Annotated in this window: 52 protein-coding genes, 1 pseudogene and 1 riboswitch; of the genes and pseudogenes, 34 read left to right on the top strand and 19 right to left on the bottom strand. The window is 73.8% G+C overall.

Annotation, left to right across the window (positions count from 1 at the left end):
• Window positions 1-274 (top strand): annotated as a pseudogene (locus ACWD6N_RS27230) (hypothetical protein); the annotation flags it as partial.
• 213 nt (window positions 275-487) lie between these two features.
• On the opposite strand, the gene ACWD6N_RS27225 reads toward ACWD6N_RS27230, so the two are convergent.
• The 5 genes from ACWD6N_RS27225 to ACWD6N_RS27205 all read right to left on the bottom strand — a co-directional run bounded on the left by ACWD6N_RS27225 (window position 488) and on the right by ACWD6N_RS27205 (window position 4,488).
• Window positions 488-1,054 carry a dienelactone hydrolase family protein gene (locus tag ACWD6N_RS27225; RefSeq protein ID WP_354962260.1) on the bottom strand — a complete coding sequence of 189 codons (567 nt, stop codon included), beginning with the start codon at window positions 1,052-1,054 and terminating at the stop codon, window positions 488-490.
• A 55-nt stretch (window positions 1,055-1,109) separates the two neighbouring features.
• Window positions 1,110-2,216 carry a nucleotide disphospho-sugar-binding domain-containing protein gene (locus ACWD6N_RS27220; RefSeq protein ID WP_354962261.1) on the bottom strand — a complete coding sequence of 369 codons (1,107 nt, stop codon included), beginning with the start codon at window positions 2,214-2,216 and terminating at the stop codon, window positions 1,110-1,112.
• A gap of 9 nt (window positions 2,217-2,225) precedes the next feature.
• Window positions 2,226-2,609 carry a hydroxyphenylacetyl-CoA thioesterase PaaI gene (gene paaI, locus ACWD6N_RS27215; RefSeq protein ID WP_354962581.1) on the bottom strand — a complete coding sequence of 128 codons (384 nt, stop codon included), beginning with the start codon at window positions 2,607-2,609 and terminating at the stop codon, window positions 2,226-2,228.
• A gap of 31 nt (window positions 2,610-2,640) precedes the next feature.
• On the bottom strand, window positions 2,641-3,948 hold the full coding sequence (gene paaK / locus ACWD6N_RS27210) for a phenylacetate--CoA ligase PaaK (protein ID WP_354962263.1): 1,308 nt from the start codon (window positions 3,946-3,948) through the stop codon (window positions 2,641-2,643).
• A gap of 90 nt (window positions 3,949-4,038) precedes the next feature.
• Entirely contained in the window at window positions 4,039-4,488 is a 450-nt protein-coding gene (locus ACWD6N_RS27205; RefSeq protein ID WP_354962265.1) for a MarR family winged helix-turn-helix transcriptional regulator, read from the bottom strand.
• A gap of 136 nt (window positions 4,489-4,624) precedes the next feature.
• Here ACWD6N_RS27205 and ACWD6N_RS27200 point away from each other — a divergent pair, with 136 nt between their 5' ends.
• The 4 genes from ACWD6N_RS27200 (at window position 4,625) to crcB (ending at window position 7,794) form a co-directional block, all read left to right on the top strand.
• On the top strand, window positions 4,625-5,845 hold the full coding sequence (locus ACWD6N_RS27200) for an MFS transporter (protein WP_354962266.1): 1,221 nt from the start codon (window positions 4,625-4,627) through the stop codon (window positions 5,843-5,845).
• A 152-nt stretch (window positions 5,846-5,997) separates the two neighbouring features.
• Window positions 5,998-6,756 (top strand): class I SAM-dependent methyltransferase, encoded by a 759-nt coding sequence (locus tag ACWD6N_RS27195; protein WP_354962267.1) that lies wholly within the window; start codon window positions 5,998-6,000, stop codon window positions 6,754-6,756.
• A 187-nt stretch (window positions 6,757-6,943) separates the two neighbouring features.
• On the top strand, window positions 6,944-7,435 hold the full coding sequence (locus ACWD6N_RS27190; RefSeq protein ID WP_450005252.1) for a fluoride efflux transporter FluC: 492 nt from the start codon (window positions 6,944-6,946) through the stop codon (window positions 7,433-7,435).
• Window positions 7,432-7,794 (top strand): fluoride efflux transporter CrcB, encoded by a 363-nt coding sequence (gene crcB / locus ACWD6N_RS27185; RefSeq protein WP_354962270.1) that lies wholly within the window; start codon window positions 7,432-7,434, stop codon window positions 7,792-7,794. Before ACWD6N_RS27190 ends, crcB begins: the two co-directional genes overlap by 4 nt.
• A 94-nt stretch (window positions 7,795-7,888) precedes the next feature.
• Here the strand turns inward: crcB and cobO are convergent, their stop codons facing one another.
• Window positions 7,889-8,500, bottom strand: coding sequence for a cob(I)yrinic acid a,c-diamide adenosyltransferase (cobO, locus tag ACWD6N_RS27180; RefSeq protein WP_354962271.1), 612 nt, complete (start codon window positions 8,498-8,500; stop codon window positions 7,889-7,891).
• A 126-nt stretch (window positions 8,501-8,626) separates the two neighbouring features.
• Window positions 8,627-8,803, bottom strand: a riboswitch (cobalamin riboswitch).
• A gap of 275 nt (window positions 8,804-9,078) precedes the next feature.
• Entirely contained in the window at window positions 9,079-9,414 is a 336-nt protein-coding gene (locus tag ACWD6N_RS27175) for a hypothetical protein (protein WP_074310459.1), read from the bottom strand.
• A 126-nt stretch (window positions 9,415-9,540) separates the two neighbouring features.
• Here ACWD6N_RS27175 and ACWD6N_RS27170 point away from each other — a divergent pair, with 126 nt between their 5' ends.
• From ACWD6N_RS27170 to ACWD6N_RS27155, 4 genes are all read left to right on the top strand, one after another.
• On the top strand, window positions 9,541-10,116 hold the full coding sequence (locus ACWD6N_RS27170) for an RNA polymerase sigma factor (protein WP_354962272.1): 576 nt from the start codon (window positions 9,541-9,543) through the stop codon (window positions 10,114-10,116).
• The gene (locus ACWD6N_RS27165) at window positions 10,109-10,828 is read left to right on the top strand and encodes a hypothetical protein (RefSeq protein ID WP_354962273.1); all 720 of its coding nucleotides are present in this window, start codon (window positions 10,109-10,111) and stop codon (window positions 10,826-10,828) included. Before ACWD6N_RS27170 ends, ACWD6N_RS27165 begins: the two co-directional genes overlap by 8 nt.
• Before the next feature lie 128 nt (window positions 10,829-10,956).
• The gene (locus tag ACWD6N_RS27160) at window positions 10,957-11,451 is read left to right on the top strand and encodes a hypothetical protein (protein WP_354962274.1); all 495 of its coding nucleotides are present in this window, start codon (window positions 10,957-10,959) and stop codon (window positions 11,449-11,451) included.
• A gap of 26 nt (window positions 11,452-11,477) precedes the next feature.
• A complete protein-coding gene (locus ACWD6N_RS27155; protein WP_450005251.1) occupies window positions 11,478-12,143 on the top strand; it encodes a hypothetical protein in 666 nt (221 codons plus the stop codon).
• A 44-nt stretch (window positions 12,144-12,187) separates the two neighbouring features.
• Here ACWD6N_RS27155 and ACWD6N_RS27150 read toward each other — a convergent pair whose 3' ends face one another.
• Window positions 12,188-13,084 (bottom strand): aldo/keto reductase, encoded by an 897-nt coding sequence (locus tag ACWD6N_RS27150; RefSeq protein ID WP_354962276.1) that lies wholly within the window; start codon window positions 13,082-13,084, stop codon window positions 12,188-12,190.
• Between the two features lie 73 nt (window positions 13,085-13,157).
• Window positions 13,158-14,423, bottom strand: a complete 1,266-nt coding sequence (locus ACWD6N_RS27145) for an MFS transporter (RefSeq protein ID WP_354962277.1) — start codon at window positions 14,421-14,423, stop codon at window positions 13,158-13,160.
• Window positions 14,424-14,584: 161 nt separating this feature from the next.
• On the opposite strand from ACWD6N_RS27145, the gene ACWD6N_RS27140 reads away from it, so the two are divergent.
• Together ACWD6N_RS27140 and ACWD6N_RS27135 are read left to right on the top strand one after the other, a co-directional pair.
• Window positions 14,585-15,574 (top strand): LacI family DNA-binding transcriptional regulator, encoded by a 990-nt coding sequence (locus ACWD6N_RS27140; protein ID WP_450005250.1) that lies wholly within the window; start codon window positions 14,585-14,587, stop codon window positions 15,572-15,574.
• Window positions 15,575-15,685: 111 nt separating this feature from the next.
• The gene (locus tag ACWD6N_RS27135) at window positions 15,686-16,387 is read left to right on the top strand and encodes an alpha/beta hydrolase (protein WP_354962279.1); all 702 of its coding nucleotides are present in this window, start codon (window positions 15,686-15,688) and stop codon (window positions 16,385-16,387) included.
• 21 nt (window positions 16,388-16,408) lie between these two features.
• On the opposite strand, the gene ACWD6N_RS27130 is transcribed toward ACWD6N_RS27135, so the two are convergent.
• Entirely contained in the window at window positions 16,409-17,530 is a 1,122-nt protein-coding gene (locus ACWD6N_RS27130; RefSeq protein WP_354962280.1) for an FUSC family protein, read from the bottom strand.
• Window positions 17,531-17,619: 89 nt separating this feature from the next.
• Between ACWD6N_RS27130 and ACWD6N_RS27125 the strand changes: the two genes are divergently transcribed.
• Window positions 17,620-18,558, top strand: a complete 939-nt coding sequence (locus tag ACWD6N_RS27125) for an AraC family transcriptional regulator (RefSeq protein WP_354962281.1) — start codon at window positions 17,620-17,622, stop codon at window positions 18,556-18,558.
• 14 nt (window positions 18,559-18,572) lie between these two features.
• Here the strand turns inward: ACWD6N_RS27125 and ACWD6N_RS27120 are convergent, their stop codons facing one another.
• Window positions 18,573-19,202, bottom strand: a complete 630-nt coding sequence (locus ACWD6N_RS27120; RefSeq protein WP_354962282.1) for a TetR/AcrR family transcriptional regulator — start codon at window positions 19,200-19,202, stop codon at window positions 18,573-18,575.
• Between the two features lie 66 nt (window positions 19,203-19,268).
• Between ACWD6N_RS27120 and ACWD6N_RS27115 the strand changes: the two genes are divergently transcribed.
• Window positions 19,269-20,432 (top strand): FAD-dependent monooxygenase, encoded by a 1,164-nt coding sequence (locus tag ACWD6N_RS27115; protein ID WP_387322324.1) that lies wholly within the window; start codon window positions 19,269-19,271, stop codon window positions 20,430-20,432.
• A gap of 19 nt (window positions 20,433-20,451) precedes the next feature.
• On the opposite strand, the gene ACWD6N_RS27110 is transcribed toward ACWD6N_RS27115, so the two are convergent.
• Entirely contained in the window at window positions 20,452-20,874 is a 423-nt protein-coding gene (locus ACWD6N_RS27110; RefSeq protein WP_354962284.1) for an NUDIX hydrolase, read from the bottom strand.
• 66 nt (window positions 20,875-20,940) lie between these two features.
• A complete protein-coding gene (locus ACWD6N_RS27105) occupies window positions 20,941-21,216 on the bottom strand; it encodes a hypothetical protein (protein ID WP_450005249.1) in 276 nt (91 codons plus the stop codon).
• A gap of 448 nt (window positions 21,217-21,664) precedes the next feature.
• On the opposite strand from ACWD6N_RS27105, the gene ACWD6N_RS27100 reads away from it, so the two are divergent.
• The 17 genes from ACWD6N_RS27100 (at window position 21,665) to ACWD6N_RS27020 (ending at window position 38,595) form a co-directional block, all read left to right on the top strand.
• Entirely contained in the window at window positions 21,665-22,381 is a 717-nt protein-coding gene (locus ACWD6N_RS27100; protein ID WP_387322321.1) for an LppM family (lipo)protein, read from the top strand.
• Window positions 22,382-22,527: 146 nt separating this feature from the next.
• Window positions 22,528-22,872, top strand: a complete 345-nt coding sequence (locus tag ACWD6N_RS27095; protein WP_354962286.1) for a hypothetical protein — start codon at window positions 22,528-22,530, stop codon at window positions 22,870-22,872.
• 11 nt (window positions 22,873-22,883) lie between these two features.
• A complete protein-coding gene (locus tag ACWD6N_RS27090; RefSeq protein ID WP_354962287.1) occupies window positions 22,884-23,492 on the top strand; it encodes a glycine zipper family protein in 609 nt (202 codons plus the stop codon).
• Window positions 23,489-24,187: a carboxypeptidase-like regulatory domain-containing protein gene (locus ACWD6N_RS27085; RefSeq protein WP_354962288.1), complete on the top strand. Its 699-nt coding sequence runs from the start codon at window positions 23,489-23,491 to the stop codon at window positions 24,185-24,187. The genes ACWD6N_RS27090 and ACWD6N_RS27085 overlap by 4 nt, the downstream gene beginning before the upstream one ends.
• A 23-nt stretch (window positions 24,188-24,210) precedes the next feature.
• Window positions 24,211-25,449: a phage tail sheath family protein gene (locus tag ACWD6N_RS27080; RefSeq protein WP_450005248.1), complete on the top strand. Its 1,239-nt coding sequence runs from the start codon at window positions 24,211-24,213 to the stop codon at window positions 25,447-25,449.
• Window positions 25,450-25,453: 4 nt separating this feature from the next.
• A complete protein-coding gene (locus ACWD6N_RS27075) occupies window positions 25,454-25,936 on the top strand; it encodes a phage tail protein (RefSeq protein ID WP_089020755.1) in 483 nt (160 codons plus the stop codon).
• A 1,315-nt stretch (window positions 25,937-27,251) separates the two neighbouring features.
• Window positions 27,252-27,614 (top strand): hypothetical protein, encoded by a 363-nt coding sequence (locus ACWD6N_RS27070; RefSeq protein WP_354962290.1) that lies wholly within the window; start codon window positions 27,252-27,254, stop codon window positions 27,612-27,614.
• Entirely contained in the window at window positions 27,614-28,579 is a 966-nt protein-coding gene (locus tag ACWD6N_RS27065; protein WP_354962291.1) for a CIS tube protein, read from the top strand. Before ACWD6N_RS27070 ends, ACWD6N_RS27065 begins: the two co-directional genes overlap by 1 nt.
• Window positions 28,576-30,171 (top strand): contractile injection system protein, VgrG/Pvc8 family, encoded by a 1,596-nt coding sequence (locus tag ACWD6N_RS27060; protein ID WP_354962292.1) that lies wholly within the window; start codon window positions 28,576-28,578, stop codon window positions 30,169-30,171. The genes ACWD6N_RS27065 and ACWD6N_RS27060 overlap by 4 nt, the downstream gene beginning before the upstream one ends.
• Window positions 30,171-30,509, top strand: coding sequence for a hypothetical protein (locus tag ACWD6N_RS27055; protein ID WP_354962293.1), 339 nt, complete (start codon window positions 30,171-30,173; stop codon window positions 30,507-30,509). Before ACWD6N_RS27060 ends, ACWD6N_RS27055 begins: the two co-directional genes overlap by 1 nt.
• A complete protein-coding gene (locus ACWD6N_RS27050) occupies window positions 30,506-30,940 on the top strand; it encodes a GPW/gp25 family protein (RefSeq protein WP_354962294.1) in 435 nt (144 codons plus the stop codon). Before ACWD6N_RS27055 ends, ACWD6N_RS27050 begins: the two co-directional genes overlap by 4 nt.
• Window positions 30,937-33,648 carry a putative baseplate assembly protein gene (locus ACWD6N_RS27045; protein WP_354962295.1) on the top strand — a complete coding sequence of 904 codons (2,712 nt, stop codon included), beginning with the start codon at window positions 30,937-30,939 and terminating at the stop codon, window positions 33,646-33,648. Before ACWD6N_RS27050 ends, ACWD6N_RS27045 begins: the two co-directional genes overlap by 4 nt.
• On the top strand, window positions 33,629-34,156 hold the full coding sequence (locus tag ACWD6N_RS27040; RefSeq protein WP_354962296.1) for a phage tail protein: 528 nt from the start codon (window positions 33,629-33,631) through the stop codon (window positions 34,154-34,156). Before ACWD6N_RS27045 ends, ACWD6N_RS27040 begins: the two co-directional genes overlap by 20 nt.
• Window positions 34,153-35,082 carry a carbohydrate-binding protein gene (locus ACWD6N_RS27035; RefSeq protein ID WP_354962297.1) on the top strand — a complete coding sequence of 310 codons (930 nt, stop codon included), beginning with the start codon at window positions 34,153-34,155 and terminating at the stop codon, window positions 35,080-35,082. The genes ACWD6N_RS27040 and ACWD6N_RS27035 overlap by 4 nt, the downstream gene beginning before the upstream one ends.
• Window positions 35,079-35,540: a hypothetical protein gene (locus ACWD6N_RS27030; protein WP_354962298.1), complete on the top strand. Its 462-nt coding sequence runs from the start codon at window positions 35,079-35,081 to the stop codon at window positions 35,538-35,540. Before ACWD6N_RS27035 ends, ACWD6N_RS27030 begins: the two co-directional genes overlap by 4 nt.
• A gap of 20 nt (window positions 35,541-35,560) precedes the next feature.
• Entirely contained in the window at window positions 35,561-36,316 is a 756-nt protein-coding gene (locus tag ACWD6N_RS27025) for a hypothetical protein (RefSeq protein ID WP_450005247.1), read from the top strand.
• A gap of 50 nt (window positions 36,317-36,366) precedes the next feature.
• Complete coding sequence (locus ACWD6N_RS27020) at window positions 36,367-38,595, top strand: hypothetical protein (RefSeq protein WP_450005246.1); 2,229 nt, start codon at window positions 36,367-36,369, stop codon at window positions 38,593-38,595.
• Between the two features lie 12 nt (window positions 38,596-38,607).
• On the opposite strand, the gene ACWD6N_RS27015 is transcribed toward ACWD6N_RS27020, so the two are convergent.
• From ACWD6N_RS27015 to ACWD6N_RS26990, 6 genes are read right to left on the bottom strand one after another with little or no spacing between them, the layout of a single operon-like run.
• Window positions 38,608-39,459: a DUF6807 domain-containing protein gene (locus ACWD6N_RS27015; RefSeq protein WP_450005245.1), complete on the bottom strand. Its 852-nt coding sequence runs from the start codon at window positions 39,457-39,459 to the stop codon at window positions 38,608-38,610.
• Window positions 39,456-40,085: a hypothetical protein gene (locus tag ACWD6N_RS27010; RefSeq protein ID WP_354962302.1), complete on the bottom strand. Its 630-nt coding sequence runs from the start codon at window positions 40,083-40,085 to the stop codon at window positions 39,456-39,458. Before ACWD6N_RS27010 ends, ACWD6N_RS27015 begins: the two co-directional genes overlap by 4 nt.
• Window positions 40,069-40,968, bottom strand: coding sequence for a carbohydrate ABC transporter permease (locus ACWD6N_RS27005; RefSeq protein WP_354962303.1), 900 nt, complete (start codon window positions 40,966-40,968; stop codon window positions 40,069-40,071). Before ACWD6N_RS27005 ends, ACWD6N_RS27010 begins: the two co-directional genes overlap by 17 nt.
• Complete coding sequence (locus ACWD6N_RS27000) at window positions 40,968-41,951, bottom strand: carbohydrate ABC transporter permease (protein ID WP_354962304.1); 984 nt, start codon at window positions 41,949-41,951, stop codon at window positions 40,968-40,970. Before ACWD6N_RS27000 ends, ACWD6N_RS27005 begins: the two co-directional genes overlap by 1 nt.
• Window positions 41,952-41,982: 31 nt before the next feature.
• Window positions 41,983-43,332 (bottom strand): ABC transporter substrate-binding protein, encoded by a 1,350-nt coding sequence (locus ACWD6N_RS26995; RefSeq protein WP_354962305.1) that lies wholly within the window; start codon window positions 43,330-43,332, stop codon window positions 41,983-41,985.
• Window positions 43,333-43,351: 19 nt separating this feature from the next.
• Window positions 43,352-44,482 carry a LacI family DNA-binding transcriptional regulator gene (locus ACWD6N_RS26990; RefSeq protein ID WP_354962306.1) on the bottom strand — a complete coding sequence of 377 codons (1,131 nt, stop codon included), beginning with the start codon at window positions 44,480-44,482 and terminating at the stop codon, window positions 43,352-43,354.
• 238 nt (window positions 44,483-44,720) lie between these two features.
• On the opposite strand from ACWD6N_RS26990, the gene ACWD6N_RS26985 reads away from it, so the two are divergent.
• From ACWD6N_RS26985 to ACWD6N_RS26970, 4 genes are all read left to right on the top strand, one after another.
• Window positions 44,721-46,049, top strand: coding sequence for a Gfo/Idh/MocA family protein (locus ACWD6N_RS26985; RefSeq protein ID WP_450005244.1), 1,329 nt, complete (start codon window positions 44,721-44,723; stop codon window positions 46,047-46,049).
• A gap of 24 nt (window positions 46,050-46,073) precedes the next feature.
• Entirely contained in the window at window positions 46,074-47,507 is a 1,434-nt protein-coding gene (gene uxaC, locus ACWD6N_RS26980; RefSeq protein WP_354962308.1) for a glucuronate isomerase, read from the top strand.
• A complete protein-coding gene (locus ACWD6N_RS26975; RefSeq protein WP_354962309.1) occupies window positions 47,504-48,808 on the top strand; it encodes an enolase C-terminal domain-like protein in 1,305 nt (434 codons plus the stop codon). Before uxaC ends, ACWD6N_RS26975 begins: the two co-directional genes overlap by 4 nt.
• Window positions 48,799-49,351, top strand: a 553-nt coding sequence (locus ACWD6N_RS26970) for a mannitol dehydrogenase family protein (protein WP_450005243.1), incomplete at its 3' end; no start/stop codon positions are given. The genes ACWD6N_RS26975 and ACWD6N_RS26970, both read left to right, overlap by 10 nt.

Here is a 49,351-nt window from a genome sequence, read left to right as displayed (position 1 = left end):
GCCGGTCCGATCCGCCGCCGCCCTCGCCCCGGCCCGCGCGGGGCGGGCGAACGCGCCGACGCCGCGCTCCATCGCGCGTGGTGACCGGAGCCCGGAGGTGGGCCGGACGCTGGCACCGGTCCGCGCGGCACCCGCCGCACCCGAGTCGTCCGGGCTGCGGCCCACGCGCCGGCGCGGCGCGCTGACCGTCGTCCGTGCTGCGCCCGGCGTGGCGCGCGCCGTACCCCGCCCGCCGTTGATCCATCCGCTGGGCGGCCTTGCCGCGTCCGCGTGACCGTTCTGGCGACGATTGCGCAAGGGCCCTCGCCAGGCCTCGCGATCCAGCCGACGACCACCGTCGTGCCGCCCGCCCACTGGCCGCCACACCGCCTGCCCGGCGGCGCCGGCAGCCGTCGACGTCTGGGGTGACCTGGGCAACGGTGCCTCAGCGGGAGTGCCCTGGCCACGAAGGTGCGCAGCTGGGTCGCCGCGCCGACGGGTCCGACGCTCAGGCCGTGGCGAGGAAGGCCAGCACCCGCGGCCAGGTCGCCGCGGCGGCGTCCGGGGCGTACTCGGCGAGGTCCGGGTCGGTGAACAGGTGCCCCGCGCCCGGGTAGCGGAACACCGTCAGGTCGGCGCCGACGTCGGTCATCTCCCGTTGCCACTCGTCGACCTCGTCCGGCGCGTCGTACGGGTCGGGGTCGGCGAGGTGCAGCTGTACCGGCAGCCCGGCGCGGGCGGCTTCCGGCGCGCCACCGGTGCCGTGCAGCAGGAGCAGACCGGCGGTGTCGGGGCGCTCGGCCAGCAGCGCCCCGGCCACGCCGGCGCCCATCGAGAAGCCGGCGAGCACGGTCTCCGCCGGCAGCTCCCGCAGCGCCGCGCGGGCCCGGTCGAGCACCACCTCCTGGCCGATCTTGTCGAGCAGCGCGAAGCCCTCCTCGACGGTGTCGGTGGCCTGGACGCCGTAGAGGTCGGGCGTGACGACCCGGTGCCCGGCGGCACGCAGCCGGTCCGCGGCGGCGCGCACGGCGGGCCGCAGCCCGTACACGGAGTGGAACAGCACGACGTGTCGCATCCGGTCATCCTGCCCCAGCTGGGCGGCCGTACGAGGTGGGCACGCGGGGCGGCCGTCAGACCAGCGCGGCCAGCCGGGCCACCAGTTCGGACGGCGGCGGCATCGCGGCGATCTCCCGGCCGACCTGCCCGGCCGCGGCCCGCAGGCCGTCGTCGGTGAGCAGCCGGGTCAGCGTCCGCGGGGTGATGTCGCGGGGGCGTAGTGCCAGGCCGGCGCCTCGACGGGCCACCAGCTCGGCATTGTGCCGCCGGTCCCCCGGACCGACGGTGGCCAGCTGCGGCAGGCCGGCGGCGAGAGCGCCGAACGCGCTGCCCGCCCCGCCGTGGTGGACCAGCGCCGCGCTCGCCGGCAGCGCCTCGTCGAGCGGGATCCAGTCGACCACCCGGACGTTGCCGGGCAGCGCACGGGTCGAGCGCGGGTCCGGCCGGACCAGCACGATTTCGGCGTCCACCCGGGCGGCGGCCGCGACCACGGCAGGCATCGGCCCCCGGTCGCCGGGGCCGGTGAGGGTGCTGCGGGTGACCAGGATCCGGGGCCGCTCACCCGGCTCCCGCAGCCAGGCCGGGAGCTCGCCGCCGCCGACGTAGGACGTGTACCGCATCGGCCAGCCGTCCTGCCTGGTCACGCTGGGCGGGGCGACGGCGAGGGCCGCGGCGGGCGGCGGCAGCTCGGTCAGGTCGTGCCGGCGCAGCGCGGCGCCGAGTCGGGCGGTGGTGGCGCGGACCAGGTCCCGTCCGTCGAAGAGGGCGTTCTCCTGCCGGACCGCCGGCACGCCCAGCCGGGCGGCGGCCACCGCGCCGGCCACCGCGAACGGCTCGTGCAGCACCAGATCCGGACGCCACCGGGTGGCCAGCGCGACGATCGGGTCGGTGAGCTGGTCGTTGAGCGCCCCGAAGAGCAGGCCGGCGCCCCGGGTGCCGGCCGTGCCGGCCAGCTCGGCGCGGGCGACGAGCGGGTGGCGCGGCAGCACGCGCAGCGCGATCCGGCCGAAGTCGAAGCCCGGCGCGATGTCGTGTACCGGCAGGCCGGCGTCGGCGGCGGCCAGGCCGCCGCCACCGGTCGCCAGCAGCACGTCGTGGCCGGCGTCGCGCAGCGCGACGGCGAGCGGCACCAGCGGGAAGACGTGGCCGACGAGCGGCGCGGAGACCACCAGGACACGCATGGGCGGATCCTATGTCGACGGTGGCGACGCCGGTGTCCGGCTGCGGCCCCGGAACTCGGCGACCACCTCGCCGTCGTCCCGGGTGACGGTGACGTCGTAGATGCCGCTGCGGCCGTAGCGGGTGCGCTCGGTGGCGCGGGCGGTGAGCAGATCACCGGCGCCCGCCGGCCGGACGAAGGTGATCTCACCGCCAGCCGCGACGGTCACCGGGCCCCGGCTGTTGCAGGCCAGCGCGAACGCGGTGTCGGCGAACAGGAAGACGAAGCCGCCGTGGGCGATCGCATGACCGTTGAGCATCCCCTCGGTCACCCGCATCCGGGCCACCGCCGCGCCGTCGCCGGCCTCGACCAGCTCGATGCCGAGACCGCGCGAGGCCACGTCGGCGGCGAACATGTCGTACGCCGGGTTGCGCTGTTCCGCCACGTCAGCCGGCCCGCCGCTGGTCGACGATTCGCCGCATCTTGCCCACCGAACGCTCCACCGCGTCCGGGGCGAGCACCTCGACCGCCACGCTCACCCCGATGGTGTTCTTCACCAGCTCCACCAGGGTCGCGCCGGCGCGCTCGGCGGCGTCCACGGCGACCTCGGCCCGCCGCTCCACCCGCACCGTCAGGGTGTCCAGCCGGCCCTGCCGGTCGAGTACGCACTGGAAGTGCGGCGACAGCTGCGGGGTCCGCAGGATCAGCTCCTCGATCTGGGTCGGGAAGAGGTTCACCCCGCGCACGATCATCATGTCGTCCGTCCGGCCGGTGATCTTCTCGATCCGGCGCATCGGGCGGGCGGTGCCGGGCAGCAGCCGGGTCAGGTCCCGGGTCCGGTAGCGGACGACCGGCATCGCCTCCTTGGTCAGCGAGGTGAGCACCAACTCGCCCTGCTCGCCGTCGGGCAGCACCGCGCCGGTGAGCGGGTCGATGATCTCCGGATAGAAGTGGTCCTCCCAGAGGTGCAGCCCGTCCTTGGTCTCGACGCACTCGGTGGCCACACCCGGGCCCATCACCTCGGAGAGCCCGTAGATGTCGACCGCGTGGATGTCCAGCCGGTGCTCCATCTCCCGGCGCATGTCCTCGGTCCACGGTTCCGCGCCGAAGATGCCCACCCGCAGCGAGGTCGCCCGGGGGTCGAGGCCCTGGCGCTGCATCTCGTCCACGATGGCCAGCATGTAGCTGGGCGTGACCATGATGACCTCGGGTTCGAAGTCGCGGATCAGCATGACCTGGCGTTCGGTCATGCCGCCGGAGACCGGGATGACGGTGCAGCCCAGCTCCTCGGCCCCGTAGTGCGCGCCGAGCCCGCCGGTGAACAGCCCGTAGCCGTACGCAACGTGCACGCGGTCGCCCGGACGGCCGCCGGACGCGCGGATCGACCGGGCCATCAGCCGGGCCCAGGTCCGCAGGTCGTCGCGGGTGTAGCCGACCACAGTCGGCCGGCCGGTGGTGCCGGAGGAGGCGTGCAGCCGGGCGACCCGCTCGCGGGGCACGGCGAACATGCCGAACGGGTAGTTGTCCCGCAGCTCCGCCTTGCCCGTGAACGGGAAACGGGCCAGGTCGTCGAGGTCGCGGCAGTCGTCGGGATGCACCCCGGCCGCGTCGAACGCCCGACGGTAGTGCGGCACGTTGTCGTACGCGTGCCGCAACGACCAGCGCAGCCGCTCGCGTTGCAGGGCGCGCAGCTCGTCGATGCCGGCGCGCTCGATCGGCTCCAGCTCCTCGGGACGAGGGGTGCGATCCTGCATCGCCTGCCTCCTTCGTGCGACGGGCCCGGCCGGGCTCCGGGTACCGTACGCCCGGCCTGGTGGGCCGACCATCGCCGCCCCGGAGTGGAGTCAGCGGGCGGTGGGCAAGCGGTGCAGCGCGGCCACCAGCGGGGCCAGCTCCGGGGTGGCCTCCCCTTCGGCCAGTGCGGACGTCAGCACCTCGTCGTGGGTGGGTCTGGCGTGGGCGAGCAGCTCGGAGCCGGCCGGGGTCAGCTCGGTGTAGATGCCGCGCCGGTCGTCGGCGCAGAGGATCCGGGTGAGCAGGCCGCGCTGTTCCAGACGGGTGACCAGGCGGGTGGTCGCGCTGCTGGAGAGCGCGGCGGCGCGGGCGAGTTGGCTCATCCGCATGTGCCAGCCGTCCTGTCGGGAGAGCGCGTCGAGCACCGTGTACTCGACGACGGACAGGTCATGGGTGGCCTGCAACGCCCGCTCCAGGGACGTCTCGATCAGCCCGTGCAGGGCGGCGAGGGTGCGCCAGCCCTGCGCGCGGATCTCGACCGCGTCGTCGGCGATGCCCATGACGGCCTCCTGGGATGTGATCTGACCGGCCCCAGGCTACCACGCTTGCGCCTATATGAAGCGCGTGCAACTATCTCGTTGTTGGCGCGGGTAGTTGCACGCGCCGAATATCTGACCCCTCCCCGATGGGAAGACCATGCCCGTACGCCCCACGTCCATGCCGCCCGGCCTGATCGCGCTGGCCCTCGGCGCCTTCGGCATCGGGCTCACCGAATTCGTCATCATGGGTCTGCTGCCCGAGGTGGCCGCCGACTTCGCGGTCACCGAGCCGGTGGCCGGCTGGCTGATCTCCGGCTACGCCCTCAGCGTGGCCGTCGGCGGGGTGGCCCTCACCGCCGCGGTCACCCGACTGCCCCGCAAACCGGTCCTGCTCGGGCTGATGGTGCTCTTCATCATCGGCAACCTGCTCTCCGCGGTCGCCGGCGACTACGGCGTGATGATGGCCGGCCGGATCGTCGCCGCGCTCTGCCACGGCGCGTTCTTCGGCATCGGCGCCGTGGTGGCCGCCGGACTGGTCGCGCCGGCCCGCCGGGCCGGCGCCATCGCGCTGATGTTCGCCGGGCTGACCATCGCGAACGTGCTCGGCGTCCCCTTCGGCACCCTCCTCGGCCAGCACGTCGGCTGGCGTTCGACGTTCTGGGCGATCACCGGCATCGGGGTGGTCGCGCTGATCGGGCTGGCCCTGCTCATCCCCGGCCGCGGCACCGTCGACGCCCAACGCCCGGCCGGTGGGCTGCGCGGCGAACTGCGGGCCTTCACCCACCCGCAGGTCTGGCTCTCCCTGGTGATCACCGTGCTGGGCTTCGGCGGCATGTTCGGCGCGTTCACCTACATCGCCTACACGCTCACCGAGGTCAGCGGCTTCGCCACCAGCGCGGTGCCATGGCTGCTGGTCCTCTTCGGCGTAGGGCTCTTCGTCGGAAACCTCCTCGGCGGCCGGGCGGCGGACGTGTCGCTGTCGCGCACCCTGATCACCGTCCTGGCCGTACTCACCGTGGTGCTCGTCGGGTTCGCCCTGACCGCGTCGAGCCCGGTGCTGACCGTCGCCTCGCTGGTGCTGATGGGCGCGTTCGGCTTCGCGACCGTCCCGCCGCTGCAGATGCGGATCATGCGGTACGCGCACCAGGCGCCCACCCTCGCGTCGGGCGCGAACATCGCGGCGTTCAACCTCGGCAACGCGCTGGGCGCCTGGGTCGGCGGGGTGACCATCGCCGCCGGGCTCGGCTACACCGCACCGATCTGGGCCGGCGCCGCGCTCACCCTGGCCGGCCTCGGTGTCCTACTCGGGGCGCTCCGGCTGGCCCGCCGCAGCGGGGCGCCGACGGCCGACGCGGACCTGGCACCGACCGCGGCCTGACCCGCGGCGGCAGTCGCGCGAGAGGAGAGCCGGGCCGGGCGGATGACCGACCCGGCTCCCCTGTGATCATCGCTCTGCCATGTTCTCGCAATTGCAAGTTATGTGCAACAAGGTCTGGACAAGTGTCTCGTTCGGTAACTAGCCTGATCCATATGACTCCTTACATCACGGATCCGTCGGCGTGGCAGGAGAGCTGGGACCGCCAGCAGGAGGCGTACCTACCGGACCGGGAGCACCGGTTCGCCGCCATGCTCGACGCCGTCGACGCGGTCCGCGACGGCCGGCCGCCGCGCGTGCTCGACCTGGCCGGCGGCACCGGCACCATCTCGCTGCGGGCGTTGACGCGTTTCCCCACCGCCGAGGTGACCCTGCTGGACCTCGACCCGGCGCTGCTGGCCATCGCCCGCGCCTCGCTGAACGACCGGGCCACCGTCGTCACCGCCGACCTCGGCGCCCCCGAATGGCGATCCGCCCTGCCTCACGACGAGTACGACGCCGTGCTCACCGCCACCGCGTTGCACTGGCTGCCGGCCGAGCGGCTCGGCCGGCTCTACGGCGAGGTCCGCGATCTGCTGCGGCCGGGCGGGATCTTCGTCAACGCCGACCACATGCCCGACGACACCCTGCCGGAGCTGACCAAGCGGCTGCTCGACCGGGCGCGGGACCGGCGGGCCGCCCGGTACGCCGCCGGGTCCGTGCTGTCGTGGTCGGACTGGTGGGACCGGGCCGGCGCCGATCCGGTGCTCGCCCCGCTGGTCGCCGAGCGGCACGCCATCTACCCGACCGGGCACAGCCCCGAGTGGAACCCCCCGGCCTCCTGGCACCTGGCCGCGCTGACCGCGGCCGGCTTCAGCGAGGTCGGCACGGTGTGGCGCGGCGGCACGGACGCCGCGGTCGCCGGGGTGCGCTGACCCACCAGCCCCGCCGGCCGGCGTCTGCCGCGCCGGTCGGCCCGGCGCTCGGTGGGTGGACGATATGCTGACGCCGGAGCAGGAGCGCTCCCGGCGGTGGGGCCCGCCGTCCCGGGGACACCGGGAGAACCGCGACGCCGCTCGCCAACGGTCCCTGCCAGTGACACCGTGCTGGTGGGGAGGCATCATGTCCGGACCGCTCGACCCGCGTACCGACCCCGACGTCGACCTGCGCGTCCCCGTCGACCGTGGCGAGCTGAAGGCTCATCCCGCGGCGGTGCTCGCGGCGATCGCGGCGGGCGGGGTGCTCGGCGCGCTGGCCCGGGCCGGCCTGCAACACGCCCTCCCCCACGCGCGGACCGGTTTCCCGTGGGCGACCTTCGGCATCAACCTGACCGGCTGCCTGCTGATCGGCGTCCTGATGGCGGTGCTCGGGCACGTCGGCGGCGGTCGACCGCTGGTCCGCCCGTTCCTCGGGGTCGGGGTGCTCGGCGGGTTCACCACCTTCTCCACCTACGCCGTGGACGTGCAGCAGGCGGTGGTCGCGGGCGCCCCGGTCACCGCGCTGGCGTACCTGGCCGCGACGGTGCTCGGCGCCCTGGTCGCGGTGTGGCTGGGTGACGCCGCCGCCGCTCGACTGCTCGACCGGGACCGCGACGACGGGCGGGCCGTCCGGTGACCGTGCTGCTCATCGTGCTCGGGGCGGCCGTCGGCGCGCCGCTGCGCTACCTCACCGACCGGGCCGTGCAGGCCCGGCACCACTCGGCGTTCCCGTGGGGGACGTTGACCGTCAACGTGTTCGGATCGCTGCTGCTCGGCGTACTCGTCGGGCTGCCGGCCGGCCCGGCGGTCAGCGCGCTGCTCGGCACCGGCTTCTGCGGCGCGCTGACCACCTACTCCACCTTCAGCTACGAGACGCTGCGGCTGACAAGGACCGGCAACCGGCTCCTCGCGCTGGCCAACGTGCTGGGCAGTGTGACCGCCGGGCTCGCCGCCGCGACCGTCGGCTACGTCCTCGCCCGGGCCCTGACCGGCTGACCCGTTCCCGGCCAGCGGAGACCGCTGCGGCCGTCCGGGCCGGCGCGGTCGTCGCCCATCGGGCGGGGCAGCGGCCACGACTCGGCGGCGGCGCTCACCACTCGATGCCCTTCTGGCCCTTCTGGCCGGCGTCCATCGGGTGCTTGACCTTGGTCAGCTCGGCCACCAGGTCGGCGGCGGCCACCAGGCGCGGGTCGGCGTCCCGGCCGGTGATGACCACGTGTTGGAAGCCGGGACGGTCGGCCAGGGTGGCCACCACCTCGTCGACGTCCACCCAGCCCCACGTCATCGGGTAGGTGAACTCGTCCAGCACATACAGCCCGTAGCGCTCGGCGGCCAGGTCGCGTTGGATCTGCCGCCAACCCTCCAGGGCGTCCGCGGCGTGATCGGCGTCGCCGCCACGCTGGATCCAGGACCAGCCCTCGCCCATCTTGTGCCACGCCACCGGCGCGCCGTGACCGGTGCGCTCGTGCACCTCGCCGAGGGCCCGGAAGGCGTTCTCCTCCCCCACCCGCCACTTGGCGCTCTTGACGAACTGGAACACCCCGACCGGCAGGCCGGCTGCCCACGCCCGCAGCGCCAGCCCGAAGGCGGCGGTGGACTTTCCCTTCATCTGTCCGGTGTGGACCATCAGCAGCGGCCGGTGACGTCGCTGCCGGGTGGTCAAACCGTCGGCGGGCACCGTGCTCGGCTTTCCCTGCGGCATCAGGCGGTACGACCGGGGCCGGGTGCGGCGGTGGGTGCGGCGGAGCGCCCGCCGAGCGGATCATGACGGTGTCCGTCAATGAAAGAGACGCCGTGCGTCATCGGGTCCTCCTCGGGTGTCCACGCCCTGGGGTACATCCCGACGGCCGAAGTATCCTGGCTTCCGAATCGACGCTCTCCCCCGGCCTTCCAACCGCAGACACGCGGCCGTGACTCACGAGGGGGGATCGCTCCCCGGTGACAGTGGCGGGACCGCGTCGGAATCACACCGACTTCCTTCACTGCCGTCAGGCCGCGAATGCTGCCACACCCGTCCGTCGCCGGTCAACGCCGACCCCGGCCTGGCCAGGCGAATGACTCTCATCGATATCTGGCGGTTGAGGCGTGCTCGGACGCCGCATCGGAACGCCCCGGGTCAATGCGACGCGTCCTTTGCTCTGCTTCAGCCAGCGCAACAGTGACGACGCCTTTTCGTTGCGCCCGGGTAAGCAGAGCAAAGGGTGCGCACACGTCCTCTGGCCTGCCCCGATCGCCCGGTGGGACGGCGGCTCACGGCCACCTCGACGGACGCGGCCACGCTCACCGGGCGTGGCGTTCCGGGTGGGCACGGCTCCAGGTGCGCATCCGTTCCGGGTAGCCGGTGCGGGCCGCCTCGTACAGCGGCACCGCGTGCTTGCGGGCGATGGCGCCCGCCGCACGCGGGGTGCCAGTACGGCGACGGATCCACTCGCCGTCGTGTGCGATCGCCACCACCGTGGTGTCGGTGGCGGTGGTCTCCGGCTCCAGGTAGAACTCCACCCCCCGCCGGCTGGCGATGAACGCCTCGAGCGCGGCGAGGTCGTCCCGGGTCGCCTCCCGGTCCAGCTTCGTGGGGGTCGCCTCGGCGCCCCGGGCCCGCCGACTGAACCAGCCCATGACCGACCCCTCTCCTCGACGCCCATCCAGTGCACCACCGTTTCCTGGCAATACGCTGCACGCCGGGTGAGAGTGGGCTGACCGAGCCGCGGCTGGAACCCGCAGCGCGTGAGCGGTGTCATGAAGGTGACCCAACCGGAGGTACCCCTGGACGACGACGTGCTCGTCACCCGCGCTCGGGCAGGTGACCTGGAGGCGTACGACCTCCTGGTCGCCCGGCACACCGCGTCCGCGTACCGGACGGCGGTGCTACTCGGCGCGGGCTCGGACTCCGAGGACGTCATCCAGGAGGCCTTCGTGAAGGGGTACCGAAAGCTCTCCCGCTACCGGGCGGAGTCGTCGTTCCGCTCGTGGCTGCTGGCGATCGTCGCCAACGAGACCCGCAACCTGCACCGGTCACGCACCCGCCGCGACGGCCTCGTCCTGCGGGCCGCGGCGGCGAACCCGGCTTCGGAGATCGCCGAGGACGACGCGGTCGGCGCGGTCCTCGCCGGGGAGCGCCGCGCCGTGCTGGTGGACGCTCTGCGCCAACTGCCGGTACGCGACCGTGAGGTGATCGTCTGCCGGTTCTTCCTCGATCTCAGCGAGGAGGAGACGGTGGCGACGTTGGGCTGGCCGCGGGGCACGGTGAAGTCGCGGACGTCCCGGGCATTGGCGAAGCTCCGCGGCTTGCTCGACCGCGAGGAGGTCCGGAGTGGATGACCTCGAGAGGGAGCTGCGTGGCCTCTCCACCTGGCTGGAGACACCCGACGCGCCCGACGTGACCACGCGCGTACGCGCTCGGCTCACCGAGCCCCCGTCCCGGCGGCGTCGGTGGCGCGCCTACGCGGCGGCGGCGCTCGTCGCCCTGCTCGTGGCGGTGCTGCCACCGGGACGGGCGGCCCTCGCCGACGCCGTCGCGGGGCTGCTGCGCTTCGCCGGAGTCACCGTTGTCACGTCGCCCGACCCGGTGCTGCCCACCGGCACCCCGTCGCCGTTGCCCGCGCAGCGAACCGCGGCCCTGGATGAGGCGCAACGGGCGGTGCGCTTCCCGATCCGCCTACCGGCGAAGCTCGGTCCGCCCGAGCGGGTGCTGGTCGCCGATCCCGACGACACGGGCGCCTACCGGGTGGCCACGCTGCTCTACCACGGGGGCGCGCTGCGCATCGACGCCTTCGATGGTCGGCTCGACCTGGCGTTCCACAAGCAGACCAGCCGGCCGGGAGCGGAGTGGGTCCAGGTCGACGGCGACTTCGCCGTCTGGGTCGGCGGCCCGCACGTCCTGGCCTACGTGGATCGCACCGGACAGGTCCGGATGGAGACCGCCCGGCTCGCCGCCTCGACCCTGATCTGGCAGGGGGCCGACGCGAGCTACCGGCTGGAGGGCGACCTCACGAGGGCCGAGGCGATCGAGATCGCCGAATCGCTGGACTAGGCGTACTCCCAGGAAAGCTCGGACGGGGAACTTGGCGGGCGCGTCCGGTGTCTTGATGGTGCGAGGACGTTCTGACTCATCGACAGGTATTCGGAAGGGGCGAGATGGGTGCATGGGGCAGGTTGCTGATGGGGTCGGTGCTCCTGCTGACGGCGTGCACGACGGCCGGCCGGTCGGCCACGCCGGTCGACGCGCCGACCAGCACGACCTCCGCGACCGCAGCGACGGGTTGCGGCCCGCGGATCGAGACGGGGTCCCTGCCCGACTGGGCGGACGCCGGGTTCAGCGGGGACGCCCGGGTCCCGCACGTCTTCGGCGCGAAGGGCGACATCGTGGCGGTGCTGTTCGCTCACCCGCTCGCTCAGGTCAGACAGGACGGGTCGAACAACAAGATCCTCTGGGTCTCCCGCCCTGCCTCGACATCGTCCGAGACGACGTCGCCGAAGGCCCTGGCGATCACCGCGACGCTGTACGGCACCGACACCAGGGTGACCCGCGAGGTCGCCGGCGGTCCGGGTCCGTCGATCATCGACATGCCGCACGCGGGTTGCTGGAAACTCGAACTCCGCTGGTCCGGGCACACCGACACGATGGATCTGGTCTACACCGACCGGCTGCCCTAGACACGTCGCCCCCTAGGCTGCGGGACGTGCCCAAGGACGTGCGGGAGGCGGCGGCCCGTAACAACGCCGAATGGTGCGACGTGGTCTGCGGCAGCCACGGGCTGGCCGGCCGGACCGACGCGGACGCCTGGTCGGTCCGCCGCCGCTCCCCAACCTGGTACCCGGACGCGGTCACGCTGCGCCCCGGCGTCGACGTCGATGCCCTGCTGGCCCGGATCGACGCCAGGCCCGGCGCCTCGGTGAAGGACAGCTTCGCCGACCTCGATCTGTCCCGGTACGGCTTCCGGGTGCTCTTCGACGCACAGTGGATCCACCGACCACCGCTGGATCCGCCCACCGGCGCTCCGCTGACCCCGGTCACCACGCCGACGGAACTCGCCGTCTGGGCGGCGGCGCACGGCGGCGGGTCGCTGTTCCGGCCGGCACTGCTGGCCGACCCCGGGGTACGGATACTGGCCCGGTACGACGACCGGGGCACGGTTCTGGGCGGCGCGGTGGTCAGCGGCGACAGCGCGTACGGGGTCTCCAACCTGTTCTCCCACACGGTGGACCCCCGCGAGATCTGGCACGGCGTCCTCGCCACCGTGCCCCGGGTACCACTGGTCGGCTACGAATCCGGCCCTGACCTGACCCCCGCCCTGACAGCGGGCTTCACCCAACAGGGCCCCCTCCGAGTCTGGCTCCGCGACTGACCCACCCCTCCCCCACCCCCCGGTGATCATGGAAGACGGCGGGGTCAGCCGAGCAGGGTCAGGTCTTCGGGGGTCAGGTGGAGGGCGGCGGCCGCCACGTTCGCCGTGAGGTGCGCCGGGTCGCCGGTGCCGGGAATGGCCAGCACGTGCGGCCCCTGGTGCAGGGTCCAGGCCAGGCGTACCTGGTGCGGGGTGACGCCGTGGGCCCGGGCGACGGCGTGCACGGCCTCGCCCTGCTCGGCGCTCGCGCCCGCCTCCCGGCCGGTGCCGGCCAACGCGAAGAACGGCACGTAGGCGATCCCCCGCTCGCCGCAGGACCTGACGAACTCGTCCTGTTCCCGGTAGGCGTCCACCCCGTAGTTGTTCTGCACGCAGACCACCGGCGCGATGTCCGCCACCTCCTCCAACTGCCCGGGCCGGACGTTGGAGAGCCCGAGGTGCCGGATCAGCCCGGCGGCGCGCAGCTCGGCCAGGGCGCCGAAACGCTCGGCCAGCGGCACCGGGCCCGGTCCCCGGCCGAGCCGCAGGTTCACCACGTCCAGGCGGTCGAGGCCGAGCCGGCGCAGGTTCTCCTCCACCTGGGCCCGCAACCGCGCCGGGGTGACCGCCTCGGTGAAGCCGCCCACCGGGTCGTACCCGAAGCCGACCTTGGTGGTGATCACCAGATCCTCGGGGTACGGGGCGAGCGCCGCCCGGATCAGCTCGGTCGCGTAGCGCGCCGGGCCGGTGCCAACCCCCAGGGTCCCGCCGGGCGAGACATAGAAGGCGGCGGTGTCGATGTGGTTGACGCCCAGCTCCACGGCGCGGCGCAGCAGCGCGATCGCTCGGCCGCGGTTCGGGTTCGCGGTGATCCGCATGGAGCCGAAGCCCATCCGGTGCACGGCGCGGTCGCCCAGGGTCCAGCTGCCCGCCGCGGCGGCGGTGATCAAGTCGGTTGGCATCGGGCGACCGTAGCCAGCCGGGGCGCGCGGCGCAGTCGGCCATGCGCCCGATACCGCTCGGCGGCGTTCCGGGTTAGATTTTCTGTGCTGGCGAGGTCGGTCCGGCGGCGCCCGGCGGGCGCAGCACCGGCACCAGCGCCAGGGTCGGCAGCAGCAGCAACGGCACCACCAGCAGCGCCTGCAGGATGCCGACCCGGTCGCCGAGCAGCCCCAGCAGCGGTGGCCCACCCAGGAACGCGGTGTAGCCGATCACCGCGACCACGCTCACCCGGACGGGCGCGTGCGCCTCCTCGTCGGCCGCCGCGCTCATCCCGACCGGGAAGCCCAGCGACGCGCCGAGTCCCCAGAGCGCGACGCCGACGATGGCGACCGGCCCCGAGCCGGCCAGCACGGCCAGGCCCGCGCCAAACGCGGCGAGCAGGACGGTGCTGGTGAGCACCGGCACGCGACCCCACCGGTCCAGCGCGACCGTGCCGGCGGTGCGACCGAGGGTCATGCCGACGACGAAGACGCCGAAGACCACCGCGCCGGCCGCCTCGCTCAGGTCCCGGCCGTCGACGAAGGCCACTGCCAGCCAGTCGTTGGCGCTGCCCTCGGTGAACGCCGCCACCAGCACGAAGAGCCCGATCAGCAGGGTGCGCGGCTCCCGCCAGGCGGCGAGCTGGGCGCGGCGGCGAGCGCGCGGGCTGGCGTCCGCCGTACCCTGCGCCTCGTCGACGACCGGCTGGGGCAGGAACGACCGGGCGCCGAGCACGGTGCCGGCCAGCACCACCACCGCCACACCGGCGAGATGCGCGCCGACGGGCAGGTCGAACCGGGCCGCCCCGGCCCCGAGTGCCGCGCCCGCCACCGATCCGAGGCTCCACGCCGCGTGGAAGCGGGGCATGACGGTACGCCCCAGGCGCCGCTCCACCGCCGCACCCTCGACGTTCATCGCCACGTCGCAGGCGCCGGAGCCGTAGCCGAACGCGGCCAGGCCCACCGCGACGACGACGACCGAACCGGCCACCGTGGCACCCAGCCCGGCGACGGTCAGGCCGACCGCGACCAGCACGGTGGCCAGCGTCACGGTGCGGGCCGCGCCGAGGCGCTGGGCGAGCAGGCCGGAGGTGGGCATGGCGAGCAGCGCGCCGATGCTCATCGCGAGCAGCAGCAGGCCGAGCCGGCCGGCGGAGAGGTCCAGCGCCTCGCGGACCGCCGGCACCCGGGAGAACCAGCTGCCGACCGCCAGCCCGTTGAGGGTGAAGACGACGGCCACGCCGTTGCGGGCGGTCCGCACGGCCCGGGAGGGCGCCGGGGCGGTGGCCGGGGGGACGGGCGGACTGGTGGCGGCGCTCACGGGGACGGTTCCTCTTTCTCGGGGTGATCTCCTGGCACGATCGCACACCTGAGAGCGCTTCCACCACAACCGGGGTGACCGCCCTTACCGCCGGTGGCCCAGCCGGGGCATGATGCCGGGCAGGCGTCCGTCCGCCGGACGGCTGGTCGGGGGAGGAAACCATGACGGCAGCCGCGCACCGGCCGGGCACGCTGGAGGACGTCGCGCGGGCCGCCGGGGTGTCCCGGTCCACGGCGTCGCGGGTGATCGCCGGGACCGGGTTCGCCTCGCCGTCCGCCCGGGAGCGGGTCGCCGCGGCCGCCGACCAGCTCGGCTACGTGCCCAACCCGGCCGCCCGGGCACTGGTCCGCGGCGGGGGCGTACGGCTGGTGGTGGCGGTCGCCGGGCCCAGCGCGGCGGTGCTGGACGACCCGTACGTGCACCGGGTGGTCGGCTCGGCGGCCCGGGTCTGCGCGCCGGCCGCCATCGGGGTGGCGCTGCACTGGCTGCCGCTGGGCGAGCCGAACAGCCTGGACCAGCTCGCCGGCGACGGCAGCGTGTGCGGGGTGGTGCTGGTGAACACCACCGAGGATCTGCTGGACGCCGTGCCCCGGTCGCTGCGCGGCCGGGTGGCCTCGATCGGCATCGGCTCGGCCACCGTCCCGTCGTTCGACGTCGACAACGCCGCCGGCGCCGAGGAGGTGCTGCGCCACCTGTACGCCGGCGGTCGCCGCCGGATCGCCATGGTGGCCGGCCCCCGGTGGCTGCCGTGCTCGCAGCGGCCGGTGCAGGCGTACCGCCGGCTGATGCGCCAGGCGGGGCTGCCGGAGCGGGTGCTGCCCGGTGACTTCACCGCGGCGCGCGGCCGGGCGGCGGCCGACGAGGCGTTGCGGCGCTGGCCGGACCTCGACGCCGTGTACGCGATCAGCGACGAGACCGCGTTCGGGGTGATCGCGGCGCTGCGCGAGGGTGGGGTGCGGGTGCCGGGCGACGTCGCGGTGGCCGGCTTCGACGACATCCCACTGGCCGGGATGACCGCCCCCGCGCTGACGACCGCGAGCCACCCGGTGGGCCGGATCGCCACCGCCGCGGCCACGGCCGTGCTGGACCGTCGTCCGACCGCGCCGGTGACCCTCTTCCCGTCCGCCCTGGTGGCCCGCGACAGCGCCTGACCCGATCCAGGCCCTTCGCGCCGGCGGCACCTGACCCACTGCGGGCGGTTAACCGGTGGCGGGCCGGGTAACCGCGGCGCACACCCCGCCGACAGCGAGGAACGGTGACCCGTGTCCGAACTCAGGCCGCCGCGGCAGGAGCCGGCGGGCGTTTCCCGCCCCGGCCGGTTGACCGCCCGCGCCCACCCGCCGGTGGCGCCGGCGCCCGCCGGGCTGGTGCCGCTGAGCGCCCCCGGCGGTGGGCTGTTGGCGATGGTGTACGCCCCGGAGCCCGCCGCCGACGACGCCGCGTACCGGCTGGTGGTGCTGCTGCACGGGGCGGGCGGCTCCGCGCGGCAGGGGCTGGACCTGCTGCTGCCGGTCGCGGACGCGCACCACCTGCTGCTGGTCGCCCCGCAGGCGGCCGCCAGCAGCTGGGACCTGATAGCCGGGGGCTTCGGGGTGGACGTGCGGCGCATCGACGAGCTGCTGGCCAGCGTCTTCGACGGCTACCCGGTGCGCGACGTGACGTTCGGCGGGTTCTCCGACGGCGCCTCGTACGCGCTCTCGCTGGGCCTGACCAACGGCGACCTGGTCGACGCGGTGCTGGCCTTCTCCCCCGGTTTCGCCGCGCCGCCGGCCACGCACGGCCGGCCGCGGATCTTCGTCGCGCACGGGGTGGACGACCGCGTCCTGCCGATCGACATGTGCAGCCGCCGGCTCGTCCCGCACCTGCACGACCTGGGCTACGAGGTCACCTACGAGGAGTTCCCCGGCGGCCACGAACTGCCCACGTCGATCCGGCGGTCCGCCACCACCTGGCTGACCACCTGACCCCGACCGCTCGGGTGCGGGTCAGACCGGGGGAAGACCGAGGGCGTCGTCCACCCGGGTGAGGACGGCGACGTCGTCGTCGGGGTTGACGCCGCGCAACAGGTCGATGGCCGTGGCCCGGACCTGGCCGATGATCATGGCGAGTGGGAGGGTCTGGGTCGGACCGAAGAGCTGTCCGACGGTGCGCACCGCGGCCAGCGCCGACTCGTCCGCCCGGCTGGCGTGCCGGTCGGCTGCCTCGTCCCGCCCGTCCAGGTCGGCGGCGAGGGCCGCTCCGGCCTCCCGGACCGCCTCGGCCAGCGCACGTAGCGCCACGCCCAGCTCGGGCGGCGCCGGGGACTGCAGCCGGCTGAGCGTCACCCCGGCGCGGGCCAGCACGCGGACGTTGCGTACCGCGTAGTCAATCTGCCGGATCGACTCGTCCACCGACCGCAGCCGGCCGATGTGCCGGCGCCGGCGCACGTTGAGCCGCAGCGCCTCGCCGGCCGCGAGCACCCCGTCGCGCAACCCGTCGACCCGGGCGTCCATGCCCCGCGCCCGGACCAGCGCGGCGACCGCGCCGGGCTCGTCGCGACGATCCAGCGCGTCGGCGATCCCGTCCAGCAGCCCGGCCAGTTCGTCGAAGGTCCGCCGCACCTCGGCGACCAGCGGGGCCAGCGGGTGCCGGGCGTCGACCAGCAGGCTGACGGCGAGCGCGACCGCGCCGCCGATCAGCGCGTCGACGAAGCGGAACGGCACCAGCGACCCGTCCGGCGGTGCGACCACCACCAGGTAGAGCGCCGAGACCGCGGCCTGCACCAACGTCACACCGGTGGCGCCGAGGGCCGCCGAGAGCAGGATGGTGAGCAGGATGACGGTGAACACCGTCCAGGTGGTGCCCGGGCCCAGCGCCTGCACCACCAGATCCGCGACCAGCACCCCGGCGGCGACACCGAGGACGACCTCGACGGCCCGCCGGATCCGTTGTCCCCGGGCCTGGCCGAGGACGATGAGCGCCGCCGCCGGAGCGAAGAATGGCTGCGGGTGCCCGACCAGCCGGGTGGCGAGCAGCCAGGCCACGGTCGCCGCGACGGTCGTCTCCAGCACCGGCCGCCAGTCCCGCCGCAGCCGGTCCCCGGCGACCCGCAGCCCCCCGAACCGCACCTTCGCCCACCTCCCGCACCCGGTCACCGGCACCGCGCCGGCGTCTGGCGGCCGCCGGAGCGCCCCTCGCGATCGTCTACCATCGCGCCATGGACCCCCTCACCGGGCTGCTCGACGGTCCCCGGGCCCGGGGCGCCTTCCTACTCCGCTCGGTGCTCGACCCGCCGTACGCGCTACGGATCGAGGACCGGGCGCCGCTCACCGTCGTGGCGCTGGTCAGCGGCACCGCCTGGCTCGTACCCGACGACGCCGCCGCGGCGGCGCTGCGCCCCGGCGACGTGGCGGTGCTGCGCGGGCCGGACGGTTACCTCGTCGCCGACGACCCGGCCACCCCACCGCAGGTGGTGATCCACCCCGGTCAGCGCTGCACCACCCTGCGCGGCGAGCCGCTGACCGAGTCGATGGCGCTGGGCGTACGCACCTGGGGCACCGGCCCACGCGGATCGACGGTGCTGCTGACCGGCACGTACCAGTTGCCCGGCGAGGTGAGCCGACGGCTGCTCAGCGCGCTGCCACCGCTGCTGGTGGTCCCCGCCGACGAGTGGCGCAGTCCGCTGGTCCCGCTGCTGGCGCAGGAGGTGACCCGGGACGCCCCCGGCCAGGCGGCGGTGCTGGACCGGCTGCTGGACCTGCTGCTGATCGGCGCGTTGCGTACCTGGTTCGGCCGCGGCGACGCGGCGCCCGGCTGGTACCGGGCGGCCGGCGACCCGGTGGTCGGCCCGGCCATGCGGCTGCTGGAGAACGACGCCGCCCGAGGGTGGACGGTCGCCGCGCTCGCCGCCGAGGTGGGCGTCTCCCGGGCGGTGCTGGCCCGCCGGTTCACCGAGCTGGTCGGTGAGCCGCCGATGGCGTACCTGACCGGGTGGCGGCTGACGCTCGCCGCGGATCTGCTGCGCGAGCCCGACGCCACGCTGGGCGCGGTGGCCCGGCGGGTCGGCTACGCCACCCCGTACGCCCTGAGCACCGCGTTTCGTCGGGTCCGCGGGATCAGCCCGAGCCAGCACCGGATCGGCGCCACCGCCGGCTGATCGCGCCAGCGGGGTCAGCTGCCGGTCAGGGCGTGCAGCAGGGTGCGAACGGCGGCGGTCAGGTCGGCCCGGCTGGCCGGGCTGCCGGGCGCCGGGGCGGTGAGCGCGCCGGCGCCGACCAGCCGGTCGAAGAGCAGCCCGTCCACGAACGCGACGAACTGGTCGCCCTGCCGCTGGGGGTCGGGGGCGCCGGCCCGGGTCAGCAGGTCGCGGGCCTGGACCCGCAGGCCGGTGCCGTGGTGCAGGATGCCGCGCAGCTCGGGGCGGTGCACCGCCTCCAGCAGGCAGGCGTAGCGGGCCAGGGTCCGGCTGCGTCCGGTGCTCAGCCAGCGGTCGAGCACCTCGGCGACGCCGGCGGCGAGCCGGTCGAGGTCGTCACCGTCGAGCCGGGGGCCCGGCGTCGGGGGTGGCGGGCCGGTCGGCAGGTCGTACACCTCCAGGTCGGCCCGGTCCCGTTCGGCGAGCCGTCCCACCACCGCCTCGATCAGCGCCTGCCGGGTCCGCAGGTACGCGGACGTGGTGCCGGGCGGCATGTCGGCGCGACCGTCCACCGCCCGGTGCGTCAGCGCTCGCATGCCGCCGTCGGCGATCAGCTCGATGGCCGCGTCGGCCAGCAGCGCGATCCGGTTCGTCCGGGCCGTCACGCACCTCCCCCTTCCGGTGGTCCGCAGGTAGTATCACTCTTCTACAACTGTAGAAAGGTGGTCGACATGGACGACCCGCACGCGGTGGTGGTCGGCGCCGGGATCGGCGGGCTCAGCGCGGCGCTCGCCCTGCACCGGCACGGATGGCGGGTCACCGTCCTCGAGCGCGCCGCCGAGCTGCGCGAGGTCGGCGCCGGGCTGACCCTGATGGCGAACGCGCTGCGCGCGCTGGACGCACTCGGCCTCGGCCCGGCCCTGCGCCGTGGCGAGCACGCCGAGGCGCCCGGCGGCATCCGCGACCGGCACGGCCGGTGGCTGTCCCGGGTGGACGCGGCGGAGATGACCCGCCAGCTGGGCACCACGGCGCTCGGCGTACACCGGGCCACCCTGCACCGCATCCTGCGCGAGGCGCTGCCGGCCTCGTCGCTGTTGACCCGGGCGGAGGTGGAGCACGTCGAGCCCGGCCCGGACCGCGCCGAGGTGCGCTACCAAGGGCCCGCCGGCCTGCAGACGCTCGCCGCCGACCTGGTGGTCGGCGCCGACGGCCTGCGCAGCCGGCTGCGCGCTCAGCTCTGGCCGCAACACCCCGCCCCGGTGTACGCGGGCTCGACGGCCTGGCGGGCCGCCATCGCGTTCCCCGACCCCGTCCCGGCGGCGATCAGTTGGGGCCCGGCGGCCGAGTTCGGGATGGTGCCGCTCGGCGCCGGCCAGGTCTACTGGTACGCCGCGCTCACCGCCCCGCCCGGCGGCCACGCCCCGGACGAGTTGGCGGTCGTCCGGGAACGCTTCGGCGACTGGCACGCGCCCATCCCAGCGCTGCTGGCGGCCACCCCACCCGGGGTCGTGCTGCGCAACGACATCCACCACCTGGCCACACCGCTGCCCTCGTACGTGCGGGGGCGGGTGGCGCTGCTCGGCGACGCCGCCCACCCGATGACGCCCAACCTCGGGCAGGGCGCCGGCCAGGCGATCGAGGACGCGGTCGTGCTCGGTGCGGTCTGCGCCGGCGGCGCCGAGGGGCTGCCGGCCGCCCTGGCGGCGTACGACCGGCAGCGTCGTCCCCGTAGCCAGGCCATCGCCCGGGCCGCCTTCCGCGCCGGCCGGTACGGCCAGCAGCTCCGCAACCCCCTCGCCGTGGCGGTGCGGGACGCCGCGTTGCGGCTCACCCCGGCCCGGGCGGCACTTCGGGGCATGGCCCGGTACGCCGACTGGCGGCCTCCAGGGGGCTGAACCGGTCCCGGCGGTCGTTTCAGCCGGCGGTGGCCGCGCCCGCGTACTTGGGTGAGGCGAGGAACCGGGTCAGCACCTCGACGGTGCCCGGTGTGTAGGGACGGCCGTCGAGCACCTCGTCGCGGGGCACGAAGACCATCGCTGCCCCCTCGCCGAGCACCACGTCCTCCTGCCGGGCCCGGGTGCCGCCGATGAAGTAGTGCTTGACCCGCTCCAGCTCCGGCAGCGGCTGCACCGCGAACGGGCGCAGCGGCCCGTCTGCGCGCAGGCCGGTCTCCTCCCACAGCTCCCGCTCGGCGGTCTGCTCCGGCGTCTCCCCCGCCTCGCCATGCCCGCCGGGCAACCCCCACACGTTGGGGTGGTAGCGGGCGTTGCCGTCGCGCAGTTGCAGCAACAGTTGCCCGTCGGGATCCACCAGCAGCACGCACGCGACCACCGTCATCCAGTCAGCGTAGACCCGGGCCGGTGGCCCTGTCGGGTAGGCGCTCGCGCGGTGGAAGGTGTCCGATCATCGACGGCCTTCGCGACCGGTTGTAGCGCCGGGACGAGTCCCGTAGGCCCGCTCCCCCACCGCCACCAGCCGCGCGGGTGGCGGCATCGCCGAGCATTCCGCGCAGGCCGAGGCGTACGCGGTCGCGGCGTCCACGCCGAGCCGCCCGGCGAAGGCGTACTCGTCGGCCAGGATGATGTCGAAGATGGCCGGGTCGTCGGTGGGCGAGCACGTCCGCCCAGCCGGCCAGCCCGAGCCGCTCCTCGGCGTCCACGATGGGCTCCAGGTGGACATGCAGCTCGATCTTCGGGGTGTGGCGCTGGGCTGGCGTCATCGTGGTGCTCCCGGGTCCGGTCGACGGGGCACCCAGCCTGTCGCACCCCGGCCCCGGCCGGCCTCCCCCACAGAGGGATCTCCGGCGTGAAAACCGCGATGGGCCCAAAACTCCAGGGTAATCATTTCTGCCGCCGCCGGCCTCGGCCGAACATGACAGCACGCCGGTAATATCGGCGACTGCGTTGTGACTGATCGCTGACTGCTCATGGTGAACGCGATCACACACACTGAGCGCATGAACAGGAGAGTCAACCGCGGTAAGGCACTCCGCGTCGCGGTGTGTCTCCTCCTTCTCGCCGTTCTGAGCGGCTGCATTCAGGACGGTCGAGGGCGCAGTGACCTCGTCCGGCACGCACCGCCAACGCCCGATATCGTTCTACCAGTATTTCCGGGACTAGAACGACCCGTGTTCACCCGATTCTGGGCCGCTCAACTCAACATGGGGCTCACCGTCAACACCGACGACACAGTCGACGGGCAGCTGCTGCTGACTGCTCACAGGTCCCGGCTGGTCGCCTGGAACAAGACCATGCCGGCGGCCATCGCCGAGTTGCGCCAGAACATCCCCGCGCTGCCGCCCGGCGAGGAGTCCGGCTACGAGGACAGCAATCTCTTCGGCACCCAGATCAGTTACCGCAAGGCGCCGCTGGCGACCTTCGACAGCGAGAGCGTCAAACTGGTCCGGGACGGCGATTTCTACCGATTCACGTTGCCGCTCGACCCGAAGAAGTACGGCGGAAAAATGGCCGAGCAGAATCCGCAACAGCAACAGGCTTTCCTCAAGTTGATGTCGTTCGAGATCTCGGTGACATTTCCCGGCCGGGTGATCGATTCCAATGGCACCGTCAACGGCCGGTCGGTCAGCTGGAAGGTGGACTCCAACCAGGACAAGCCGACCGAGCTGCGGGCCGTCGCCGAGGCGCCGCCCCGACCGTCGGCCTCGCCGGTCGCCGCCGCCGACGGAGGCGGGTTCCCCTGGCTGCTGATCGTCGGCGGGTTGCTCCTCCTGCTGCTGCTCGCCGCGGTGGGCGTGTTCCTGCTGCGTCGCCGCCGCCCGGCGGCGCCGGCCGCACCCGGCCCGACCTCGCCGGGCCCGCCCGCCGGCGCGCCCGGGCCCGGCTGATCCATCCGGTGGCCGGCCCCGCCGGCCACGCCCGGCACCGGCCGCCCCGCCACGACGGCGACCGGCCCCGGTGCTCCCACCACGGGAGCACCGGACCTCACCACCACCACATCCCGGTCGCACCATCGCAGAAAAGGGGGATCGCCATGAACGATCTCTTCACCTGGGCCGCACTGGGCAGCCTCGCCGGCGCGAGCGCCGCCACCCTGCTGGCCACCAACGTCATCGGCGGGCTGATCGGCCCCAGCGGCGACAAGCTCCGCAAGTGGATCGCCATCGGCATCGCGCTCCTGCTGTCCTACGTGACCGCGGCGTTCGCCGACGACGCCGGCGGCGAGAAGTGGATCATCGCGTTCTTCAACGCGCTGGTCATCTTCTCCGCCGCGCTCGGCGTCAACCAGATTCCGCCCGGCAACCGGCAGGCGACCCAGGCGTCGCCGACCCAGCTCGCGCAAGGTCGTGAGCCCCGCATCCTCCGCTCCTGGGTCTGAGGAGTGACATCATGATCTTCGGAATCATCAGCGCGGCCGTCCAGGTCGGCTTCGGCGCCCTGTTCGGCCTCCTCGTCGGCGGCCCGATCGGCCTGCTGATCGGCGCCGTCGTGGGCCTGCTGGTCGGCGCGGCCTTCGGCTGGGCGGTGGCCTCCGCCGGGGTGTACGCGGCGGACGCCCGCGGCGTCTTCCTCTTCGTCGTCGACCACACCTGGAGCCTGCTGAACACGGTCGTCGGGGCCATCTACCTGGCCGTGCACCTGCTCTTCGGGCACTCGCTGGACCGGCCCACCTCGCAGGGCAGCGGCCGGGTCAGCGTGGTGGAGGGGGTCTCGCCCCGCTACGCCACCACCATCGGCACCGTCTGCGCCGGCTCCAGCTCCGGCATCCAGCGGCACGAGGACGTGCACATCTTCCAGGGTCGCCTGCTCGGCCCGCTCTACATCCCGCTGGTCCTGGCGAACTACGTGCTGTTCACCATCGCACCGGTGTGGCTGCTCTACCACGACCACACCAACGCGCCGATCAACCGGTTCACCCGGTACTTCGAGATCGGCGTCTACCCGCACGTGTGGAACGAGGCCATCGCGTACCGGATCCAGGGGACGCCGCCGCGATGAGCACCGACGGGCGCGGACCGATCGAGACGGCGACCGCCGAGTTGGCCGCCTGGCTGACCAACGCGGCCGGGGAAGCCGTCCCGATCGGCCCGCCCCGTACCGACGGCGACGCCGCCGGGCTCACCCTCTGGCCGATGGAGCTGCGCCCGGCGCGGCAGACCCGCTCCAGCGGCGCGGTCCGCGAGCCGTACCGGTTCACGGTCCGCTACCTGCTCTGCGTGACCGGTCCGGCCGGGCTGGACCGGCTCGACCGGGTGCTCACCGCCGCGACCCGCGACGGTCGCTACCCGGTGGTGCTGGAGGCCGGTGCGGCGCCGCTGTGGACCGCGTTCGGCACCGCGCCACGCCCCGGGCTGCTGATCGACGTGCCGACGCAGGTGGATCACCCGACCCCGGCCGCGCCGCCGGTGCTGCACCCACTGCGGCTGAGACAACTGGAGTCCCGCACGCTCACCGGCCGGGTCGTCGGCCCCGAGGAGCAACCCCTCGCGGAGATGCGGGTCGAGCTGCCCGGCACGTCGTCCGTCACCCGCACCGATCCCGACGGCCGGTTCCTGATCGTCGGCGTACCGCACGACCCCGAGCACCCGGGCCCGGTCCGGCTCCGGCTGACCGGGCGCGGGCTCGTGCTCACCGCCGAGGTCGACCCCGCCGAACCCGACATCGTCATCGTCTGCGCGCCACCGACCCGCTGACGCCCACCCGCACAGGAGGACCGATGCCCAGCTACTTCTCCCCCGGCATCTACGTCGAGGAGGTCCCCAGTGGCGCCCGACCGATCGGACCGGCGAGCACCAGCATCGCCGCCTTCGTCGGCATCGCCCCGGACCGCTCCGCCCAACTGGGCAAGGCGGTGCCGGTCAACAACTGGACCGAGTTCCTGCGGCTCTTCGCCGGCGGGGAGCAGGCGGAGAGCACCGCGCTGGCCCGGGCGGTCTTCGGCTTCCTGGACAACGGCGGCGCCCGCTGCTGGGTGGTCAACGTCGGCGAGGGCGGCGCGATCACCGGCACCGGGCAGCGGCGCGGCGGCCTGCAACTGCTGGAGGCGATCGACGAGATCTCGATCATCGCCGCCCCCGGCTTCCACGACGTCGTGGCGCACGAGGCGCTGCTGAGCATGGCCGAGCGGACCCGCACCATGGTGGCGATCTGCGACCCGGCGCCGGACATCGACGACATCTCCGCGTTGACCCGCGTCGCCACGCCGTCCTCCGGCAAGCCCCCCAAGCCTGCCGACGGCGCGGGCAGCGGCTCGGGTGGTCCTGGTGGCTCGGGCGGGCACGAGGGTGCGGCGTACCGGCCCCGGCAGTCGGAGTTCGGCGCCTTCTACTACCCGTGGCTGCGCGTACGCGACCCGATCAGCGGAGAGCTGGAGCTGACCCCGCCGAGCGGTCACCTGGCCGGCATCTGGGCCCGCACCGACGCGCTGCGCGGCGTGCACAAGGCGCCGGCCAACGAACCGGTACGCGGCGCCGTCGACCTGGGCTACCTGGTCACCCGACCGGAGCACGACGTGCTCAACCCCAAGGGCGTCAACGTGATCCGCTACTTCGCCGGTGAGGGCATCCGGGTCTGGGGCGCCCGTACGCTCGCCGCCGAGGCCAGCGAATGGCGCTACCTCAACGTGCGCCGGCTCAGCATCGCCATCGAGCAGGCCATCGCCAACGGCACCCGGTGGATGGTCTTCGAGCCCAACGACTTCACCCTCTGGCGCTCGATCCGGCGCGACATCGGGGCGTTCCTGACCCGGGTGTGGCGCGACGGCGCGCTGCTCGGACGCAGCCCCGAGGAGGCGTTCTTCGTCAAGTGCGACGAGGAGACCAACCCGCCGGACGTCCGCGACGCGGGCATGGTGATCGCCCACATCGGCATCGCCGTCGTCAAGCCCGCCGAATTCGTGGTGTTCAAGCTGAGCCAGTGGGCCGGCGGCACCGAGACCGAGACGATCGGAGGCTGACGACATGCCCACCACAGCCACCCCGCAACCGGGTGCCCCGGTCGACCCGTACCGGGCGTACAACTTCCGGTTGCTCATCAACGGCGTCACCAACGGCCACTTCACCGAGATGAGCGGTCTGGAGGTGAACATCCCCGGCCAGCCGTACCGGGAGCACGGGCTGGGCCGGATGCGGATGGTGCCGGGTCAGGCGGAGTACGAGCCGGTGACGCTGCACTTCGGGCTCACCGCGTCCCGGGAGCTGTGGGACTGGGTGCACGCCACGGCCCAGGGCACGCTCAACCGCCGCAACGTCTCGGTGGTGCTGCTGGACTCCGTCGGGACCGCCGAGGTGCTGCGGTGGAACCTGATCGACGCCTGGCCCACCCGGTGGCGCGGGGCGCACCTCAACACGCTCAGCCACGAAATCGCCATCGCATCGCTGACCCTGCGCTACGAGGGCCTGGAGTTGGAGACCGGCGGTGCCACCGCGCCGACGCCCGCGTAGCTGGCTGGCCGGCCGGCTGCGCTCGGCGGCCGGGGCGGTGCAACGCCTGGCCGGGCGCGTCGAATCGGCCGGCGCGACCGGGCACCGGCCGTCGGACGTCCGTGCGGATGCGCCACGCCGCTTCGGGGAGCCACCCCAGCACTGGTTGGACCTGGTGGCCGCACACGCCCCCGGTCTGCTGCAGGACCTGGACCTCGACGGGCCGCCGGCCGGGCACACCTCGACCGGCCCGCCCGGTGACGGTACGGACGAACACAACGGCCGGGAGGATGCGGTCCGTGGCGCCGGCGGTGGGGTGACCGGGCCCGTCCCGGGCTCGGACCGTCACCGGTCCACAGGCGACCCGTCGGGTGGGTTCGGGAGGTATGACGCTGCTGAGGTCAGTGGTCCGGCCAGCGTCGACGGCCCGGACGCCAGCTCATTCCGAGGTCCTGGTGCGGGCGTGTTCGGAGTGTCCGGTGCGGGTGATGGATCCGGCGGGCCCGGAGCCGGCGGTGGATTCAGCGAACCCGGTGCCGCCGGCCGGTTCGGGGGGCCGGAGGGTCGGCGGGCGACCGGTGCGTCCAGGGTCCGGGACGGCGGGTCAGGGGCAGCTGGTGGACTGGCCGATGCTGGCGCTCCCGGCACCGCCGGGGTGTTCGGCGCGGGGATGGAGTTCGGGGCGCCGGGTGGCCCGACGTCCGGCGGGCCGACGCCAGCCCGACTGCGCTTCCGCCGTGGGTTCGCTTCGTCGGACGGGCCGGGTGCGGCAGCAGGGTCGACCACCCCGGCGGGATCGGCGGCCGGATCGGGTGCCAGCTGGGGGCTCGGTGGATCGGCGCGACGGGCTGCTTCCGGCGGCGTTGCCGGCTCGGGTAGGGACGGACCGCCGGGATCTGGACAGGCGGGGGAAGTCGTTGCGCCAGCCCGGCCGATGATCCGTCCTGCGGTCCCTGGCCCACTCCACTCACCCGCGGACACCACCCCCGCACATGTCCGACCTGAACACCCCACCACGCCGTGGCCCCCCGGGTCGGGCCGGATCTTGGACGATTTCGGCCCCTCCAGGGGCACTTTCCCTCCAAGATCCGCTGCCGGATTCCAGCGTGGGCCGGATGAACGGGGCAGCGACCGGTCCATGGCGGTCGGGAACGGACACTCGGCGGGAACGAGCCGCCTCGGGAGGCGCGGCGACGGATTCGAGGCCGGCCGGAACGGGTTCGACATTGGCGGGGACGGGTTCGACGTCGGCCAGGGTGCCCTGGGGACAGGCCGTGGTCGAGGGGGGCGGCCGGGCGTGACTTGGGCGGCCGGCGACGTACCTCGCGATCGGCACGTGGGCGAGGCCGACGAGCGAGCCGGGCGGACCGGCCAGGTGGGTGCGCGGCTCGCGACGGGTGGTGGCCCGCTCGACGTGGCCCGCGCGGCCGGCAGCGGGCCCTGGCCGGCCCTGCCGGACGATCCGGCGTGGCCCGGGCACCCGTCCGGCGGGGCGGCGTTCACCGGCGGGCCGGACGCGGCCATCGGTGGAGCGCGGACCGCCGGGTCGGGGCGCGGCCCGGTCGGCGGAGGGTGGTCGACGGTGACCGGTGATCTGTGGCCAGCGCTGCCGGACGACCGGCTGCTGTGGACGGTGCCCGGGACGGCGCTGGACGCCACCGACCTGGGCCGGCTGGAGCGAGAACAGGCGGGCGACTGATGGAGCGCGTCGCCTTCCTCATCGACTCCTCCGGCGAACGGGTGGACTGCCTGCTCAACCCGGAGACCGTGCAGGTGACCCGGCTCGCCGGGGTACGCCATCGGGCGGCCGCCGGCGGCCAGCTCACCGGGGCCGGGCTGGCCGACGACCCGCTGGTGTTCACCGGCGGCGGCCGGACCGAGCTGGTGCTCGACCTGCTCTTCGACGTCGACTTCGTGGAGACGCAGATCCGTCCGGGTGACGTACGGGCGCTCACCCGGCCGTTGTGGATGCTGGCGGAGAACTCCACCGCCGAGCACGGGTGGCTGCGGCCGCCGCTGGTCCGGCTTGTCTGGGGCAAGACCTGGAACGTGCCCGGCGTGATCATCGCGGTGGCCGAACGGTTCGACGCGTTCACCGGCACCGGGTCGCCGCGACGCTCCTGGCTACGGCTGAAGCTGGTCCGGGCCGCCGAGACGGCCGATCAGGCGGAGGCCGGCTTCGCCGAGGAGCTGGCCGCGGCGAGCACCCCGACCGCCGCCCCGGGCAGCGCGGTGGTCGCCGCCGGTGACGGCGCCGCCGAGCCCGGACGCTCCGGGGTGCGCTTCGATCTGCTGGCCAACGACGCGCTCGGCTCACCGCTGCGCTGGCGGTTGCTGGCCGAGCACAACCGGATCACCGATCCGCTGGCCGTGCCGGCCGGCACCACCCTGGCCGTCCCGCCGGCCGGCTCCCCGACCGGCGGCTCCCCGACCGGCGGGTCGACGCTGGTCGGGGCGGTGGCCGGGATGGCCCGAGCGGTGGGTGCCGGCGCGTCGTTCGTGGGCGCCTCGGTCGCCACCGCGCCAGCGGCCTGGGCGGCGGCGACCGGAACGACGCCGCCCGGCCCAGCACCGACCGGCAGCAGCCCGGGCAGCGCCAGCCCGGGCGGCAGCAGCCCGGGCAGCACCGGACCGGGCGGCACCGGGCCGGGCGGTGCGCCGTGACCAGCGTCGCGCCCCGGGCGCTGACCGTCCTGCTCGACGGCGCCGAGCTGGCCGGCGCGGCCCGCCAGCGGGTCTGCTCGCTGCGGGTGGCCGCCCGGCTCGACCAGCCCACCCAGGCCGAGCTGGTGCTGGCCACCACCGCTGGGAGCGGCGCGTTCGACCCCGCGGTGCGCCCCGGCACGGCACTCGACGTGCGGCTCGCCGATCACCCCGACGCGCTGTTCACCGGGGAGGTCACCTGCGTGGAGGTCGAGTACGCCGCCGACGGCGCGGCGGTGCTGCGCCTGCGGGCGTACGACGCGCTGCACCGGCTGCGCAAGCGACAGGATCTGCGGGTGTTCACCTCGGTGACCGCCGCCGAGCTGGCCCGGGAGCTGTGCGGCGAGGTCGGGCTGACGGTGACGGCGGAGACCGACGGGCCGCGGCTGGAGCGGCTGCTCCAGCACCGGCACAGCGATCTGGAGCTGCTGCGCGAGGTGACCGGCCGGGCCGGGCTGCACCTGGCCGCCGACGGTGACGGGGTCCGGCTGATCACCCTCGCCGGATACGGGCAACCGGTCGCGTTGGCCCTCGGCGCGGGCGTGCACACCCTGCGGCTGGCCACCAACCTGGACCAGGCCAGCGGCGCCAACGCGGCGCTGGGCTGGCATCCCCAGCGGGCCGAACCGATCAGCCAGCAGGCCGACGATGCGCGCTGCGGCCGACCGGCCGGTGACCGGCCGGACCCGGCGGACGTGGGCGCGGACGGGGTACGCACGGCGGTCGACCAGCCCGGCCGCAGCGACGACGAGCTGGCCGCGTTGGCCCAGGCGCGGCTGGACACCCGCGCCGCCGCGCTGGTCACCGCCGAGGGGGTGGCCGAGGGCGATCCGGCGCTGCGGCCCGGCCGGCGGATCGACCTGACCGGCGTGCCCGACCCGGTCGCCGGGGCGTACGTGCTGACCGAGGTGGTGCACACCGTGGACGGCAACGGGCACCTGACCCGGTTCTCCACCGTGCCACCGGCCGCGCCGCCCACCGCGTCGACCGCCGGGGCGGTGGTCACGCTCGGGACGGTCACCGACGTCGCCGACCCGGACGGGCTGGGCCGGGTCCGGCTGACCCTGCCGGCGTACGGGGACCTGGACGCCGGGTGGCTCGGCGTGCTCTGTCCCGGAGCCGGACGGGGCAAGGGCCTCGTCGCGCTCCCCGACCCCGACGACACCGTGCTGGTGGTGCTGCCCGGCGGCGAGCCGGCCTCCGGCATCGTGCTCGGCTCGCTGTTCGGGGCCGTCGAGCCGTACGACGCGGGCATCGACGACGGCCGGGCCCGGCGCTGGACGCTGCGTACCGCCGGAGGGCAGTCGATCGTCGTCGACGACGTCCAGCGCAGCCTGCGGCTGGCCACCGAGGGCGGCAGCTGGCTGGAGCTGACCCCCGACCTGGCCACCCTGCACGCGGCGACCGACCTGGTGATCTCCGCTCCCGGCCGGGCCATGGTGGTCCGGGCCCGCAGCGTGGACTTCCTGCACGCCGAGTCGACCGAGGACCCGACCACCGCGGCGGAGCGGGCCCGCGCGCTCGCCCGCGCACACCACGAAGGAGGCGGCTGATGCGCTGGATCCACCGCGACTCGGTGATCACCTGCGACCACGACGGCCGGGTCGAGAACCGGCCCTCGCAGCGGTGGGTGACCGTCACCGGCGTGCCGGTGCTGGTGGACGACGACCCAGAGGGACGGAAGATCATCGCCTGCCCGAACTACGGCCCGACCATCAAGCCGTGCACCACGACGGAGAGCCTGCGCGTCGGCTACAGCGACTGGCTGCGGGTCGACGGGCAGCGGGTGGTGCTGTCCCACCTGGAGGGGTTCACCAACGGGACGCCGCCCAACGCGGTCCATCACACGGTGCGCGACCCGCGCCAGCGGTTCCTGGGGGCGGACCGGTGAGGGCCTTCCGCTTCGTCGGCGCCGGCTTCGACGCGGGGCGCAGCGGCGGCCTGGCGCTCACCGCGGCCGGTGGCCTGGCCATGACCGAGGGCGACGAGACCGTACGCCAGGCGCTGTTCCTGCTGTTGTCGACCACGCCGGGCGAGCGGCTGATGCGGCCCGGGTACGGCTCCCGGTTGCATCGGCTGATCTTCGCGCCCAACGACGACACGACCGCCGGGCTGGCCATCCACTACGTGCGGCAGGCGATCGCCCGCTGGGAGCCCCGGGTCGAGGTGATCGACGTGGACGCCGGGCCGGATCCGGACGACGCGTGGCGGCTGGTGATCCGGCTGGACTACCGGGTGCGGGCCAGCCTGACCCCCGGGCAGCTGGTCTTCTCCGTGGACCTGCTCCCGATCGACGAACCGGCACCGGGAGGACCGTCATGACGCTGCCCGTGCCGCACCTGGACGACCGCGCGTTCCTCGATCTGGTCACCGAGGCCCGCGAGCGGATCCGCCAGTCCTGTCCGGCCTGGACCGACCTGTCGGCGCACGACCCGGGCATGGCGCTGGTGGAGGCGTTCGCGCACCTCACCGAGGTGATGATCTACCGGCTTAACCAGTTGCCGGAGAAGGCGTACGTCTCCTTCCTGAACCTGCTCGGGGTGGCCCGGCACGCGCCCACCGCGGCCTGGGCGGACGTCCGCTTCACCCGCAGCGGCACCGACCGGGGCGCGGTGCGGATCCCGGCCGGCCTGCGGGTCGCGGCGGCTCGCGGCGCCGACCCCCGGCCGGTCGTGTTCGTCACCACCGAGCCGGCGCTGCTGCCCGCCGGAGAGACCTCGGTGACTGTGCGGATGCACCACTGCGAGCCGGTCGAGGCGGAGCTGCTCGGCACCGGCACCGGTCAGTCGGGCCAGGTGCTGCGGGCGGCCCGGGCCCCGCTCGCGCACACCGCCGAGCCACTGGACCTGCTGCTCGGGGTGGAGGTGCCGGCCGGCACCGTGGAGCTGGGCGCGGCGGCGCGCGAGCATGACGGCCGCACGTTCGAGATCTGGCGGCCGGTGGACAGCTTCGCCGGGGTCGGCCCGCAGGCCAAGGTGTACCTGGTGGACCGCTGCTCGGGGACGGTCACCTTCGCCCCGGCGCTCGACCTGCGGCCCGCGGCCGGACCGGCCCACCCGGCGACCCCCGGCGATCCCGCGCCGACCGACCCGACCGCTCCCGCCGACCCCCCGGCCGCACCGGGTGGCCCGGCGCGGTCGCCGGTGACCGTGGCCGCGGTCCCGCCGGCCGGACGGCAGATCCGGCTCTGGTACCGGGCCGGCGGCGGGCCTACCGGCAACGTGGCCGCCGGCACGCTGACCAGCCTGCGCGACCCGCTGCCCGGGATACGCGTCGACAATCCCGCGCCGGCGGCCGGCGGCCGGGAGATGGAGGCGCTGGAGTCGGTGCTGCTGCGCGGCCCGTACGAGTTCTTCGCCCAGCAGCGCGCGGTCACCGCCCGCGACTTCGAGGTGCTGGCCACCAGCTCCGGCGCGGTGGCCCGGGCCCGGGCGTTCACCCGCGCCGCCGTGTACAGCTTCGCCCGGCCGGGCGAGGTCGAGGTGGTGCTGGTGCCGTACGTGCCGGCGGAGGCCCGGCCGGGTGGCCGGCTGCCGGTGGCGGTGCTGCGCGAGCACGAGGTGCCCGAGGCGCGGCGCCGGGTGGAGGCGGACCTGGAACAGCGGCGGATGGTCGGTATCCGGTCCCGGGCGACCTGGGCACGATTCAAGGCGGTGTCGGTGCGGGCCCGGGTGGTGGTCCGGCGGGAGGAGGACGTTGACGCGGTCCGCCGGCGGATCCACGACCGGCTGCACCAGACGCTGAGCCCGCTGCCCACCGCGCTCAACCCGACCGGCTGGCCGTTCGGCGAGCCGCTGCGGGCGTCCAACGTGTACCGGCTGCTGGAGCACGCCGAGCCGGGCGTGCGTTACGTCGAGTCGGTGCGGTTCGTGGTCGACGAGGCGCCCGACGCCGAGGTGCGAGCCCTCGCCGTCGACCAGTACCAGCCCCGCACCTGGTACGCCGGGCGGGGCCCGGTGGTGTTCCGCTCCAGCAACGCGGGTGCGGGTTGGGAGCCGACCGGCCGCTTCGACGGCGAGACGGTGCTGCGGGTGGCGCCCGCCCCGGCGCCGACGCGGCCGGGCATCGTGCCGCGTCCCGGCTCGGTGGCCGTGGTGACACTGCGTGCCTCCGGCGGCTCCCGGGTGCACCTGAGCACCGACCTCGGCGAGACGTGGTCACTGCTGACCGACCTGGATTCGCGGATCTCCGACGTGGCCTGGCTGGATCGCGACGGCGCGGGTGCGCTGCTGGTGGCGACCGACACCGGCCTGTACGAGGTGTCCCTGCTGCCCGGCGCGGTGCCGTTGCAGATCCTCGTCGACCCGTCCGACGCCGACCGGGGGTTCTACGCGGTGCGCGCGTTCGTCTCCGAGCGGGGCGCACCGGGCGTGGCGGTGGCCGCGCAGGCCGGTTTCGGGGTGTACCTGTCGACGGCCGGTGGCCGGCCGGGCAGCTTCGCCCACGTCGGTCTCTCCAATGTGGACAACCGGGTGCTGGCGGTGCAGTACGACGGCCCGGCCACGCTGCTGTGGAGCGGCGCCGGCGAACCGGACCCGAAGAAGCCGGGCCAGGGCTGTCACCGCACCCGGCTGTTCGAGTCGGACGTGCAGTGGCAGTCGGTGCAGGCCGGCTGGATCGGCGGCACCTGTCGGGATCTCGCGTTCGCCGGCTCGCTGGCGGTGGCGGCCACGCAGAGCGGCGGCGTGCTGCGGCTGGACACGCTGGCCGCGCAGCCGCAGTGGCAGTCGGTGTCGGTCAACTGCGGGTTGCCGCTGCGCGACCGGACCCGGTTCGTACCGGTGGACGCCATCGCGGTGAGCGGCCATGCCGCCGGCAGCGGAGCGGCCGGCGCCGACAACCAGCCGGCGGAGCGGCTGATCCTGGCCGGCGGCGAGCGCGGCGTGTACCGCAGCGCCAGCGCGGTGGACTGGACCGCCAGCGCCAACCAGGCCACCGCCGACGTGGTGACCGTCCCCGACACCTGGCTGCTCTGCTCCGGCGAGCACGACATCGAGGTGGTGCGGCAGGATGCGACGCTCGGCGATTGAGCGGCTGCTGCCCGCCGCGTACCAGCGGGCGTGCGTGCCGGGCAGTGTCCTGTGGGCGCTGCTGGAGGTGATGGAGGGGCTGCACGCCCCGGACGAGGCGATCCTCGCCGAGGTGGACGCCCTGTTCGACCCGTACCGGGCACCGGACGGGCTGGTCGTGCAGCTGACCCGCTGGGTGGCGATGGATCACGTGGTGGCCTCGCCCCGCCCGGACGCCCCGCTGCCGCTGCCGGTGGGCCGGTTGCGGGACCTGGTGGCCAACGGCGCGCTGCTGGCCCGGTGGCGCGGCACCCCGTACGGGATGTGCAGGGCCCTTGAACTGGCCACCGGGCTGCGCGGTTTCGCGATCGACGAGCCAGCGGAGCAGCCGTTCCACGTCGTGGTGCGGGTGCCGGCGGCCGCCGCGGACCAGCTCGCCGTCATCACCCGCATCGTCGAGGCGGAGAAGCCCGCCTCGACCACCGCCGAGATCGTCGTCGCAGTCGTCGTCGCAGAGGAGTCGTCATGACCACCGAGTGGGCGGTCGTCGCCGCCGCCGAACAGTTCACCCTCGACCCGCGCAACAGCGGCGAGCTGACCTTCACCGTCTCCAACCCGGGCAACGCGCCGGACACGGTGGTGTTCGACGTGGCGCCCGGCGACGGATCCCAGCGGTCCTGGTTCACGGTGACCGAGCCGCAGCGGGTGGTACCCGGGCAGGGCTCCGTCTCGTTCCTGGTCAAGCTCGCCGTGCCGCCGGGCACCCCGCCCCGGCGCTACGACATGACCGGGTTCGCGTACTCGGCGAACACCGCGCCGGAGGAGAGTTCCCGCTCGAGCGGCCGGGTCACCTACGAGGTGCGGGCCGTCGCCCCGCCGAAGCGGACGCCCTGGCCGTGGATCGCGGCCGCGGCGGCGCTGGTGCTGGTGGTGGTGACCGTGGGGGTGGTGCTGCTGACCCGTGGCGGCGAGCCGGCCCCCGGCGAGCCGCGGGTGGTCACCGTCGAGGCGGAGAGCCTGGTGGACGCGGCGGTGGTGGAGTCGCCGCGGACGAGCGGGGCAGCCGTGGTGGCGCAACCGAACTGCTGCGGCGTGACCTGGTCGGGCGGCAAACAGCTGTTCTTCCAGGGGTTGGCCATCGGCGACCAGGTGACTGTGACGGTGCAGATTCCGGCGGATGCCACCTGGCGCTTCGCGGCGGTACGCACCACCTCGTTCGACTACGCCAACACCGTCTTCTCCATCGACGGCACCCAGATCGGCGGGGCGTTCCTCGGTTTCACGCCGACGGTGCAGAAGACGGAGTTCCTGGACGTCGGCACGGTCCGGCTGACCAAGGGCCCGCACCGCGTCACGTTGGTCGTGGTGGGCAAGACGCAGGGCACCAACCGCTACTTCGCGGGCGTCGACGAGATCCGGTTCAGCGAGGTCGCGCCGCCGGCCGCCGCGCGATGAGCGGCCGGCAGAAGGCGCTGCTGGGGCTGCTCGCCGTCCTGCTGGTGGCGCTGTTCGTGGGCGCGGTCGGCACGGGCCGCGACGACCGGGGTGATCCGGGGGCCCGGCACGGGCTGGTCGACCGGCTGGGTGCGCTGGGCGGCGAGCGTTCCGCGGTGGACCCGGCCACGGTCAGCGCCGACTGCGCCGAGCAGACCGGCCGGCTGGTCTTCTCCGGCAGTTGTCTGGTGCGGGTCGCCGACCCGGGCGGACTGCGCACCCTGGTGCTGCGCAGCGCGCAGCCGTTCACGGTCGTCGCGTCGGCGCCCGGCGACGCGGACCTCACCATCCGCGACGAGGTCGAGCCGGCGTCGGACGGCACCGGCGCGGTGGCGAAGGTCGCCGTCGACGAGGCCACCGAGGTGGCCGTGATCTGCCCGGGCCTGGGTGGCTGCACGGTCACCGTGGCCGCGTCCTGATCCGAGAGGAAGGTGCCGACGTGGGTGACCTGCGCAAGCCGTTCCTGCTGCTGGCGATGCTCGCCATCGTCCTGGCGATCGGGGTGGAGCTGGGCGCCGGGCTGCTGCTCGGGGGCGCCGACGCCAGCGCGGCGCTGTCGGACAGCGCCGGCGCGCTGGACGTCGAGCTCGACGACGTGTCCGGGGTCAGTGAGCCGTCCGGTCGGGGCACCGGCTACCTGGCGTTGATCGACGCGGTGGCGGTCTGGAGCACCGGGCTGTTCTGTCTGGGTCTGCTGCTGCCCGAACGGATTCAGGGCCGGGTGCAGGGTGTCGCCAGCCTGATCTTCTCGATCATCCTGATCATCGTCGGGCTGATCGCGTTGCTCATCGCGTTCGTGGAACTGATGATCATGGTGTCGCTGTTCCTGGCCGCGCCGTTCGGCACGCTGGCCTACCTGGCCCTGTGGGGGTTCTTCCCGGTCGGCGAGGCGGCGGTGCTGTTGGGCTTGGTGCTGCTGCTGAAGCTGGTCTGGGCCGGGCTGCTGGTGCTGGCCCAGCCGCGCTTCCTGCAGAACAAGGGCCTCGTCCTGCTGATGCTCACCACCCTGCTGTGCACGGTCGTGCTGGAGTTCCTGCACAACCTGGTGCCGGTGATCCTGGTCAGCATCGTCGACGACGTCGCGGCGGTGGTCTTCGCCATCGTCGCCATCATCTGGGGGCTGGTACTGCTGATCGGTTCGATCCCCGCGATCGTCAAGGCCGTCCGGGTGACCGCAGCCCTGCCCGCCCGCTGACGTTCGCGGTATCGGCAACGGCCCGGCGGATTGTCTGTGACCCTGACGGCGTGGACAGGACGCCGGGATGCGACGCGGTGGAGTTGCGCGTACACGGCATCTCCGGGGTGACCGCGGAACGGATCCTCGACCACCCGATCGTGGTCCGCGTCGCCGGTGACACGCACGCGGGTTTCTTCCGGCCCCGACCGGGGAGCGGCACCGCCGGCGGGGCCACCGCCGGGGTCGCCGTCGAGGCGTACCGCTGGGGTTCCCTGACCGCAGGCGCGGCGGTCCGGACGGCCTCGATGCTGCTGTTGCTGCCCTTCATGCTGGGTAACCTCGCGATCTGGCTGCGCCCCCCGGGGCGTGACCGGTGGGCGCTGCTCAGCGTGCTGTGCCGTCTGCTCGCCGGCACCCTCACCGCCACGTTCGTGCTGGCGATCACGGGCGTCACGCTGGACCTGGTCGGCTGGCAGTGCGTGCCGTACCCCGGCTGCCGAGCCAGCCGTCCCTACCTGGCCTGGCTGTACGCGCTGCCGTCCGGCCCCCGGCTGGCGCTGTTGTCGGTCGTCCCCCTGCTCGCGCTGCGGGTCGTCTGGGCGATCAGCATCCGGTCGGCGCGGGCGCTCGAAGGGTTCAATCCACCGGCGGCGCCGCCGCCCTCCGACGGCCGGGTCGAGGGCCTCGCCGACGCGGGTTTCTGGCACGAGCAGACGATCGGGTGGCTGCGCCAGATCCACGTGGCGCTCGGCGTCGGCACGCTGAACCTCAGCCTGCTCGGAGGCATCTCATCGGGCGGGGCCACACCGGGACACGTCGCGCTGTTCGTGGCAGCGGGCGGGCTGCTCGCGTTCTGCGTGGTCCTGCTCTGCCTGCCCACGCCGCCCACCTCGGCTGGTGCCCGGCGGGTCCTGCTCCCGCTGTGGGCGGCCACCGTGGCGGTGAGCGTGCTGTGCCTCGGCTCGGCCGTGCTCGCCGGTGCGGCACCGTCGGGCTCGGGCACACTGCCCGGGTACGAGAGCGCCGCCGCCGGGGTGGTCGCCGCGCAGGGCGTCCTGCTCGTCGTGCTCACCGTCGTCACGTACGTCCGCCAGCGTGAGGTCCGCACCGACCGCCCGTTCCTGCGCGGGCTCGGCGCCCCGATCATGGCGGCGGCCGCGGTGAGCGTCGGTGCGGCGTTCACCGCCACCCTGGTCTACCGGGTCGCCGACGCCCTCGACCACGGCGACATTCCCGACCCGATCCGGCCCAACCCGCCGACCGTCGGCCCGCTGGAGCCGCCGGTCGCCTACTGGTGGGCGGCGCTCGCCGGGCTCGCCGCGCTGCTCATCGGCGCGGCCGTCACCTCGGCGACCCTCCTGTTCAGCCGACGGCGACGACGGCGGATGGCGACACGTGTCGTCGAGCGGGACTACCCGGACGTACCGTCGGACGACGCGCACCGGCTACGGATGGTCCGGGAGACCATCGCCCGGTCCCGGGTCACCGAGGAACTGGGACCGATGCTGATCGCCTTCCTGCTGATCGCGTCGCTCGGGTTGGCGACCGTCGCCCTCGACGTGATCGGGATCGGCCCCACCCAACTCGCCGCCCACGTCGGTGGGAACGGAGGCGCGGTGGCCCTGCTGACGGCGTATGTGACCGACGCGGGTGTCTGGGTGATCAGCCTGCTGGTGATCGGCCTCCTGATCCTCGGCTTCCGCGCGTACCGGTCGTCGCAGACCCGGCGGGTCGTGGCGGTGCTGTGGGACCTCGGCACCTTCTGGCCCCGCACGGTTCATCCGTTCGCGCCGCCCTGCTACGCCGCCCGCGCCGTCCCGGAGTTGGCGAAGCGCGTCACCGGGCTCACCGCGCACGGGCCGGTGATCCTCTCCGGGCACAGCCACGGCTCGGCTCTGGCCGCCGCCACCGTCCTGCAACTACCGCCGTCCGCGCTGGCCCGGGTATCGCTACTGACCTACGGCTCGCCGCTGCGGCGCACCTACGCACGGCTCTACCCCGCGTACCTGGGACCGCAGACCCTCTGTGATCTGGGCGAGCGGATCGGGTGGCGCTGGCGCAACCTGTGGCGGGACACCGACCCGATCGGCGGGCCGATCTTTCCCCCTGACGCGGGGGCGCCGCCGGCCGGCGACGTCGCGGCGGCCGGCGACGTCGACATCCGGCTCCGCGATCCCCGCAGCCTGACCGTCGACCCGACGGACACCGTGCCACCGCCGATCGAGCGGCACTGGCCGTACCACACCCAGGGCGCGTACCAGGCGGCCGTCCGCACGCTGACCGACCGCTCCCGCTGACCGTCTCCGCCGTCACGTCCCCGCGCCGACCAGGGCGGCGGCCCCGTCCCGGTCGAGTGTCCCGTCGATGACCCACACCGGGTACCGGCCGTGCCGGGTCCCGCCGGCCGGCACCACGGCCGGGCGATCGAACGCGAACGCCACGCAGACCCCCGGATATATCGCGGTCCGCACGAACCACCGGTCGCCCGGGCCGAGACCCGCGAAGACCAGGGTGTACGCCCCACCGCCCGGCCCGGTGCCGGTCAACGCGACCCACGGCGCCGCGCTGCCGTTGACCGCCTCCTCCGCGATGGCGTCGGCGGTGAACACGACCGGTTCGCCGTCGGCGGCGGCCCGCCAGAAGAACCCGCCGTAGCCGGCCCCACCGGGGCGACCGTTGGTGGCCGGGCTGCCCAGGCACACCTCCCGATCGGCGGGGGCGGTGAGAGCGGTGTCCAGGTCGAGCCGCCAGACCTCCGGTGCGAGCATCGACGCGGCGAGGCGCCGACGCTCGGTCAGCAGCACCTGGCCGTGCGGGTCGCGCCACTCCAGCCGGTGTTCCAGCCGGTCGGCGGCCCGCTCCGACCAGCCGGTGTGCGCGATCCGCCCGTGGTCGTCGCGCCAGGTGTAGCCGACGTCGCGCACGTAGGTGCGCCCTCCCCAGAGGTTGCTGCCGTTGACGTCCTGCACGGCGAGGGAGGCGCCGAGGTGCCACACGTGGTCGGCGGGCAGCGCGTCGGTGACGACCGTGCCGCCCAGGGTGCGTACCGGGTGCAGATACGGCCGTGGACCGTGCCGCGCGTCCAGCGCCGGGTCGACCACGTACCGGGCCACCTCCGTTCCGTCGACCAGCAGCCGCGCGGGATCGTGCCCGGCGCTCACGGCAGCTCCGGATGGGCGGGAACCGGCCGGCGGCCGGCGACGGCGTGCAGGGCGGCCACGGTGTAGCCGGCGAGGACCGGCACCGCGACCGGGGTGATCAGGACGGCGAGCAGCCCGGCCAGCGCGGTCACCCCGGTGAGCGCGGCCCAGCGGATGGGCGCGTCGAGGCAGGCGCGGGCGGCGGACCGGGCCGCGGCCCGCCACCGCCCGCCCCCGTTGCCGCCCACCTCGACGACGACCAGCCCGGCGTACCCGGCCAGGCCGGCCGCGACCAGCGCGGTCACCAGCAGCGCCGGCGGGCCGCCCGGCACCCGGCCGGTGGCCAGCGCCGCCAGATCGGCGGCGAGCAGTCCGGCGGCGGCGAGCGCGAGCAGGCTGACCGGCATGCCGGGCAGCACCGACCGGCCGAACCGGCGCAGGGTCGTCCGCGCCATCGGCCACGTGCCGGTACGGGTCCAATCGTGCACCGCCGCGCTGGCGGTGCCCGCCGCCGCGGCGACGGTCAGCAGGGGTGCCGCCGCCAGCACCAGCAGGATGCCGAGCAGCGCCAGGTCGGCGGCGTCCCGGACGACGTCGCGCCAGTCCCGTCGCCCGGCGGTGTCCGCCCGCTCAGCCCTTGATGCCACTGGTGTTGATCCCCTCGACGAGCATCCGCTGGAACGCGACGAAGAACAGGAAGACCGGCAGCAGCGACAGCACCGACATGGCGAACATCGGCCCGACCGCGCTCTGGCTGGTCGAGTCGATGAACAGGGTCAGCGCGACCGGCACGGTGTAGTCCTCCAGTTGGGAGAGGAAGACCAACTGCCGGAAGAAGTCGTTCCAGGTCCAGATGAACGAGAAGATCGCCGTGGTGACCAGCGCGGGTCGGCTCAGCGGCAGGATGATGTGCCGGAAGATGCCGTACGGGCCGGCGCCGTCGATTCGCGCCGCCTCGTCCAGCTCGCGCGGGACGCCCCGCATGAACTGCACCATCAGGAAGACGAAGAACGCCTCGGTGGCCAGGAACTGCGGGATCAGCAGCGGCAGGTACGGCCACTCGCCGCCGACCAGGCCCAGCGTCCGGAACAGGATGTACTGCGGCACGATCAGCACGTGCTGGGGCAGCAGCAGCGTGCCGATCATGACGGCGAACCACATGCCGCGCAGCCGGAACCGCAGCCGGGCGAAGGCGTACGCGGCCAGCAGGCAGGAGATCCCGTTGCCGACGACGGTGAGCAGGCTGACCATGGCGCTGTTGAGGAAGAACCGGCCGAAGCTGACGTCGAAGTTGGACCACCCGGCGGTGTAGTTGCCCGGGGTGAACCGCTCGGGCAGCAGCCCGACGTTGTTGACGATCTCCTCCTGGGACTTCACCGAGGTGCCGATCATCCAGATCAGCGGGTAGAGCACCACGGCGACGATCGCCACCAGGATGAGCAGCCGCAGCACGGGCCGACCGCCGGGCCGTCGGCGCGCGCTCGGTGCTGCTCCGGTCGGCGCAACGGCCGTCGGGGTCACCGTCACCATCACCGGTCCTCCCCGTCGGAGTAGTGCACCCAGAACCGCCCGGTGCTGAACAAGATCGCGGTGATCACCGCGATGGCGAGCAGGAACACCCAGGCCATCGCCGAGGCGTAGCCCATCTCGAGGTCGGTGAAGCCGGTGATGTAGAGGTTGAGCGTGTACATCAGGGTGGAGTCGACCGGGCCGCCCGTGCCGTTGCTGAGCACGAACGCGGCGGTGAAGCCCTGGAAGCCGTTGATGGTCTCCAGCACCAGGTTGAAGAAGATCACCGGGGAGAGCATCGGCAGGGTGACGTTGCGGAACTGGCGGAACCGGCCGGCCCCGTCGACCGAGGCGGCCTCGTAGAGTTCGGTGGGCACCTGCTTGAGCCCGGCCAGGAAGATCACCATCGGCGCGCCGAACTGCCAGATGGCCAGCACCATCAGCGTCTCCAGGGCCCAGTCCGGGTCGTTGACCCACGGTTTGCCCGTGATGCCGAAGAGGCCCAGCAGCGAGTTGAACGCGCCGTCGCGGTTGAACATGTTGACCCACACGATGGCCAGCGCGACACTGCCGCCGAGCAGTGACGGCAGGTAGAACAGCCCGCGGAACAGCCCGACCCCGCGCCAGGCCCGGTTGAGCAGCAACGCCACGCCGAGCGCCGCGGCCAGCTTCAGCGGCACGGCGATCAGCGCGAAGGTGAGGGTGACCCGCACCGCGTGCCAGTACGACGGGTCGGCGGTGAACATCCGCTCGTAGTTGGCCAACCCCACCCACTCCACCTCGGAGAACGGGGTGAGGATGTCGTAGTTGGTGAAGCTCAGGTAGAGCGACAGCAGCATGGGGATCGCCGTGACGCCCATCAGGCCGATGAGCCACGGCGACAGGAAGACGTACCCCGCCAGACCTTCGCTGTGCCGGAGGCGTCCGGGCCCACGCCTCTCGGCATGGGCCCGGGCGGATCCGGGGCCGCGTCGGGTCGGGTCGGGCGCCGTGGTCAACGCCACGAACTGCTCCTCTCCTCGCCTTGCGGGTCGGTCAGGCGATGGCGGACTTGGCCGCCTGCACGAACTGGGCGGCGGCCTCGGCGGGGGTTGCCCGGCCGTACTGCGCGTTCTCGGCGGCCTTGATCAGCTCGGACTTGACCTTGCTGTGCCCCTTGATCGGCACCTGCGGCGACTCGCCGAACTTCTGGGTCAGCTCCGCCTCGACCGCGATGGACTGCTTCATGGCCGGGTCGGTGGTGTCGTCACTGACCACCCGACGCAGGTCCAGGTTGGACGGCAGGCCGCGGTCGGTGCCGAGCAGCGATACCGCCTCCTGGTCGTTGTTCAGGAAGTTGATCACGTCGACCGCGACATCCTTGTTCTTGCTGCCCTTGAACACCGACCAGTACATCGAGGCCCGGGCCCACTGCGCGCTCGGGTCACCGGGGTAGGCGATCACGCCCAACTCGTCCTTGGTGTTCTTCTTCAGGTCCGGCATCTGGTTGGCCCAGACCCAGGAGGTCGCCGACTTGCCCGTGACCACCAGCTGCTTGGTGACGTCACTGGAGTTGCCCTCGTGGATGACGTCGGCGGTCGGGGTGGCTTTGCGGTCCCGGGCGCCCTTCCAGAGGTCGAACCACTTGGTCACATCCTCGGCGGTGAAGCCCAGTTCGGAGCCCTTGTAGAGATCCTTGCCCTGCTGGCGCAGCCAGACCCAGAGCGCCTTGTAGTCCGCGCTCGGGTCCTGGGTGCCGGGTACGCCGGTCTTCTTCGCAACCTCCTCGGCCCAGGCGATGTGCTGTTCCCACGACATCCCGGTGGTCGGCTCGGGCAGGCTGTTCTTGGTCAACAGCGTCTTGTTGTAGACCAGACCCTGGGTGTTCTCCCCGGCGGCCAGCCCGGCTAGCTTGCCGTCGACCACGCCGTACTGCCAGAGGCTCTTGGGGAACTTGGAGGTGTCCAGCTTGCCGGACTCCTGGTAGGACGTCAGGTCGAGTGTGGTGTTGCGGGCCGCGTACTCGGCCAGGTAGTTGTCGTCGATCTGGAAAAGGTCCGGCGGGTTGCCGCCGGCGGTGAGCGTGGCCAGCTTGTCGAAGTAGCCCTGGTTGGCCTGCCAGGTCTTCTCGAAGGTCACGTTCGGGTGCTTCTTGGTGTAGAGAGCCAGCGCGTCCTCGGTCAGCTTGGCCCGGGCGTCGCCGCCCCACCAGAAGATGGAGAGCTTGACCGGAGCGTTCGGATCGGCGGCGGGGTCGTCGTCTCCGCCGCAGGCGGCGGCGCCGAACATCAGCGGTGCGGCGACCGTCACGGCGAGCAGGCCACGCAGCAGGCGCCGCCGAGGCAGCGCGGTACGGTGACTGCGCCCGACGGACGCGTCAGTGGTGGGGGGCGTTGCGGGGTGCATGTGCGCTCACTCCTCGGCATTAGGAGGCGACGGCGTCACCGGTGGCCGCGGTCGGGATGCCCGGGCCCGCAGGGCAATGCGGGTCCGGGCCACGCGGCGCGGCCAGGGGACGTGCCGGTCGGGCGTGCGGGCCCGGGCCGGTCGAGTCGCGGATGACCAGGTCGGTCTGGAGCATTACCTGTGCGGTGGTACGACGGACGCCGAGCGCTGTGCCGGCACCCAGCCCTCGCGCGCCGCGCGGTGACTCGGTGTCCTGTTGCAGCAGCATGTCGACGGCCGTCCGGCCGGCGGCCCCGGTGGGTGTGGCCACCGTCGTCAGTTTGGGGCGGGTGAGCCGGCTCAGGGCGATGTCGTCGACCCCGACGACGCTCACCTCCTGCGGCACCCGGACCCCGAGCGCGTCCAGCCCCTCGATGAGGCCGATCGCCATCAGGTCGTTGTAGGCGAGCACCGCGGACACGCCGCTGCGCCGCACCTGCTCGGCGACCGCGGACCCACCGGTCTCGGTCGGCGCGTTCGGGCCGAGCAGGGTCAGCTCGGCGCCACCCGCCCGGGCGGCCGCGCCGGCGGCTCGGCGCATCTCCCGGTTGGTCCACGAGCTGCGCGGGCCACCGAGCAACGCGATGCTGCGGTGCCCCAGGCCGACCAGGTGCTCGATCGCCGCCCGGGCGCCCTGCCCGACGTCCATCAGCACGCAGGGCAGGCCGGTCACCTGGCGATTCACCACCACCAGCGGCACCTCACGGCTGAGCTGCTCGATCAGGCTGTTGCTCATCCGAGGACTGCACAGCAGCACCCCGTCCACCTGCTTGGCCAGCGCGTGGACTAGCTCCTCTTCCGCGGTCGGGTCCTCGTTGGTGTCGGCCACGAAGACGTGGTAGTCGCGGTGCCGGGCCTGGCTCTCCGCCGCCTTGATCAGCGGCGGGAAGAACGGGTTCGCGATGTCCGCGATGATCAGCCCGATGTTGTGCGTCCGCCCGGTGATCAGGGCTCGTGCGGCCCGGTTCGGCCGGTAGCCCAGATCCTCCGCGCAGGCCAGCACCCGGACCCGGGTCTCCGGGTTGACCAGGTGCGGAGCGGAGAAGGTGCGGGACACGGTGGAGATGTGCACACCGGACGCCCGGGCGACGTCCCGGATGGTGACAGGCACGGCGGCCCCTTCGTCCGATGTGGTGGCGGTCACGTGGGTGTGGCCAATTAATGCAAACGGTTGCTCCAGTGTCAACGGTGAATGGTTACGGCTTTGTTGCGTCCGCACTCCCCCTGGTGACCTAATGCCTCGCAAATACGGACATTAACCGCCGATTACGTCGTCGTCGTTGACGCCGTCGGATCGACCGTGATTACTTCACTGCAAACCTTTGCAGGATCACCGGGGAGGCGACCGCATGTCACCGAGAGCGGACGGCCGGGTCCGGTACGCCGTCGTGGGCACCGGCGCGCGGGCGGAGATGTTCGTCCGGGCCCTGGTGCTCGACCACGCCGACACCACCGAGCTGGTCGCCTTCGCCGACGTCAACCAGGCCCGGATGGACGCGCACAACCGCTGGCTCACCGAGCTGGGCCACCGCCCGGTGCCCACGTACCCGGCCGGCGACTTCGCGGCCATACTGGACAAGGAGCGCGTCGACGTCGTCCTGGTCACCAGCGTCGACGTCACCCACGACGAGTACGTGGTGGCCGCGCTGCGCGCCGGCCGGCAGGTCATCACCGAGAAGCCGATGACCGTGGACGCGCCCCGCTGCCGGCGGATCCTGGACGCCGTGGCGGAGACCGGCGGTCGGGTGACGGTCGCCTTCAACTACCGCTACAACCCGCTGCACGAGCAGGTACGCCGACTGCTCGCCGACGGCGCTGTCGGCGAGATCGGCTCGGTGCACTTCGAGTGGCTGCTCGACGTGCGGCACGGCGCGGACTACTTCCGCCGCTGGCACCGGGACAAGGCCGTCTCCGGCGGGCTGATGGTGCACAAGGCCAGCCACCACTTCGACCTGGTCAACTGGTGGCTGGACGCCACCCCCGTCGAGGTGTACGCGGCCGGGCGGCTCTTCTTCTACGGCGAGGACGGCCGCCGGCACGGCTACGCCCGCGACTACGACCGGGCGCACGGCTCCCCCGCCGCCGTCGACGACCCCTTCGCGCTGCGGCTGGACGGGCACCCTCGACTGCGTGAGCTCTACCTCGACGCGGAGGCCGACGACGGCTACCAGCGCGACCGCAACGTGTTCGCCCCCGGGGTGAGCATCGAGGACGACATGGCGGTGCTCGCCCGCTACTCCACCGGCGCCACGATGACCTACCACCTCACCGCGTACGCCCCCTGGGAGGGCTATCGGGTGATGGTCAACGGCAGCCGGGGCCGGCTGGAGCTGGAGGTCACCGAGAACGACTTCGTCGACCGGGGCACCGCCGGCGCGGTCAAGGGCGCCGCGCTGCACGGTGCCGAGGCGCCGGCCGAGGGCGGCGGCGCGACGCTCACCCTGCGCCCGTTCTGGGAGCCGCCCCGACAGATCCCCGTCGAGGGGCGCACCCGGCACGGACACGGCGGCGCGGACGCCCGGATGACCGGCGTGCTCTTCGGGGGTCAAGCCGACCCACTGGACCGCGCCGCGACCGCCGACGACGGCGCCCTGGCCCTGCTCACCGGCCTGGCCGCCAACCTGTCCTTCGAGACCGGTCAACCGGTCCGGGTCGCCGACCTGCTCACCCCCCGCTGACCCACCGACGAGGAGCCCATCCCCGTGCCCACGTTCGACAACACCGACCTGCTCCTGCCGCCCGAACCCGGCCAGCGCGCGCTTGCCCGGGAGCTGTACGCCCTCGCCGCGGAGCAACCCATCATCTCGCCGCACGGGCACGTCGACCCGGCCCTGCTCGCCGAGGACCAGCCGTTCCCCGACCCGGCGCAGCTGCTCATCGTGCCCGACCACTACCTGACCCGGATGCTGCTCAGCCAGGGCGTACCCCCGGCGGACCTGGGCGTGCCCACCCGCGACGGCAGCCCGGTGGAGACCGACGGCCGGAAAATCTGGCGGCGCTTCGCCGCGCACTGGCACCTGTTCCGGGGCACCCCGTCTCGGCTCTGGCTGGAGCAGACCTTCCGCACCGTGTTCGGGGTGCACACCCCGCTCGGCCCGGCCACCGCCGACACCCTCTACGACGAGCTGGCCGCCCGCCTCGCCGAACCGGACTTCCGACCCCGAGCGCTGTTCGAGCGGTTCGGCATCGAGGTGCTGGCCACCACCGAGTCTCCGCTGGACGACCTCGGGCAGCACGCCAAGCTCGCCGCCGACGGCTGGGGCGGGCCGGGCGGGCGGGTGGTCACCACCTTCCGCCCGGACGACGTGGTGGACATGGAGTTCGACGGCTGGTCGACCAACGTGGACCGGCTGGGCGAGCTGGCCGGGGAGGACACCGGCACGTACGCCGGCTACCTGGCGGCGCTGCGGGCGCGCCGGGCCGCGTTCATCGCCGCCGGCGCTACCTCGTCGGACCACGGCCACCCCACCGCCCGCACCCTGGACCTGGCCCCGCAGGAGGCCGAGCGTCTGTACGACCGGGGCCGGCGAGGCGAGGCCGACGCTGCCGACGCCGAAGCATTCCGAGCGCACATGCTGATGGAGTTCGCCCGGATGTCACTCGACGACGGCCTGGTCATGCAGCTGCACCCCGGAGCGATGCGCAACCACAACCGCTGGCTGCACGCCCGGCACGGCCGCGACGTCGGCGGGGACGTCCCGCAGGCCACCGAGTACGTGCACGCGCTCGCCCCACTGCTGGACCGCTACGGCAACGACCCCCGGCTGCGGGTGGTGCTCTACACCCTCGACGAGGACACCTTCACCCGCGAGCTGGCGCCCCTCGCGGGCGGATACGCGGCGCTGCTGCTCGGCGCGCCCTGGTGGTTCCTGGACTCCCCCGAGGTGCTGCGCCGGTTCCGGGAGACGGTCACCGAGACCGCCGGGTTCTACAACACCACCGGGTTCGTCGACGACACCCGGGCGTTCTGCTCCATCCCGGTCCGCCACGACGTGGCCCGCCGGGTGGACGCCGGCTTCCTGGCCCGACTGGTCGCCGAGCACCGGCTTCGGATGGACGAGGCGGCCGAGACCATCGTCGACCTGGCGTACCGGCTGCCCAAGCGGGTCTTCAACTTCGGGGAGGCTGACCAGTGACGGTGCGGATCACCTCCGTCGAGGTGCACGACGTACGGTTCCCGACCGCCGCGCGGGGTGACGGCTCCGACGCCGTCAACCGGGGCGACTACTCGGCGACGTACGTGGAGCTGGGCACCGACGCCGGGCCGACCGGCGCCGGCTTCACCTTCACCAACGGCCGGGGCAACGAGATCACCTGCGCGGCGGTCCGCGCGCTCGCCCATCACGTCCTGGGGCGCACGATCGAAGAGATCGCCGCCGAGCCGGTGGCGTTCTGGCGTTCGCTCAGCGCCGACGTGCAACTGCGCTGGCTGGGCCCCGAGAAGGGCGTCATCCACATGGCGACCGGGGCGCTGGTCAACGCTGTCTGGGACCTGCGGGCCACCCTGGCCGGCAAGCCGATGTGGCGGTTCCTCGCCGAGCTGCCCACCGACGACCTCGTCGCCAGCGTCGACTTCCGGCACATCACCGACGCGCTCACCCCGGACGACGCCGCAGCCATCCTCGACAAGGGATCAACCGGAGGGGATGGCCGGCTCGCGGAACTCAAGCAGATCGGTTTCCCTTCGTACACCACCTCCGTCGGCTGGCTGGGCTACCCCGACGACAAGGTGCGGGCGCTGACCCGGCAGGCGTACGACGACGGCTGGCGGGCGATGAAGATGAAGGTCGGCGGCCCGCTCGCCGACGACCTGCGCCGGGCACGGATCATCCGGACTGAGATCGGCCCGGACGCGCTGTTGATGATGGACGCCAATCAGGTCTGGGACGTCGACGAGGCGATCACCGCGATGACCGTGCTGGCCGAGGTGGACCCGTACTGGATCGAGGAGCCGACGCACGCCGACGACATCCTCGGCCATGCCCGGATCGCCCGCGCGGTCGACGAGCTGACCAACGGCCGGTGCCGGGTGGCCACCGGTGAGGTGGCGGCCAACCGGGTGATCTTCAAGCAGCTGCTCCAGGCCGAGGCGATCGGCGTGATGCAGATCGACGCGTGCCGGGTCGGCGGGGTCAACGAGGTCCTGGCCGAGCTGCTGCTGGCGGCGAAGTTCGGGGTGCCGGTCTGCCCGCACGCCGGCGGCGTCGGCCTCTGCGAGTACGTCCAGCACCTGGCGATCTTCGACTACCTGCGGGTGGGCACCGGCCTGGACGGGCGGATGATCGAGTACGTCGACCATCTGCACGAGCACTTCGTCGACCCGGTACGCACCCGTGGCGGCCGCTACCTGCTGCCCGAGCGGCCCGGCTACAGCGCCACCATGAAGCCGGCGTCGATCGCCGAGTTCCGCTTCCCGGACGGCCCGGCGTGGCGGTGACCGACGGCGCCTCCCGGCTCGGCCTGGGAGTGCTGCGCCGGCTGCCCGCCGCGGCCCGACCGCTGGTGCGTCCGGGCACCGTGCCGACCGGTGTCGTACACCTCGGTCTCGGTGCGTTCCACCGGGCGCACCAGGCGGTCTACACCGAGGCCGCGATCGGCGCGGCCGGTGGCGACTGGGGCATCCTGGCGGTCGCCCCACGCAGCACCGCCCTGGTCGAGGCGCTCGCCGCGCAGGACAACCTGTTCAGCGTCAGTGCCTTGTCCGCCGGCGGCAGCGCCACCCGCGTGATTGGCGCGCTGAGCGGGGTACGACACGCGGCCAGCGACCCGGACGCCGTAGTGGCGCTCTTGGCCGACCCGGCGGTGCGGGTGGTGACGCTGACCGTCACCGAGAAGGCGTACCAACTCGACCCGGTGACCGGCCACCTGTGCCCCGACTCGGCGCTCGCCGCGGACCTGGCCGGCGGCCGCCCGCCGAGCACCGTGCCGGGGCTGCTGCTGCGCGGGCTGGCCGCCCGGCGTCCGCGGCGGCCCGGGCGGC

The organism is Micromonospora sp. NPDC005163 (genome assembly GCF_053599835.1).
Note: the sequence above shows the minus strand (reverse complement) of the source record. Positions and strands in the feature narration are given on the sequence as shown.

What these genes read in the sequence shown, in the direction of transcription:
- ACWD6N_RS27140 (WP_450005250.1), top strand. Translation starts at nt 14,585, where the DNA reads ATGACGGCAGCCGCGCACCGGCCGGGCACGCTGGAGGACGTCGCGCGG.
- ACWD6N_RS27115 (WP_387322324.1), top strand. Translation starts at nt 19,269, where the DNA reads ATGGACGACCCGCACGCGGTGGTGGTCGGCGCCGGGATCGGCGGGCTC.
- ACWD6N_RS27080 (WP_450005248.1), top strand. Translation starts at nt 24,211, where the DNA reads ATGCCCAGCTACTTCTCCCCCGGCATCTACGTCGAGGAGGTCCCCAGT.
- ACWD6N_RS27055 (WP_354962293.1), top strand. Translation starts at nt 30,171, where the DNA reads ATGCGCTGGATCCACCGCGACTCGGTGATCACCTGCGACCACGACGGC.
- ACWD6N_RS27225 (WP_354962260.1), bottom strand. Translation starts at nt 1,054, where the DNA reads ATGCGACACGTCGTGCTGTTCCACTCCGTGTACGGGCTGCGGCCCGCC.
- paaK (WP_354962263.1), bottom strand. Translation starts at nt 3,948, where the DNA reads ATGCAGGATCGCACCCCTCGTCCCGAGGAGCTGGAGCCGATCGAGCGC.
- ACWD6N_RS27090 (WP_354962287.1), top strand. Translation starts at nt 22,884, where the DNA reads ATGATCTTCGGAATCATCAGCGCGGCCGTCCAGGTCGGCTTCGGCGCC.
- ACWD6N_RS27125 (WP_354962281.1), top strand. Translation starts at nt 17,620, where the DNA reads ATGGACCCCCTCACCGGGCTGCTCGACGGTCCCCGGGCCCGGGGCGCC.
- ACWD6N_RS27160 (WP_354962274.1), top strand. Translation starts at nt 10,957, where the DNA reads ATGGGGTCGGTGCTCCTGCTGACGGCGTGCACGACGGCCGGCCGGTCG.
- ACWD6N_RS27175 (WP_074310459.1), bottom strand. Translation starts at nt 9,414, where the DNA reads ATGGGCTGGTTCAGTCGGCGGGCCCGGGGCGCCGAGGCGACCCCCACG.
- ACWD6N_RS27045 (WP_354962295.1), top strand. Translation starts at nt 30,937, where the DNA reads ATGACGCTGCCCGTGCCGCACCTGGACGACCGCGCGTTCCTCGATCTG.
- ACWD6N_RS26995 (WP_354962305.1), bottom strand. Translation starts at nt 43,332, where the DNA reads ATGCACCCCGCAACGCCCCCCACCACTGACGCGTCCGTCGGGCGCAGT.
- ACWD6N_RS27220 (WP_354962261.1), bottom strand. Translation starts at nt 2,216, where the DNA reads ATGCGTGTCCTGGTGGTCTCCGCGCCGCTCGTCGGCCACGTCTTCCCG.
- ACWD6N_RS27190 (WP_450005252.1), top strand. Translation starts at nt 6,944, where the DNA reads ATGTCCGGACCGCTCGACCCGCGTACCGACCCCGACGTCGACCTGCGC.
- ACWD6N_RS27040 (WP_354962296.1), top strand. Translation starts at nt 33,629, where the DNA reads ATGCGACGCTCGGCGATTGAGCGGCTGCTGCCCGCCGCGTACCAGCGG.
- ACWD6N_RS27075 (WP_089020755.1), top strand. Translation starts at nt 25,454, where the DNA reads ATGCCCACCACAGCCACCCCGCAACCGGGTGCCCCGGTCGACCCGTAC.
- ACWD6N_RS27110 (WP_354962284.1), bottom strand. Translation starts at nt 20,874, where the DNA reads ATGACGGTGGTCGCGTGCGTGCTGCTGGTGGATCCCGACGGGCAACTG.
- ACWD6N_RS27195 (WP_354962267.1), top strand. Translation starts at nt 5,998, where the DNA reads ATGACTCCTTACATCACGGATCCGTCGGCGTGGCAGGAGAGCTGGGAC.
- ACWD6N_RS27200 (WP_354962266.1), top strand. Translation starts at nt 4,625, where the DNA reads ATGCCCGTACGCCCCACGTCCATGCCGCCCGGCCTGATCGCGCTGGCC.
- ACWD6N_RS27205 (WP_354962265.1), bottom strand. Translation starts at nt 4,488, where the DNA reads ATGGGCATCGCCGACGACGCGGTCGAGATCCGCGCGCAGGGCTGGCGC.
- ACWD6N_RS27005 (WP_354962303.1), bottom strand. Translation starts at nt 40,968, where the DNA reads ATGGTGACGGTGACCCCGACGGCCGTTGCGCCGACCGGAGCAGCACCG.
- ACWD6N_RS27150 (WP_354962276.1), bottom strand. Translation starts at nt 13,084, where the DNA reads ATGCCAACCGACTTGATCACCGCCGCCGCGGCGGGCAGCTGGACCCTG.
- ACWD6N_RS27095 (WP_354962286.1), top strand. Translation starts at nt 22,528, where the DNA reads ATGAACGATCTCTTCACCTGGGCCGCACTGGGCAGCCTCGCCGGCGCG.
- ACWD6N_RS27085 (WP_354962288.1), top strand. Translation starts at nt 23,489, where the DNA reads ATGAGCACCGACGGGCGCGGACCGATCGAGACGGCGACCGCCGAGTTG.
- ACWD6N_RS27030 (WP_354962298.1), top strand. Translation starts at nt 35,079, where the DNA reads ATGAGCGGCCGGCAGAAGGCGCTGCTGGGGCTGCTCGCCGTCCTGCTG.
- paaI (WP_354962581.1), bottom strand. Translation starts at nt 2,609, where the DNA reads ATGTTCGCCGCCGACGTGGCCTCGCGCGGTCTCGGCATCGAGCTGGTC.
- cobO (WP_354962271.1), bottom strand. Translation starts at nt 8,500, where the DNA reads ATGCCGCAGGGAAAGCCGAGCACGGTGCCCGCCGACGGTTTGACCACC.
- ACWD6N_RS27065 (WP_354962291.1), top strand. Translation starts at nt 27,614, where the DNA reads ATGGAGCGCGTCGCCTTCCTCATCGACTCCTCCGGCGAACGGGTGGAC.
- ACWD6N_RS27105 (WP_450005249.1), bottom strand. Translation starts at nt 21,216, where the DNA reads ATGTCCACCTGGAGCCCATCGTGGACGCCGAGGAGCGGCTCGGGCTGG.
- ACWD6N_RS27035 (WP_354962297.1), top strand. Translation starts at nt 34,153, where the DNA reads ATGACCACCGAGTGGGCGGTCGTCGCCGCCGCCGAACAGTTCACCCTC.
- ACWD6N_RS26985 (WP_450005244.1), top strand. Translation starts at nt 44,721, where the DNA reads ATGTCACCGAGAGCGGACGGCCGGGTCCGGTACGCCGTCGTGGGCACC.